This window comes from Vibrio sp. 10N.261.45.E2 (genome assembly GCF_002875705.1).
Taxonomy (GTDB): Bacteria; Pseudomonadota; Gammaproteobacteria; order Enterobacterales; family Vibrionaceae; genus Vibrio.
On the sequence record NZ_MCZZ01000099.1, the window covers coordinates 1 to 43115 of the forward strand.

The 43115-nt window shown below is 44.4% G+C and carries 45 protein-coding genes, 1 tRNA gene and 1 riboswitch; of the genes, 25 read left to right on the plus strand and 21 right to left on the minus strand.

Annotated elements, in window-relative coordinates:
* Nucleotides 1-608: 608 nt before the first annotated feature.
* From BCT34_RS05865 to BCT34_RS05880, 3 genes are all read right to left on the minus strand, one after another.
* Nucleotides 609-1862, minus strand: coding sequence for an HD-GYP domain-containing protein (locus BCT34_RS05865; RefSeq protein WP_076651507.1), 1254 nt, complete (start codon nt 1860-1862; stop codon nt 609-611).
* A gap of 83 nt (nt 1863-1945) precedes the next feature.
* Entirely contained in the window at nt 1946-2353 is a 408-nt protein-coding gene (locus BCT34_RS05870; protein WP_076653516.1) for a VOC family protein, read from the minus strand.
* A gap of 557 nt (nt 2354-2910) precedes the next feature.
* Nucleotides 2911-2995, minus strand: a tRNA-Leu gene (locus BCT34_RS05880).
* 194 nt (nt 2996-3189) lie between these two features.
* On the opposite strand from BCT34_RS05880, the gene BCT34_RS05885 reads away from it, so the two are divergent.
* Nucleotides 3190-3666 carry an RDD family protein gene (locus BCT34_RS05885; protein WP_076656678.1) on the plus strand — a complete coding sequence of 159 codons (477 nt, stop codon included), beginning with the start codon at nt 3190-3192 and terminating at the stop codon, nt 3664-3666.
* Between the two features lie 63 nt (nt 3667-3729).
* On the opposite strand, the gene lptG is transcribed toward BCT34_RS05885, so the two are convergent.
* Together lptG and lptF are read right to left on the minus strand one after the other, a co-directional pair.
* Nucleotides 3730-4800 carry an LPS export ABC transporter permease LptG gene (gene lptG / locus BCT34_RS05890; protein WP_076656675.1) on the minus strand — a complete coding sequence of 357 codons (1071 nt, stop codon included), beginning with the start codon at nt 4798-4800 and terminating at the stop codon, nt 3730-3732.
* A 3-nt stretch (nt 4801-4803) separates the two neighbouring features.
* Nucleotides 4804-5904, minus strand: a complete 1101-nt coding sequence (gene lptF / locus BCT34_RS05895; protein WP_076656673.1) for an LPS export ABC transporter permease LptF — start codon at nt 5902-5904, stop codon at nt 4804-4806.
* A 192-nt stretch (nt 5905-6096) separates the two neighbouring features.
* Between lptF and pepA the strand changes: the two genes are divergently transcribed.
* From pepA to BCT34_RS05920, 5 genes are all read left to right on the plus strand, one after another.
* A complete protein-coding gene (gene pepA, locus BCT34_RS05900) occupies nt 6097-7617 on the plus strand; it encodes a leucyl aminopeptidase (protein WP_017058936.1) in 1521 nt (506 codons plus the stop codon).
* A gap of 99 nt (nt 7618-7716) precedes the next feature.
* A complete protein-coding gene (locus BCT34_RS05905) occupies nt 7717-8166 on the plus strand; it encodes a DNA polymerase III subunit chi (protein WP_076656670.1) in 450 nt (149 codons plus the stop codon).
* Nucleotides 8167-8268: 102 nt separating this feature from the next.
* Nucleotides 8269-11142, plus strand: coding sequence for a valine--tRNA ligase (locus BCT34_RS05910; RefSeq protein WP_076656668.1), 2874 nt, complete (start codon nt 8269-8271; stop codon nt 11140-11142).
* Nucleotides 11143-11362: 220 nt separating this feature from the next.
* Nucleotides 11363-11767 carry a DUF2061 domain-containing protein gene (locus tag BCT34_RS05915; protein WP_076656665.1) on the plus strand — a complete coding sequence of 135 codons (405 nt, stop codon included), beginning with the start codon at nt 11363-11365 and terminating at the stop codon, nt 11765-11767.
* A gap of 47 nt (nt 11768-11814) precedes the next feature.
* Nucleotides 11815-12309 (plus strand): GNAT family N-acetyltransferase, encoded by a 495-nt coding sequence (locus BCT34_RS05920; RefSeq protein ID WP_076656662.1) that lies wholly within the window; start codon nt 11815-11817, stop codon nt 12307-12309.
* A 24-nt stretch (nt 12310-12333) separates the two neighbouring features.
* On the opposite strand, the gene BCT34_RS05925 is transcribed toward BCT34_RS05920, so the two are convergent.
* Both BCT34_RS05925 and rraB read right to left on the minus strand, forming a co-directional pair.
* On the minus strand, nt 12334-13128 hold the full coding sequence (locus tag BCT34_RS05925; RefSeq protein ID WP_076656660.1) for a beta-galactosidase: 795 nt from the start codon (nt 13126-13128) through the stop codon (nt 12334-12336).
* Between the two features lie 125 nt (nt 13129-13253).
* Nucleotides 13254-13670: a ribonuclease E inhibitor RraB gene (gene rraB, locus BCT34_RS05930; RefSeq protein WP_017058930.1), complete on the minus strand. Its 417-nt coding sequence runs from the start codon at nt 13668-13670 to the stop codon at nt 13254-13256.
* 576 nt (nt 13671-14246) lie between these two features.
* Between rraB and arcA the strand changes: the two genes are divergently transcribed.
* From arcA to BCT34_RS05955, 5 genes are all read left to right on the plus strand, one after another.
* Complete coding sequence (arcA, locus tag BCT34_RS05935; RefSeq protein WP_076656657.1) at nt 14247-15467, plus strand: arginine deiminase; 1221 nt, start codon at nt 14247-14249, stop codon at nt 15465-15467.
* 156 nt (nt 15468-15623) lie between these two features.
* Nucleotides 15624-16628, plus strand: a complete 1005-nt coding sequence (locus BCT34_RS05940) for an ornithine carbamoyltransferase (RefSeq protein WP_019821479.1) — start codon at nt 15624-15626, stop codon at nt 16626-16628.
* A 266-nt stretch (nt 16629-16894) separates the two neighbouring features.
* Nucleotides 16895-17824, plus strand: coding sequence for an aspartate carbamoyltransferase (gene pyrB / locus BCT34_RS05945; protein ID WP_076656655.1), 930 nt, complete (start codon nt 16895-16897; stop codon nt 17822-17824).
* Between the two features lie 12 nt (nt 17825-17836).
* Nucleotides 17837-18298, plus strand: coding sequence for an aspartate carbamoyltransferase regulatory subunit (gene pyrI / locus BCT34_RS05950; protein ID WP_010435025.1), 462 nt, complete (start codon nt 17837-17839; stop codon nt 18296-18298).
* 136 nt (nt 18299-18434) lie between these two features.
* Nucleotides 18435-18824, plus strand: coding sequence for a RidA family protein (locus BCT34_RS05955; protein WP_004735319.1), 390 nt, complete (start codon nt 18435-18437; stop codon nt 18822-18824).
* 124 nt (nt 18825-18948) lie between these two features.
* Here the strand turns inward: BCT34_RS05955 and BCT34_RS05960 are convergent, their stop codons facing one another.
* The 8 genes from BCT34_RS05960 to mlaF form a co-directional block, all read right to left on the minus strand.
* A complete protein-coding gene (locus tag BCT34_RS05960) occupies nt 18949-19674 on the minus strand; it encodes a 1-acylglycerol-3-phosphate O-acyltransferase (RefSeq protein ID WP_010435026.1) in 726 nt (241 codons plus the stop codon).
* 152 nt (nt 19675-19826) lie between these two features.
* A complete protein-coding gene (gene murA, locus BCT34_RS05965; RefSeq protein WP_017058925.1) occupies nt 19827-21092 on the minus strand; it encodes a UDP-N-acetylglucosamine 1-carboxyvinyltransferase in 1266 nt (421 codons plus the stop codon).
* An 8-nt stretch (nt 21093-21100) separates the two neighbouring features.
* The gene (gene ibaG / locus BCT34_RS05970; RefSeq protein ID WP_017058924.1) at nt 21101-21355 is read right to left on the minus strand and encodes a BolA family iron metabolism protein IbaG; all 255 of its coding nucleotides are present in this window, start codon (nt 21353-21355) and stop codon (nt 21101-21103) included.
* Nucleotides 21356-21368: 13 nt separating this feature from the next.
* Nucleotides 21369-21677 carry a lipid asymmetry maintenance protein MlaB gene (locus tag BCT34_RS05975; RefSeq protein ID WP_004735315.1) on the minus strand — a complete coding sequence of 103 codons (309 nt, stop codon included), beginning with the start codon at nt 21675-21677 and terminating at the stop codon, nt 21369-21371.
* A complete protein-coding gene (locus tag BCT34_RS05980) occupies nt 21677-22306 on the minus strand; it encodes a phospholipid-binding protein MlaC (protein WP_131828432.1) in 630 nt (209 codons plus the stop codon). Before BCT34_RS05980 ends, BCT34_RS05975 begins: the two co-directional genes overlap by 1 nt.
* Before the next feature lie 52 nt (nt 22307-22358).
* Nucleotides 22359-22850, minus strand: coding sequence for an outer membrane lipid asymmetry maintenance protein MlaD (gene mlaD, locus BCT34_RS05985; protein ID WP_076656652.1), 492 nt, complete (start codon nt 22848-22850; stop codon nt 22359-22361).
* Nucleotides 22851-22852: 2 nt separating this feature from the next.
* Nucleotides 22853-23632 carry a lipid asymmetry maintenance ABC transporter permease subunit MlaE gene (gene mlaE / locus BCT34_RS05990; RefSeq protein WP_076656649.1) on the minus strand — a complete coding sequence of 260 codons (780 nt, stop codon included), beginning with the start codon at nt 23630-23632 and terminating at the stop codon, nt 22853-22855.
* A 1-nt stretch (nt 23633) separates the two neighbouring features.
* Nucleotides 23634-24428 carry a phospholipid ABC transporter ATP-binding protein MlaF gene (mlaF, locus tag BCT34_RS05995; protein ID WP_076656647.1) on the minus strand — a complete coding sequence of 265 codons (795 nt, stop codon included), beginning with the start codon at nt 24426-24428 and terminating at the stop codon, nt 23634-23636.
* Nucleotides 24429-24692: 264 nt separating this feature from the next.
* Here mlaF and BCT34_RS06000 point away from each other — a divergent pair, with 264 nt between their 5' ends.
* The 12 genes from BCT34_RS06000 (at nt 24693) to mgtE (ending at nt 33967) form a co-directional block, all read left to right on the plus strand.
* Entirely contained in the window at nt 24693-25661 is a 969-nt protein-coding gene (locus BCT34_RS06000) for a calcium/sodium antiporter (RefSeq protein ID WP_076656644.1), read from the plus strand.
* 34 nt (nt 25662-25695) lie between these two features.
* Complete coding sequence (gene kdsD / locus BCT34_RS06005) at nt 25696-26667, plus strand: arabinose-5-phosphate isomerase KdsD (protein ID WP_076656642.1); 972 nt, start codon at nt 25696-25698, stop codon at nt 26665-26667.
* On the plus strand, nt 26667-27224 hold the full coding sequence (gene kdsC / locus BCT34_RS06010) for a 3-deoxy-manno-octulosonate-8-phosphatase KdsC (RefSeq protein WP_076656639.1): 558 nt from the start codon (nt 26667-26669) through the stop codon (nt 27222-27224). The genes kdsD and kdsC overlap by 1 nt, the downstream gene beginning before the upstream one ends.
* Nucleotides 27221-27784 carry an LPS export ABC transporter periplasmic protein LptC gene (lptC, locus tag BCT34_RS06015; RefSeq protein ID WP_102305772.1) on the plus strand — a complete coding sequence of 188 codons (564 nt, stop codon included), beginning with the start codon at nt 27221-27223 and terminating at the stop codon, nt 27782-27784. Before kdsC ends, lptC begins: the two co-directional genes overlap by 4 nt.
* On the plus strand, nt 27765-28259 hold the full coding sequence (gene lptA / locus BCT34_RS06020; protein ID WP_004735305.1) for a lipopolysaccharide transport periplasmic protein LptA: 495 nt from the start codon (nt 27765-27767) through the stop codon (nt 28257-28259). The genes lptC and lptA overlap by 20 nt, the downstream gene beginning before the upstream one ends.
* 2 nt (nt 28260-28261) lie before the next feature.
* Nucleotides 28262-28987: an LPS export ABC transporter ATP-binding protein gene (lptB, locus tag BCT34_RS06025; RefSeq protein WP_061019134.1), complete on the plus strand. Its 726-nt coding sequence runs from the start codon at nt 28262-28264 to the stop codon at nt 28985-28987.
* A gap of 52 nt (nt 28988-29039) precedes the next feature.
* A complete protein-coding gene (locus BCT34_RS06030) occupies nt 29040-30500 on the plus strand; it encodes an RNA polymerase factor sigma-54 (protein ID WP_076656633.1) in 1461 nt (486 codons plus the stop codon).
* 62 nt (nt 30501-30562) lie between these two features.
* A complete protein-coding gene (gene hpf, locus BCT34_RS06035; protein ID WP_009847742.1) occupies nt 30563-30850 on the plus strand; it encodes a ribosome hibernation promoting factor in 288 nt (95 codons plus the stop codon).
* Between the two features lies 1 nt (nt 30851).
* Complete coding sequence (gene ptsN / locus BCT34_RS06040) at nt 30852-31310, plus strand: PTS IIA-like nitrogen regulatory protein PtsN (RefSeq protein ID WP_048605899.1); 459 nt, start codon at nt 30852-30854, stop codon at nt 31308-31310.
* A 4-nt stretch (nt 31311-31314) separates the two neighbouring features.
* Entirely contained in the window at nt 31315-32184 is an 870-nt protein-coding gene (gene rapZ / locus BCT34_RS06045) for an RNase adapter RapZ (protein ID WP_076656630.1), read from the plus strand.
* Between the two features lie 3 nt (nt 32185-32187).
* The gene (locus BCT34_RS06050; protein ID WP_017066670.1) at nt 32188-32463 is read left to right on the plus strand and encodes an HPr family phosphocarrier protein; all 276 of its coding nucleotides are present in this window, start codon (nt 32188-32190) and stop codon (nt 32461-32463) included.
* A 148-nt stretch (nt 32464-32611) separates the two neighbouring features.
* Nucleotides 32612-33967, plus strand: a complete 1356-nt coding sequence (gene mgtE, locus BCT34_RS06055) for a magnesium transporter (protein WP_017632278.1) — start codon at nt 32612-32614, stop codon at nt 33965-33967.
* A gap of 97 nt (nt 33968-34064) precedes the next feature.
* Here the strand turns inward: mgtE and pmbA are convergent, their stop codons facing one another.
* The gene (pmbA, locus tag BCT34_RS06060; protein WP_076656627.1) at nt 34065-35408 is read right to left on the minus strand and encodes a metalloprotease PmbA; all 1344 of its coding nucleotides are present in this window, start codon (nt 35406-35408) and stop codon (nt 34065-34067) included.
* 118 nt (nt 35409-35526) lie between these two features.
* Here pmbA and yjgA point away from each other — a divergent pair, with 118 nt between their 5' ends.
* Nucleotides 35527-36051, plus strand: coding sequence for a ribosome biogenesis factor YjgA (gene yjgA / locus BCT34_RS06065; protein WP_076656624.1), 525 nt, complete (start codon nt 35527-35529; stop codon nt 36049-36051).
* Between the two features lie 109 nt (nt 36052-36160).
* On the opposite strand, the gene thiQ is transcribed toward yjgA, so the two are convergent.
* From thiQ to mpl, 5 genes are all read right to left on the minus strand, one after another.
* On the minus strand, nt 36161-36865 hold the full coding sequence (gene thiQ, locus BCT34_RS06070) for a thiamine ABC transporter ATP-binding protein (RefSeq protein ID WP_076656621.1): 705 nt from the start codon (nt 36863-36865) through the stop codon (nt 36161-36163).
* 10 nt (nt 36866-36875) lie between these two features.
* Nucleotides 36876-38471, minus strand: a complete 1596-nt coding sequence (thiP, locus tag BCT34_RS06075) for a thiamine/thiamine pyrophosphate ABC transporter permease ThiP (protein ID WP_076656618.1) — start codon at nt 38469-38471, stop codon at nt 36876-36878.
* Nucleotides 38472-38554: 83 nt separating this feature from the next.
* Nucleotides 38555-39547, minus strand: a complete 993-nt coding sequence (gene thiB, locus BCT34_RS06080; RefSeq protein WP_076656615.1) for a thiamine ABC transporter substrate binding subunit — start codon at nt 39545-39547, stop codon at nt 38555-38557.
* A 53-nt stretch (nt 39548-39600) separates the two neighbouring features.
* Nucleotides 39601-39720: riboswitch (TPP riboswitch) on the minus strand.
* A 43-nt stretch (nt 39721-39763) separates the two neighbouring features.
* Nucleotides 39764-40387, minus strand: coding sequence for a flavin prenyltransferase UbiX (locus BCT34_RS06085; RefSeq protein WP_016787846.1), 624 nt, complete (start codon nt 40385-40387; stop codon nt 39764-39766).
* 38 nt (nt 40388-40425) lie between these two features.
* Nucleotides 40426-41784 carry a UDP-N-acetylmuramate:L-alanyl-gamma-D-glutamyl-meso-diaminopimelate ligase gene (gene mpl, locus BCT34_RS06090; RefSeq protein WP_076656612.1) on the minus strand — a complete coding sequence of 453 codons (1359 nt, stop codon included), beginning with the start codon at nt 41782-41784 and terminating at the stop codon, nt 40426-40428.
* 270 nt (nt 41785-42054) lie between these two features.
* On the opposite strand from mpl, the gene fbp reads away from it, so the two are divergent.
* On the plus strand, nt 42055-43065 hold the full coding sequence (gene fbp / locus BCT34_RS06095; protein ID WP_076656609.1) for a class 1 fructose-bisphosphatase: 1011 nt from the start codon (nt 42055-42057) through the stop codon (nt 43063-43065).
* The last annotated feature ends 50 nt before the right edge of the window (nt 43066-43115 follow it).

Here is a 43115-nt window from a genome sequence, read left to right on the forward strand (position 1 = left end):
TCTTCAATTTAAGATTTTGTCGGCTCAATGAATACTGACTTCAAAACTACAAAAAGTAATTCTAAAGCTATTATCTTTCCAACAGAAAGATAATGAATTGACTGTGCCAAATACCTTCTTTCTACAAGAGAAAGTAGTTATTTGTATTGGTCACTCAGTTCATTGAAACCAAAGTTGATTCCGAAGAATCTGTTTTATCTAACGATAAAACGTTTTGATATTCATCAACGAGTGCCCACACAGATTGATAGGTTTAAATTGTTAAAGAGCTTCTCTTCATTGTGACTTGCATCACTTCGGAAGAGGCGGCCATTCTAGCGGCTTAATTCTCAGTGTCAAACACTTATTTGGAATTAATTTCTACTTTCTAAAAGTAGGAGCGAATAATCACTCAAAGCTAGTTGCCTTTACTAACATTCTTCGCTGAAGCCTTGTGGCGTCTGCCATGACAGTGAGGCGGCATTATAGAGATGCCGCTATTATTGGCAAGCATTAAATGCGTTTTTTATTGAAAAAAGAGGTTAAGCGAAGACATTTCAACCAAGGGCTTATTTATACCACTTTCACCCCAAGTTTCGAACAAATTACCCACAACAGGCTGTGGATAACTACTCTCCATTATCAAAAAAGTAAGATAAACGAGCCCTAGGGTTTAGATACTCTCGAACTTGTTCAGGTAACTTGCTTGGATGAACGGCATTAACGATTTTGATCTCTTTAATAAAGAGGTCAATGATCGGAGCCTGGGTTCTTGGCACGCTAGGATCGTAGATTAGTACATTAGGATAAAGCATATGCTTAGCGTTAACGGATATCACAATCCCAATCGAATCATTTGAAAGCTGTACTACGGTTCCTGGTGGGTAAACTCCCATGAACTTAACCAATAGCTCCAAGTTATCTTGGCTATATAGATGCTTGCAGCTCTTATATAAGTGAGACAATGCCAAATACGGGATCATTTGTTGAGATTGCGTTTTACCATGGCAAAGGTTATCGAATGCATTGGCCACAGCAACTATCTTGGCAAACTCATCGATCTCATCTTCTTTTAAGCCCTCGGGGTAACCAGAACCGTCATTCATCTCATGATGTTGAGCGATAACCTTTTTAGCACTTTCAGGAAAGTCATCAATTGCCGATACAATATCCGCCCCATATTTAGTATGAAGCTTCAGGTAGTTCTCTTCAGGTATTGTTAGGGGGCTTTGCTTTCTAAGTATCGCGACTGGTATTTTGATTTTACCTACATCGTGAAACAACGCTGCGAAGGAGAGGTCTTTTAATTGTTGTGTATTATAACCTTTGGCCTTACCTATCATCAGCGCAACAACCGAAACATTTAAAGTATGAAAGTAAATGTCTTCAAAATCCGCTTTGGCATTCATAAGATGCAAGGTGACGTTATCATCGCTCACTAGGGTTTCGACAATATCATCAACAAGAGCCTTAACCTCCCCTACCGCATCTAAAGGTCTGTTACGGATCTTGGTCATCACAGAGCGCATACGAGCAAGCGAACGCTCGAACTCTTTCTCGCAATGACTCACCCTGCGACGATAAGAGCTTAGAGTTTCGATACGCTCATGCTTATCTTTCCACATTCTTTCAGTTTCAAGACTTACCTGTGAATCAATATCGACTTCTTGTACGCCAGCGTGATTAACCGGTAAAGGCGAGGTATCACTTTGACTTAGGTTTATATAGACATGCTTAATCCCAAGGTGTCGAATTACCTTTACCTGTGCGTCATCTTTGATTTTAAAGCTGTTGAATAAAAATGGGTGTTCATTCCATTTTACGGGGAGTCGTACATGCAGACCGGGCTGAATGCGATCTACGGTAATCTTTATGCTGCCCATTTTTATATATAATATTGATTAATAATCTCTATCTATAATTCTAATAAAACCAAGCAGCAATTTCACTATCCAATTTCACAGGTTCAATTTAAAGAATCGCAATGCACCATCCAGCGTATACCAAACTTATCTTCGACTTTACCAAACCGAGCGCCCCAAAACGTATCCGCTAACGGCGTCATTACGCGTCCATCTTGCTTTAGATTTTCAAAGATTTTGTCTTGAGTAGCGGTGTCTTCAGTAACAAGAGATAGCGCAAGGTTGTTGCCTTCGAGTTCTTTTGCCTTTACACCATCAGACATCATCAGCTTCATACCAAATGCTTCAAACTCAGCATGCATAACCCAATCAGGTTGAGCTCCCTCTATTACCTGTGGCGCATCACTAAAGAGTTGCTTCGATAAAACCACGCCACCAAAACACTTATGATAAAAATCCAACGCTTCACTACAACGACCATCGAAAAACAAGTAAGGGGTTACTGTCAGCATATCTCTCTCCTCTGTTATTTATTTAAACATAGACAATAGAAGAAGGAATGACAGGTAACAGTATGATTTAAGATGATTAATTTATTAAGAGATCAAATAGCGAAGGGAAATTATGAAATTTAGGAATGAAACATCAGGATCTATCTAACTGAAGAGCAGCAGTCATGACAACGATTTCCATACTCCAGATACAACAAAGCCCCAACTCTCGTTGAGGCTCTATCTTAAAATATGGTACAGGTAGGTGACTTGACTGGGCTTGCATCCAAGCCGACACGCTGGATTTCAAACTCACAAATGCCCAAAACGACGAAAGGTCGCTATAAGAGCAACCTTTCTATGTTTGGTGCAGGTCAGGCATTCCTGCAGCTACCACGAAGGCAACGTTTTCCATCCCTCAGATACAACAAAGCCCCGACTTTCGTTGAGGCTCTATCTTAAAACATGGTACCGGTTGGTGACTTGACTGGGCTTGCATCCAAGCCGACACGCTGGATTTAAAATTCACAAACGCCTAAAACGACGAAAGGTCGCTATAAAAGCGACCTTTCTATATATGGTACCGGTAGGCGGACTTGAACCGCCACGCCCGAAGGCAACGGATTTTGAATCCGTCGTGTATACCAATTTCACCATACCGGCATTATCTTGGGGCATTGCCCTTTCGATGTTTGGCATTATACGTATGCGAACTGATGTGGCAAGTATAAAAACTTGAATTCATGTGTGTTTGCCGATAATTTCGCCACTAAGTCATAAGCTGTGCGTCATGTCTCTTTTCAGGCTAAGCCTTAAACTATATTCTGACGCCTCAATTTTTAAAGAAGTAATAACACATGACATCAACAAATACTCTGCCACCAGCAGGAGTCATGCGCCGATTTGGTGCCTTGTTCTATGACGCACTGATCGTAATCGCTATTGAAATGATCGCAGCCGGCATCGTTGTCGCTCTACTGCACGCGCTCATGGCTCTCGGCATTTTTGACCACAGCGGTTATGCCGATGTTAGTGACTTCTTAACCAACCATCCGATTTGGAGCCCTGCATACACCTTTTACTTAGTGGCCGTTTGGGTCTATTTCTTTGTGTTCTTCTGGACTCGGGCTGGTCAAACTCTAGGGATGAGAGCTTGGAAGCTGCGCGTTCAAAATAAAGATGGTTCAGCTATTACAGTGACTCAAGCTTTGATTCGTTTGGGTACTTCAGGTTTTGGATTAGCAAACCTATGTGTTCCATTCGATCCTCAAAAACGTGGCTTTCACGATATCTGGGCAAAGACCGAAGTGGTTGTGCTACCACAAGCAAGATAACGTGATTTAAGTTAGCTCCAAATCCAGATCAAAAAAGGAAGGCATTATGCCTTCCTTTTTTCTTTATAGTTTCCGCCTCAAGAGCATGATGGCTATTCCGAGGAACACCACACTCGGGGCTATCGCACCAAAGGCCGGTGGTATCTGGTATACCAAGCTCACTGGGCCAAAGAACTCACTGGATATATAAAAGGTAAAGCCAGCTATAACACCAGACAAAATCCTCGCGCCCATGGTTACACTACGTAAAGGGCCAAAGATGAATGACAGTGCCATCAACATCATAACCGCAATAGAGATAGGTTGAGTTATCTTTCTCCACAATGCTAATTCATAGCGAGCTGCGTCTTGTTCTGACGCTTTGAGGTAGGTTACGTAATCATACAAACCACTTAATGACAGTTCTTCCGGTTTAACCGTTACTATCGCAAGCTTATCCGGTGCAAGTGATGTTTTCCAAGTATAGGTTGGCAAGTTCTCTTTAGTTATCTGCAGCTCGTTTTCAAAAGAAGTCACGACAACATCTTTCATCGTCCACACATTGTCTCCAACGTAATCAACTTCTTCAGAGTAAATCGAGGTTTTAAGAGCTTTGTTCTCATCAAAGCGCCACATATTCATGCCATACAGTTTGTCGTTATCGATTTTTACAATGAAGATAAAATCATTGGCATCACGAGCCCAGACACCACTTTGAGTGGAGATAATATTACCACCAGCAATCGATATAGTTCTTAAATCACGAGCCATCTTCTGTGCTTGAGGTGCGCCCCATTGTCCAAGCAGTGTTACCACAATCATGAGTGGAATCGCGGTTTTAAGTACCGATAGTCCGATATCTAACTTTGAGAAGCCTGCCGCCTGCATAACTACTAGCTCAGAGCTTGCAGCCAACATACCAAGACCGATCAATGCGCCAAGCAAGGCCGCCATCGGGAAGAACATTTCAATATCACGAGGAATGCTCAGTAAAACAAAGTACAGCGCTTGTAATAGGTCGTATGTACCACGACCAACCTTTCTCAGTTGCTCTACATACTTGATGATTCCAGAGAGACCAACAAACGTCACTAATACCAATGACGTCGTTGCGATGATGGTTCTGCCTATATATAAATCGAGAATCTTAAACACGGCTTAAGCCAACCTCTTATTCTTGAATTTTTCTTTCAAACGCCTAACTGGCACGCTATCCATAAAGTTTGCACCAATCGCGACAAATAACAATAACGCATTGATTGGCCACATGCCGATTACCGCAGGAATGCTCCCCTCTTCAATTGAAGATTTCGTTGCACTGATGGCTAAGAAATAGGTGAGATAAATCAGTATTGCTGGGCCGATTTTCGCAAAACGACCTTGTCGAGGGTTAACCGCTGATAGTGGCACGACAAGCATGGTCAACAATGGAATACAAAGTACCAGCGAGATACGCCACTGCAACTCTGCTTTCGCACTATTATTTGAGTTACCAATAAGATCAAGCGTAGGAATGGCTTCCCAGTCTCGACCTTTCTTCTCGACTTCACGCTGACCAATCAGGCCTTCGTATTCTTCAAAGTGTGTCACCATATAATCAAGACGAGTTGGAACACCTTCATGACGAGTACCGTCGTACATCACGATCACTTGTCGGCCATCACTAAGTTCTTTTACATCGCCCGACTTCGAGAACATCACACTTGGCAATACAGAATCACGTGGGCGCATTTGAGCAACGAACACGTTTTCTAATTTGTTACCGTCGATATCATCGATAAACACAACAGAAGAGCCATCCGGCGTGCCCTCAAACTTACCTTTTGGTAGCAAATCAACGCTGTTCTCTGCGGCTACTTCTTCATACATCTGTTCAACTTTGTCTTGTGACCAAGGAGACAACCAAAATGAGTTAAAAGCAGCAACCGTTGCGGTAATTAAAGCTAGGTAAAGTGCAGATTGGATCAGGAATTTATTACCAATACCAGTCGCGTTCATCACCACAATTTCACTTTCGGCGTAAAGGCGGCCAAAAGTCAGCAAAATACCAATATAGATACTGAGAGGAAGCATCAATAGGCCCATCGCTGGCATATTTAAGCCAACAATCGACAATATAAGACTCGCGGGGATATCACCATCAGAGGCGTCCGCTAAAACACTGATAAATTTTTGGCTGAGAAACACGAGAAAGAGAACAAAAAAGATCGCAAATTGGCTCTTGATTGTCTCGCGGATCAAATATCTAACAATAATCACGCTCAAATTACCTATACAAAACTTGTTTTTTTGATTGAATCACTATAATTTCCCGTTGAACCTTTTATTTTTTTAAATTTTTAGCTAAGTGTTAGCGTTCTTCTTTAAGGTTAGTTCCATTATAGGATCCAACAAGTAAGAACCCATTATCTAACATTTAGTTCGATTTGTCTTCAGGATGTAGGAGTACGCATGGAGTTCAGTGTAAAAAGTGGCAGCCCAGAGAAACAACGCAGCGCATGTATCGTTGTCGGTGTATTCGAACCGCGCCGCCTTTCTCCAGTAGCCGAGCAATTAGATAAGATTAGTGATGGCTACATTAGTTCACTGCTTCGTCGCGGTGATCTAGAGGGTAAACCTGGCCAGATGCTACTACTGCATCAAGTACCTGGTGTACTTTCGGAACGTGTTCTACTAGTAGGCTGTGGTAAAGAACGTGAGCTAGGCGAACGTCAATACAAAGAAATTATCCAAAAAACCATCAGCACACTAAACGAAACAGGTTCTATGGAAGCAGTATGTTTCCTTACAGAACTGCACGTTAAAGGTCGCGATACTTATTGGAAAGTTCGCCAAGCGGTAGAAGCAACTAAAGATGGTCTTTACACATTCGATCAATTCAAGAGCAACAAACCAGAGACTCGCCGCCCACTACGTAAATTGGTATTCAACGTACCAACACGTCGCGAATTGAGCCTGGGTGAGAAAGCAATCTCTCACGGCCTTGCTATTGCTTCAGGTGTAAAAGCGTCTAAAGATCTAGGCAACATGCCACCAAACATCGCAAACCCTGCTTACCTTGCTTCTCAAGCTCGTCGTTTAGCTGACGATTACGAGACAGTGAAGACCAAGATCATTGGCGAAGAAGAGATGGAAAAACTGGGTATGACATCATACCTAGCGGTTGGCCGTGGTTCTAAAAATGAATCAATGATGTCGATCATGGAATACAAAGGCGCTCCGGATCCAGATGCGAAACCGATTGTACTGGTAGGTAAAGGTCTGACTTTCGATTCAGGTGGTATCTCACTTAAGCCTGGTGAAGGTATGGATGAGATGAAGTACGACATGTGTGGTGCAGCGTCTGTATTCGGTACTATGAAAGCACTGGCTAAACTGAACCTACCGATTAACGTGGTTGGTATCCTAGCAGGTTGTGAAAACATGCCAGGCAGCAATGCTTACCGTCCAGGTGATATCCTAACGACTATGTCAGGTCAAACAGTTGAAGTTTTAAATACTGATGCTGAAGGTCGCTTGGTTCTATGTGATGCGCTAACTTACGTTGAGCGTTTTGAACCAGATTGCGTAGTTGACGTTGCGACACTAACTGGCGCGTGTGTTATCGCTTTAGGCCACCACATCAGTGGCGTTCTATCGAACCACAACCCACTTTCTCACGAACTTGTTAATGCTTCTGAGCAAGCAAGTGACCGAGCATGGCGTCTACCTATGGCAGACGAGTACCATGAGCAGCTAAACAGCCCGTTCGCTGATATGGCGAACATCGGCGGCCGTCCTGGCGGTACAATTACTGCTGGTTGCTTCCTGTCTAAATTCACTAAGAAGTACCACTGGGCACACATCGACAGTGCTGGTACAGCTTGGAAGTCAGGCGCAGCGAAAGGCTCGACAGGTCGTCCTGTCTCAATGCTAGTCCAATTCTTATTGAACCGCAGCGGCCAAGAGACTGAAGAGCAATCTTCAAAATAGTAAAAAGGGCCTACGGGCCCTTTTTTAATAAGCGCTATTTGTTAGTTCTTATTAACTAAGTAACATTGATATCCACAATTTTCAGTTCGAGTATTAAGTATGCAGACTGCTACATTTTACATTGTGCCTTCAGACAGCCCGCAAGCCAACGAAGATGGTTTTGCTCACTATGTGCTGTTTCTTGCTCAGCACTTTGCAAAACAAGGCGCTAAACTTTACCTCAACTGTAATGATAAAGAGCATGCCGAACGTATTGCTGAAGTTTTCTGGCAAGTTGAACCCAGTGAATTTATTGCACACAACTTGGTTGGCGAAGGCCCAAAGTATTCAACTAACATTGAAATTGGCTATCAAGGCGTCAAACATAATTGGAATCGTCAGCTAGTAATTAATCTGGCCGATAATCATACAACCTTTGCGAACGCCTTTGCTCAGGTGATAGACTTCGTCCCTTACGAAGAAAAAGCTAAGCAACTCGCTCGAGAAAGGTATAAAATTTACCGTCAGGCTGGATATCAGCTACAAACTATCGAGATTCAACATCCATAGTCAAACCTCATAGTTAAAGCTATCTTTGGATTTAGATTCAAGAAGCTTCACTTATGAAGTTTGACCACGATTAACCATTCACAGTATCCGTTTAAGAGCACTATGGAAAAGACATACAACCCAACATCAATCGAACAAGCTCTGTATCAGACTTGGGAAGAGAAAGGCTACTTTAAGCCACACGGTGACACATCAAAAGAAGCTTACAGCATCATGATCCCGCCACCGAACGTCACTGGCAGCCTACACATGGGTCACGCGTTCCAAGATACGATCATGGATACGCTTATCCGTGCTCAACGTATGAAAGGCAAAAACACGCTTTGGCAAGTGGGTACTGACCACGCTGGTATCGCAACTCAAATGGTTGTGGAGCGGAAGATTGCTGCTGAAGAAGGCAAAACAAAACACGACTACGGCCGTGAAGCTTTCATCGACAAGATCTGGGAATGGAAAGGCGAATCAGGTGGCACGATCACTCAACAACTTCGTCGTCTTGGTGCATCTGTGGATTGGGATCGCGAACGATTCACTATGGATGATGGCCTATCGGCTGCGACTCAAGAAGTGTTTGTTCGTCTATACGAAGAAGACCTAATCTACCGTGGTAAGCGTCTAGTAAACTGGGATCCTAAACTGCACACTGCAATTTCAGATCTTGAAGTTGAAAACAAAGACAAAAAAGGTTTCATGTGGCACTTCCGTTACCCGCTAGCGAACGGTGTTAAAACGGCTGATGGCAAAGACTACATCGTTGTTGCGACTACTCGTCCAGAAACCATGCTTGGTGATACTGGCGTAGCGGTAAACCCAGAAGATCCTCGTTACAAAGATCTTATCGGTAAAGAGATCCTACTTCCTGTTGTTAACCGTCTTATCCCTATCGTAGGCGATGAGCACGCAGACATGGAAAAAGGCACAGGTTGTGTAAAAATCACACCTGCTCATGACTTTAACGATTACGAAGTAGGTAAGCGCAATAACCTACCAATGATCAACATCCTAACGTTCAACGCTGATATCCGTGATGCTGCTGAAGTCTTCACAACCAACGGCGAAGAAAGCGATGTTTACTCAACTGACATCCCTGCTAAATACCAAGGCATGGAGCGTTTTGCTGCTCGTAAAGCTATCGTTGCTGAATTCGAAGAACTTGGTCTTCTTGAAGAGATCAAAGATCACGACCTAACCGTACCTTACGGCGACCGTGGTGGCGTAGTTATCGAACCAATGCTAACTGACCAATGGTACGTGCGTACAGCACCTCTTGCTGAGCCTGCAGTTAAAGCCGTTGAAGATGGTCAAATCCAGTTCGTGCCTAAGCAGTACGAAAACATGTACTTCGCGTGGATGCGTGACGTGCAAGACTGGTGTATCTCTCGTCAACTTTGGTGGGGCCACCGTATCCCAGCATGGTACGACAACGATGGTAAAGTGTACGTAGGTCGCACTGAAGAAGAAGTTCGTGAAAAGAACAACCTAGCGCCTGTTGTTGTACTTAAGCAAGACGACGACGTACTAGATACTTGGTTCTCTTCTGCACTTTGGACGTTCGGCACACAAGGCTGGCCTGAAGATACTGAAGCACTAAAAACATTCCACCCATCTGAAGTACTCGTATCTGGTTTTGATATTATCTTCTTCTGGGTTGCTCGTATGATCATGATGACCATGCACTTCGTGAAAGACGAAGATGGCAAGGCTCAAGTACCTTTCAAAACCGTTTACATGACAGGCCTTATCCGTGATGAAAACGGCGACAAAATGTCTAAGTCAAAAGGTAACGTACTTGACCCAATCGACATGATTGACGGCATCGGCCTTGAAGAGCTAGTAGAGAAGCGTTGTGGTAACATGATGCAACCTAAACTGGCTGCTAAGATCGAAAAAGCAACACGTAAGACTTTTGAAAACGGTATCGAACCCTACGGTACTGACGCACTGCGTTTCACTCTTGCTGCTATGGCTTCAACTGGCCGTGACATCAACTGGGACATGAAGCGTCTTGAAGGTTACCGTAACTTCTGTAACAAGCTATGGAACGCAAGCCGTTACGTACTGATGAATACAGAAGAGCACGATTGTGGCATGTCGCTGTCTGTTGAAGACCGTGCAAACATGGAATTCTCTCTAGCGGATAAGTGGATTGAATCTCAGTTTGAAGTTGCAGCGAAAGAGTTTAACGCTCACCTAGACAACTACCGTCTAGACATGGCAGCAAACACGCTTTACGAATTCATCTGGAACCAATTCTGTGACTGGTACCTAGAGCTAACTAAACCTGTTCTTTGGAAGGGTACTGAAGCTCAACAACAAGCGACTCGTTACACGCTTATTACGGTTCTAGAGAAAACTCTACGTCTTGCTCACCCTGTTCTTCCTTACATCACTGAATCTATCTGGCAGAGCGTTAAGCCGCTAGTAGACGGCGTTGAAGGTGAGACAATCATGACTCAAGCGCTTCCTCAGTTTAACGAAGATAACTTCAATGCTGAAATCGTTGAAGACATCGAGTGGGTTAAGACTTTCATCACTGCTATTCGTAACCTACGTGCGGAATACGACATTGCACCAAGCACAGGACTAGAAGTCATGATGAAAGTCGCTGATGAGAAAGACGCAGCTCGCATCGAAGCGAACAAGATCGTTCTTAACTCTCTAGCTAAACTAGACGACATTAAAGAGCTTGCGGACGGAGAAGAGACTCCTGCTTGTGCAACTAAACTGGTTGGCAAATCTGAGCTGATGATCCCAATGGCGGGTCTTATCGACAAAGATGCTGAGCTTGCTCGTCTAGATAAAGAAGTAGCTAAGACTCACGGTGAAATTAAGCGTATCGAAGGTAAGCTAGGTAACGAAGGTTTCGTTGCTAAAGCGCCTGAAGCGGTTATCGCAAAAGAGCGTGAGAAGCTTGAAGGCTACCAAGAGACTCTTGTTAAGCTTGAAGAGCAAAAAGCGACCATCGCTGCTCTTTAAAACCGAGTAAACGAGAAGGCTTCGAACTTCTTGCTCTAAATAAAAAGGTTGGTCTTCGTGACCAACCTTTTTTTATATCTCTAATTCCAATGTTTCTCGAACGAGCCTCACTTATTGATAGGTTTCATCTATCAAATTAATCTCTACTTCCCATTACACTTAATGATAATAATTCTCAATAATAAGCATATCGAAACAACACAACGATTGAGTAATTATCATGAAAAAGACACTAACCTTTGCTGCATTACATTTTACTATCGCATTTAGTGTCGCTTACGTACTCACAGGCGACATCTTAATTGGTAGCTTAATCGCCATGATTGAGCCCTCTGTAAATACCGTTGCCTTCTATTTTCATGAAAAGGCGTGGGCTCAAGTTCCAGCGCTTAAAGCTCGTCAGTGGATGACCAAATTAAAAACCGCGAGCTTTGCGACCATTCACTTCAGTGTTGCCTTTACTGTCGTCTACTTGTTGACTGGAGATGCTTTCATCGGCGGCGTGATGGCTTTGCTAGAGCCAACTTTAAATACAGTTGCTTACTACTTCCACGAGAAAGTCTGGTTACGTAAATCAGACAACCAAATGACACAACAACAATTCTGTTTGCACCAACATGCTTAGTCACCATATATTGGGTCACATATTAGTGACCCTTTCATAGGTAGATCATGGAACAAATTGCTGAGTTCACCCTAAGACCTATTACACCGCAAGACAACCCAAGCATCGCACAAGTCATTCGCCAAGTTTCGGCTGAGCACGGACTAACAGAAGATAAAGGTTATGGCGTGGCCGATCCTACCCTTGATGACATGTACTCTGTCTATAACAAAGAGAACGCAATGTACTGGGTGATCGAATATCAAGGTGAAGTGGTCGGTGGCGGGGGGGTTGCGCCATTAGCAGGCCGAGCAGATGTGTGTGAGCTACAGAAAATGTACTTCCTACCACAAACCCGAGGGCAAGGTTTGGCAAAGCGCATCGTTGCTCAAAGCTTGAAACTGGCTAAGCAGCTTGGTTACCAGCACATGTACTTGGAAACAACGGAATGCTTGGGCGCTGCAGTAAAACTCTATGAAAAACTGGAGTTTGAACACCTTGATTCAGCTTGGGGAGAAACAGGCCATGATGCTTGTGAAGTTGTCATGGCCAAAGCGTTGTAAGTATCTGACGCTAGTTGCTAACTTTTAACGTAAAAAGTTACTCACACAAGACGCTGGATTTAAGGCAACGAAAGAGCTCTCTTTTTGCCCATCGAGTTCAACTTCTAACTGGTATAAGTGCTTAGGGTTAGGCTTCTCAAGGTCAAATATCATGGGAGCCTCCACCTGAAACACGACGCCAGTATGTTCTGCGCGAACATCTATCGGCATCACGAGTGTCATGCCGTTGAACTTAATTGATGCGGATACCAAACCTGCTTTTAGCGTCTGATAAATCACATCCACTTTAAACTCACAGCCACCACCTTGGTGCCAGATCTGCTCTGTGACAACTTGCTCTAGCTTGACGTTGCGAACGAACTGCAGGTATGGCGCTTGCCAAATACCGATGCGCGAATCCGATTTCGCGACATCCAGTGAAGATACAGACTCCTCCATATCCTCTTCAAGCAACAAGCTCTCTTCTTCTTCAAGGAAAAGGATCTCAAAACGGTTGCGGCCAGACTGCATATAAGGGCGGATGTCTTTGCGATATTCAGCTTGGCTACCATCGCAGTCGAACACAGCCACACCATTAAGTCGCACTTCAACAAAGTAATCGACCCCTGCCATCACTAACTCAACAAATGGACACGCCAACATAGCATCGTCCACTTCGATGTCGTGCATTAGGTGCCACTCTTGCTCTGCAATTTCATCTTCACTCAAGCTATCAGGAAGCTTTGAGCTTAATGGAGCAGGAAAGGTAATGTCATCTTGTGGGATAGAGAGATCCGTCAGTGGCGAAATTTGCCAAAGACCATCGAGAAGCAGCCGCATATCATTCCTTGAGCTAGATCAATTTTGACCGCATTATAATGAATGAATGCATATAAAGACATTTATTTTTCTGAGGGTAAAAAAATGCCAGCTCGAGGCTGGCATTTTTTAAAATTGGGAAAGAATTACTCTTCGCCTTCATCATCTTCGTCTGGGTAGATAGCATCTTCACCTTCGTAGTAAGTGCCCCAACCGTCGTAGATAATGTCAAACTTCTCTGCAAGGTTCACAAGCTTCTCAACTTGCTCATCGATTGCTTCTGCATTCAGAGTACATTGCATCGTTGCATCACAACAAAGCAGCTTGTTGCCATCTTCGTCTTCTGTCTCTTCAGCTTCAAGCACTTCAAAGCCCATTTTAAATGCTTCAACAACCGCTTTCTCAAGCACATCGAAATCTTCAGCAAATAGGTGATGCTCGATATCGTATAGAGCTTCAGGATCGCTACCATCTTCAATTAATGCTGTAATGATGTCGCGAGTCTCTTCCTTTTGAAATTCAATTAATTCCGCTACTGATAGATATTCATCTTCGTGAGACATGTGTCTGCTCCAGAGTGTTGACTATGAAAAGATCAAATTTGATTGCCACGAAATATGGCACGGATCGTCCAGAAAAGCCACCCAGATCAAGCCTAGAAAGGTAAGTTTATCGCTAGATAGCTGTGTCAATATCAATTCAAAAGTGAAATCAAAATCACAGAAACAAATTTTCAACATTTTATTAACTGACGAGTATTTTAGCATTTCGTTTCTATGGCCACTTCAGGGCTTATCGAGTAAAACTTGCGTGATTAGTCACGTTAGCTGCATACGCGCAACCGCTTTTGGGGTGCATAAATCCTCAGCTTGTTATCAAAAAGCGCATAATAGTGAATAAAAAATCACGATTAATAAGCAAAATTCAATTCTAACAAGCCATGATTTGAGCATAGATCCTCAAAAACGTTGTTCCGCGCGATAGCCAGTTAATTGGAATTTAATCTGTATAAAGTTTTAAATTGCAGATTTTATGACCAAAAATTAGCCAAATACCTTGCATTAACTCAATCTGTAAAACTTGCATATTACAGCCAAGCTTGTCATAAATAGACGCTGGATTAATAGTAAGGATGCAAAATGAGTAAGCTGTACGTTGGCTCCGAAGTCGGTCAATTAAGACGAGTTCTCCTAAATAGACCTGAAAGAGCACTCACCCACCTCACCCCTTCAAACTGTCATGATCTTCTATTTGATGATGTGCTTGCTGTTGAAGCTGCTGGTGAAGAACATGATGCTTTTGCAGAGACACTGCGTAGTCAAGACGTAGAAGTGCTACTACTGCATGACTTGCTTGTCGAAACGCTTGCCGTACCTCAGGCTCGCGAGTGGCTGCTGAATACTCAAATCTCAGATTTCCGTTATGGGCCGACTTTTGCCCGTGACTTAAGAAGCTATCTTGCTCAAATGGATAATGAGCATCTAGCTACGATCTTACTCGGCGGCTTGGCTTATTCTGAGCTCCCTATCAAATCATCGTCGATGCTACCTAAGATGCATCGCCCACTTGATTTCGTTATCGAACCACTGCCGAACCACCTATTTACGCGTGATACCTCATGCTGGGTTTATGGCGGTGTCTCGCTAAACCCTATGATGAAACCGGCTCGTCAACGCGAAACAAACCACTTACGTGCGATCTACCGCTGGCACCCTGTGTTTGCCGGACAAGACTTCATCAAGTACTTCGGTGATGAAGATCTGCACTACGACAACGCCAATATTGAAGGCGGTGACGTACTGGTTATCGGTAAAGGCGCGGTACTGATTGGTATTTCTGAGCGAACTAAACCACAAGGTGTCGAAAACCTAGCAGCGAGTTTGTTCCGTTCGGGTCAAGCAACCGAAGTGATTGCTATCGATTTACCAAAACACCGCTCTTGTATGCACCTTGATACGGTGATGACACACATGGATATCGACACTTTCTCTGTCTATCCAGAGATCGTTCGCAAAGATCTAGACACTTGGCGCTTAACGCCAAAAGAAAACGGTGAAATGCGTGTCGAGAGTGCTGAAAACTACCTGTCAGCGATTGAAGGGGCGCTTGGCCTTGATCAATTGAAGATCATCACAACCGGCGGCGACAACTACGAAGCTGAACGTGAACAGTGGAATGATGCTAACAACGTACTGACGGTGAAACCAGGTACCGTGATTGGTTATGAGCGTAATGTTTACACCAACGAGAAGTACGACAAAGCAGGTATCGAAGTTCTGACGATTCCAGGCAACGAACTCGGCCGTGGACGTGGCGGCGCACGTTGTATGAGCTGTCCTATCGAAAGAGATGGTATTTAAGTCAAAGAGCTCCGTTAAACAGACTCAATAACTTATCTAGGCCAGTATTCATTTACTGGCCTTTTTTATTAAAAAAATAAAATAAATATTCACAAATATAGCATTTTTATGTTTAACTGGGTTCTTCATTGATTCTATATACGCAAGGAGCGAGAGATGGCTTTTAATCTTCGCAATCGTAACTTTCTAAAACTTCTCGACTTTACTCCTAAAGAGATTCAGTTTTTGCTCGACCTGTCTGCTGACCTAAAAAAAGCTAAGTATGCAGGTACTGAGCAGAAGAAACTCAACGGCAAAAACATCGCTTTGATCTTTGAAAAAGCATCAACTCGAACTCGATGTGCTTTTGAGGTAGCTGCCTTTGATCAAGGTGCTCAAGTCTCTTACCTTGGCCCTTCGGGTTCCCAGATTGGTCAAAAAGAATCAATGAAAGATACAGCGCGTGTTTTGGGACGCATGTACGATGGCATCGAATACCGTGGTTTTGGCCAAAGTATCGTTGAAGACTTAGGCGCTTATGCAGGCGTACCGGTTTGGAATGGCTTAACCGACGAGTTCCACCCGACTCAGATCTTGGCTGATTTCCTCACTATGCTTGAGCATGGTCGTGGTAAACATCTACACCAAATCAGCTTTGCTTATCTGGGTGATGCACGCAACAACATGGGTAACTCTCTGTTAGTCGGTGCTGCGAAAATGGGCATGGATATTCGCCTTGTCGCACCAAAAGCGTTTTGGCCAGAAGAGCAGCTCGTTGAAGAGTGCCAAGCTATCGCACAAAGCACAGGTGCTAAAATCACTCTTACTGAAGACGTTGCTGAAGGCGTAAAAGGCTGTGATTTCCTTTATACCGATGTTTGGGTTTCGATGGGCGAAGCACCAGAAGCTTGGGACGAGCGTGTTGCAGTTATGACACCTTACCAAGTGAATATGGATGTTATTAAGCTCACTGGTAACCCTCAAGTGAAATTCATGCACTGCTTACCAGCTTTTCACAACAATGAAACCGTGATCGGCCAGCAAGTGGCAGACAAGTATGGAATGAACGGTTTAGAAGTCACTGACGAAGTCTTTGAGTCGGATTACTCAATTGTGTTTGATGAAGCAGAGAATCGCATGCACACCATCAAGGCGGTAATGGTTGCGACACTGGGTCAATAGCGAAAACTGAAAGTAAACAAAAGCTTGATGTAATCGCTTGCGCTCACAATTTGAAAGCGTATAATTCTCGGCAATTTGTCTGAGAGTAGTGAAAATGACGCCAACCAATATAGTGAAGACACATAATAATATTGTGAAAACATCAAATATTGCTCGTAAGCTAAGATGCTTACCAGGCCGTCTATTCTGCTTTTCAGCACTTTTTTAAAGCCTCCCATTATGGGGGGCTTTTTTATGGCCAATACATTATTGTGGGGAAGAAGATCATGGCGAATTCGCTCTATCAAAAGCACATCATCTCAATTCCAGAGCTTTCTCGTGAAGAGCTAGAATTGATTGTTCAAACGGCAGGTCAGCTAAAGGCTGAACCAAACCCAGAACTCATCAAGAACAAAGTTGTTGCCAGCTGCTTCTTCGAACCTTCAACACGAACTCGTCTCTCTTTTGAAACTGCGATTCAGCGCATCGGTGGTGATGTGATTGGTTTCGATAGCGGTGGCAATACTTCTTTGGCAAAAAAAGGCGAAACGCTAGCGGACTCGGTACAGGTTATCTCTTCATACGTTGACGCTTACGTGATGCGTCACCCTCAAGAAGGCGCTGCGCGTCTGGCTTCTGAGTTCTCAAATGGTGTACCTGTTATTAATGCAGGTGACGGCGCAAACCAACACCCAACACAAACGTTATTAGACCTATTCTCTATCGCTGAGACACAAGGCCGCTTAGATAACCTTAACGTGGCATTTGTTGGTGACCTAAAATACGGCCGAACAGTTCACTCGTTGACTCAAGCGCTAGCGAAGTTCGACAACATCTGTTTCTATTTCGTGGCACCTGAAGCTCTGGCGATGCCAGACTACATCTGTGAAGAGCTTGATGAGGCAGGGATCAAATACCAACTACTAACAGACATGGAAGATGTGATTCCAGAACTTGATGTTTTGTACATGACCCGAGTTCAAAAAGAACGCTTTGATGAGTCAGAATACGCACACATTAAATCTGCATATATCCTGACAGCTGCGATGCTAGAAAATGCACGTGATAACCTGAAGGTTCTACACCCTCTTCCTCGTGTTGATGAAATTACTATCGATGTCGATAAAACACCTTACGCTTACTACTTCCAGCAAGCCGAGAATGGTGTTTACGCTCGTGAAGCATTGCTAGCCCTTGTTCTTAACGAAACGCTGTAGAGGAGAGAGATCATGTCTAAAGAGACTCAATTAAAAGTTGAAGCAATCAAAAACGGTACTGTTATCGACCATATCCCAGCAAACATCGGGATCAAGGTGTTAAAACTGTTCGACATGCACAACTCTCACCAGCGTGTGACCATTGGCCTAAACCTACCTTCATCGGCACTAGGTGGCAAAGACCTGCTTAAGATTGAGAATGTGTTTATCACAGAAGAACAGGCGAGCAAGCTGGCGCTTTACGCTCCTCACGCAACCGTGAACCAAATCGAAGATTACGAAGTGGTTAAGAAGTTAGCCTTAGAACTTCCTGAGCAAATCAACGATGTGTTCGAGTGTCCAAACACCAACTGTATTACTCACAATGAACCCGTTGAAAGCAGCTTTAAGATCTTTGAAAAGAAAGAAGATATTCGATTGAAGTGTAAGTATTGTGAAAAAGTATTCTCTCGCGAGATCGTAACTGAAAGATAACGTCATACGGCAACGCTTACAGAACGTAAAAACTATCAAATACCTCGCCTATGCGGGGTATTTTGCGCTTTACCTATCCAAAGTTTGAAGGCACACTGAAAATTGATTTTTATCTAATAACTGATGGAATAAACCAATGACTAAAGTACTTCACACAGAATCAGCTCCAGCTGCAATCGGCCCATACGTACAAGGCGTTGACCTTGGCAACATGGTACTGACTTCTGGTCAAATCCCAGTAAACCCAGCAACTGGTGAAGTATCTGCTGATATCGCAGAGCAAGCTCGCCAATCTCTAGACAACGTTCAAGCGGTTGTTGAAGCTTCAGGCCTGACTGTAAAAGACATCGTAAAACTAACGGTATTCGTTAAAGACCTAAACGACTTCGGCACAGTAAACGAGGTTTACGGCAAGTTTTTCGATGAGCACGGTGTTGCAAACTACCCTGCACGTTCATGTGTTGAAGTAGCTCGTTTACCAAAAGATGTAGGTATCGAGATCGAAGCTATTGCGGTTCGCAAATAAGTTTCAGTCTCTAGAATACACAGTATCAAGTAAACGAATTGGCAAAATGCTGGACGTTTATCAGATACAAAAAAGGTTGCCCAGTTGGCAACCTTTTTTATTGTTCATCGTTTCGCTTAAATCATTACTTTTTATTAAGCTCAACCACTTCTTTGTCTAACTCTTCCAACTTAGCGGCCATCTGCTCACGAGCTAGGTTAGCCAGTTGACGAACATTAGACTTGTCGTAACCTTCAGTGCTGATTGGTGGCAGCATTTCAACAATCACATGACCATTGTTCCAACGGTTTAGTTTCACGCCACCTGTTGAGCTGCACACAATAGGGATGATAGGTAAGCCAGCACCAATCGCAGCATGGAATGCACCTGTTTTGAATGGCAGCAGACCACGACCACGAGAACGAGTACCCTCAGGGAACATCCAAACTGAAACATCACTCTCTTTTAGACTAGTCACGACCTGATCAATCGTACCTACCGCTTTACTGCGGTTAGCACGGTCAATGAGGATGTTACCCGTCAACCAGTAAAGCTGACCAAATAGAGGCATCCATACTAGACTTTTCTTACCAACCGTCACCACTTTAGGCGTTACCGCTGATGAAATCGTGAATAGATCCCAGCTATTTTGGTGGTTCGCCACATAAACATGTTGACCGCGAGAGTAGGCATCCTCTGGAATACGAAGCTCTAGCTTCATGCCGAAGATCTTCGACATACGACCGAAATAACGGCCAAAGGTAAATACGTGTTTCGGGTTGCGTGGACTTAATAGACAGTAGCCACAACCAAATACAAACATAAGAATCGCAAATATCGCTACTGCGAAAATACGTAATATTGCTATCATTTTGTTCCTCACCGACCGCCAAGTTGATTCATCTATCCATGCAAAAATGAGCAATAGATTTACTTGCGGTAAATACAACTATAAAAAAGCCGAAACCAAGGTTCCGACTTTTATGTTTTCATCTTACTGATTCATGAACCCACTAACCTAGGTTAGTTCGACTCACTAAATCGTGTAATGTTTGCGCCTAAGGCTGACAGTTTATCTTCAATCTTATCGTAGCCACGATCGATGTGATAAATACGGTCAACGATAGTTTCGCCTTGAGCGATACAGCCAGCAATAACAAGGCTCGCAGATGCGCGAAGGTCCGTTGCCATTACTTGAGCGCCGCTCAGTTTTTCCGTTTCACCACAGATAGCCGTGTTGCCTTCGATTTCCGCTTTTGCACCCATTCGCTGTAACTCAGGAATGTGCATAAAGCGGTTTTCAAAGATAGTCTCAGTGATAACACCACTGCCCTTCGCCATCATGTTAAGCAGAGTAAACTGTGCTTGCATGTCGGTTGGGAAACCAGGGTGAGGTGCTGTTACGATTTTCACCGCTTTCAGTTCACGACCCGTCATATCAAGGCTGATCCAGTCTTCTCCCGTTTCAACCTTCGCACCCGCTTCTTCAAGCTTCGCTAAGGCAGCTTCAAGAAGATGAGCGTTGGTGTTGCGACAAACCACTTTACCGCCAGAAACAGCAGCAGCAACCAGGAAAGTACCTGTTTCAATACGGTCAGCAACCACAGAGTGTTGACCACCACCAAGACGTTCAACGCCTTCGATAGTAATCGTATCTGTACCTGCACCAGAGATCTTAGCACCTAGTTTGTTTAGGAAGTCAGCCGTATCAACAATCTCAGGCTCACGCGCTGAGTTATCGAGTACTGTTGTTCCTTCCGCTAGCGTTGCTGCACACATGATAGTAATGGTGGCACCCACACTTACTTTATCCATCACGATGTGCGCGCCTTTCAGACGGCCATCAACACTTGCTTTCACATAACCATCTTCCAACTTAATGGTCGCACCTAGTTGCTCTAGGCCATGGATATGCAAATCAACAGGTCGAGCGCCAATTGCACAACCGCCTGGAAGTGACACTTGACCTTCACCAAAACGAGCCACTAGAGGACCTAAAGCCCAGATAGAAGCACGCATTGTTTTCACTAAATCGTAAGGCGCACAAAATTCATTAATTTCGCTGCCATCAACATGAACACTACCATTACGTGATACTTTTGCGCCTAAACGCTTAAGCAGTTCCATCGTGGTATCGATGTCACGTAGGTGAGGAACGTTACTTACTTCTACTGGCTCTTCAGCAAGAATTGAAGCAAATAAGATAGGTAGCGCTGCATTTTTTGCGCCTGAGATCGTCACTTCACCGCTTAGCGGCTTATCCGATCCAATAACTCGAAACTTTTCCATCATAAACCTTAAAGTGACATCAGTTTCTTATCACGTTCCCACTCTTCTGGCGTGAAAGCCTTAATAGAAAGAGCATGGATGTCATTGCGTTGAATGTATTCCATTAGTGGGCCGTAGATTAGTTGCTGCTTCTTAACTCGATTCATGCCGTCAAAACATGGATCAACAGCAACAACTTCGTAATGACTGCCTTCACCCTTCACGAAAATCTCCTGAAGGTTCAGTGCTTCTGCTAATAATTCTTGTACTTTTGTGCTGTCCACAAATAGCTCCTGCCTAATTTTTTATGTGTTCTGCCATCATTGGCTGGATATTGCTCAATTGGAACAACGTTCGTAATTGTTCTGGCACGAAACTGAGCATTATATGACAGTTTTGATTTTTTGCATGCTCTAATAAGTGAATTAGCATCACCATTCCTGCTGAATCGACTCGATTTATATGGCTAAGGTCAATTTCAACGCTCGATTCCGTCGTTTGCCACTTTTCCAATATACGCCAGATTGCAGGAACACTGTCTCGATCAATATCACCGAGCAGCTGATACTCTTTAGAGCTTAGTGCTTGCCATTGAGAATGGCTCATTATTTGTTACTCTCAAAACGAATCGGTTGTGCTGCCAGTTTCTCTAGCTCGTCAGCAACCTGTAAGATGCCTTCTTGACGAATCTTAGTATTCCACTCTGACTGCTTGCTCGATAACAGGCTAATCCCTTCGGCAACCATATCAAACGCTTTCCACTCGCCCGACTTCTTGTCTTTGCGAAGCTTAAATTCAAGCTTAATGTTTGGTCGTGGCGTATCGATAATATCGACCTTGATACTGGTAATACGGCTATCCGCTTTGATTTTTGGTTCTGGACCAAATTCGATCGTCTGATCGGTGTATTGAGTCAGTACTTGAGCATAAGAAGAAACAAGGTACTTACGGAATGAATCAATAAATACACGCACGTCTTTTCTATCCGCGCCTTTCAAGTTTGGCCCTAATAACTTTAGAGCCGCATATTGATCATTCACATAAGGCATCAGCTCTTCTTCCACGATGACCTTCAATAACTCTGGGTCTTGGTGGATATTGTCTTGTTCACTCTTCAAACGCTCAAACGCAACTTCCGCAACTTGAGTCATCATCTGGTATGGCTGAGTACGGTCAATCGATTCTGCAGCAAAAGTTTGAGCAGAAATAAGTAAAGCCACTGATGCCATAAACATTGATTTCAAGTAACCAATAGCTTTTAAGTGACTAATAGTTTTCAACATCATCTTATTCCTTAGCTTCGCTGTCATTAGAGCCACCAACGCTATACAGAACTTGGCCAATCAAATCTTCTAGTACTAATGCTGACTTGGTGTCTTCAATTAAATCACCATCCACCAGCATCTCTTCATCATCAAAGATGAAACCTGGAACGAGACTGATGTACTGCTCACCGATTAATCCAGATGTTAAAATTTGAGCGCTAGAGGTATCTGGAAATTGTGAGTACTTCCCATCAATAGATAATTCAACGACAGGAAGATAGCTTTCGGTATCAAGCTCAATACTTTTAACTCGACCAACAACGACGCCGCCCACCTTTACTGGAGAACGAACTTTTAGGCTACCAATGTTGTCAAAGGTCGCTTTTAGATTGTAAGTATGGTTTGAACCTATGCCTTTTACGTCAGCGACTTGAAAGATCATGATTAAGATTGCGCAAATTCCGGCAATGACAAAGGTGCCGACCCATAATTCTAATTTTCGAGTTTGTTGCATGATTAATTCCCAAACATCAATGCGGTAAGAACAAAATCTAGCCCTAGTACCGCTAGAGAAGAGTGCACTACAGTGCGTGTGGTTGCCTGACTAATACCTTCTGAAGTCGGTACTGCATCATAACCATTAAAAAGTGCGATCCAAGTGACTGTGATAGCGAAAACCATGCATTTGATCATGCTGTTACCAATATCTCGGCCAAGCTCAACTGAAGACTGCATGGCAGACCAGAAGCTATCGTGGTCAATCCCTTTCCAATCAACACCAACTAACTGAGCCCCCCAAATCCCGACCGCCATGAAGATCATAGCGAGCAGTGGCATTGAGATAAGACCAGCCCAAAGACGTGGCGCAATAATGCGTTTAATAGGATCTACAGCCATCATTTCTAGGCTAGAGATCTGTTCCGTTGCTTTCATTAAGCCGATTTCAGCCGTTAACGCTGAACCTGCGCGGCCTGCAAATAGTAGAGCTGTCACCACTGGGCCCAACTCACGTAACAATGAAAGCGCGACCATTTGACCAAGGTTACCCTCAGCTCCGTAGTCGATTAACACCACATAACCTTGCAGGCTAAGCACCATGCCAATAAACAGACCCGAAACTAAGATGATAGCCAATGACTGAACGCCAACGCTATAAAGTTGTTTAACTAATAAAGGGAAATTTTTTAGTCTCGGAATGCCAAATAAAGCCTCAAATAACATTAGGCTTGCTCGACCAAATGACTCACAGATCGCAAGTGTGCGCTTACCGATACCCACAATAGTTTTAACAATCATATTAAAACAAATCCTTTTCTAAGCTCTTTGCTGGGAATCTAAATGGCACAGGGCCATCTGCTTCACCTTGCAAAAATTGTTGCACTCGAGGATCACTGTTGCTGTACAGATCGTCAGGCGAACCAGATGCAATAACTTTTCCATCAGCCATTAAGTAAACCCAATCAGCAATACTCATTACCTCTGGCACATCGTGAGAAACGATAATAGAGGTTAAATCCAAAGCTTGATTAAGATTACGAATCAGCTCGACCAATACGCCCATAGTAATTGGGTCTTGGCCAACAAACGGTTCATCGTACATGATAAGCTCTGGATCCAATGCGATCGCACGAGCCAACGCCGCTCGTCTCGCCATACCACCGGACAACTCACTTGGCATTAATTGCGCCGCACCTCGTAAGCCTACCGCTTCAAGCTTAAGTAATACGATGGTACGAATGAATTTTTCATTAAGTTCAGTGTGCTCTCTCAGCGGAAACGCCACATTATCAAACACATTGAGATCCGTAAAAAGCGCACCAGATTGGAATAACATGCTCATTTTCTTACGTGCTTGATATAGCTTTCGACGTGATAATGCAGGGATATTGTCACCATCAAACCAAATTTCGCCTTCATCTGGCGGTAATTGTCCACCAATCAAACGCAGCAAGGTTGTTTTACCAATCCCAGATGGCCCCATGATTGCGGTTATTTTGCCTTGAGGTACCTCTAAACTTATATCATCAAAGATAACCCGCTCACCGCGTGAGAAGCTGAGGTTCTTAACTTTCACAAGCTCAGTGTTCAACATATTTTTGTTGTTTCCTTGCTTTAAAAAACGCCAATTATGGCTGCAATAGTAATGAGTCTACTTTAGAATTAAAAGCACTGTTCAATTAATTCATATTAAACAGGAATCTATGCAGGGATTTGAAAGCATTAGAAAATTATCTATTGAGCTCTCTTTCTTGCCAGCTAACTAGTAATTAATTTGCCGAGTGACTTCCCTTTTATCTAGCAACAGGTCAAAATTAGCGGTTAATTCTCCGTTTTTATTAATTTTTTAGGAATCATTATGCTTCTTGAAGCGATTGCTTTGCTCGTTATCGGTCTAGGTTTTTTGGTGTGGAGTGCAGATAAGCTGGTTTACGGTGCCGCAGCTCTTGCTCGCAACTTTGGTATTTCACCACTAGTTATCGGTATGACGATCTTAGCAATGGGGTCTTCGGCTCCCGAAATGATGGTTTCTGCGACTGCTGCCCTTGATGGCAAAACAGATACAGCGGTTGGTAACGTTTTAGGTTCAAACATCGCCAACATCGCACTAATTTTAGGTATTACTGCGCTAATCAAACCGTTATCAATTAGCTCTGGCGTGATTCGCCGTGAACTACCATTAATGATTGGTGTCACTTTGTTAGCAGGTGCGTTGCTTTGGGATAACCATTTAGGTTTCTATGAGGGCGTGTTGTTATTTGTTCTTTTCGCCGCGTTCTTATTTGCCATGCTGCAAATTAGCCGTAGTGAAAAAAAGAACGGCGATGCCTTCCTTGATGAGCAAGAATCAGAAATCCCAGAAGGCGTAAGCAACCCGAAAGCCGCAATGTGGGTGGTAATTGGTCTGATCATCCTACCTTTAGCTGCTGATATGCTGGTAGATAACGCAGTGACCATCGCGAAATACTTTGGCATGAGCGACCTTGTGATTGGTTTAACTATCATTGCTGTTGGTACTAGCCTTCCTGAACTTGCAGCATCACTAGCAGGTGTAATGAAGGGTGAAGACGATATGGCCGTGGGTAATATCATCGGCTCAAACGTATTCAACATCCTTGCAGTTATGGGTATCCCGGGCATCTTAAACCCTTCGATCTTAAGCGAGTTCGCTATGGGTCGTGACTTCTGGGTAATGTTAGGCGTATCGCTACTGCTTGTTGTGATGGCGCTTGGTAAGTCTCGTAGCGTGAATCGTATTGAAGGCGGCATATTGATTGTGACGTTCGTGGCCTACCAAAGTTATCTACTAATGAACATGTCGGCTTAATTGTTGATTTAACTTCCCGTACTTGGAGTATTTGATGTCTCAGCCATTTGATTACCGCAGCGTTGCAAAACAAGTTTTGGAAACCGAAGTTGCAGGTCTCACTCAATTAGACCAATATTTTAATGATGATTTTTGTAAAGCTTGCGACCTTATCCTGAACAACAAAGGCAAGGTCGTTGTGATGGGTATGGGTAAATCAGGCCACATTGGCAACAAAATCGCGGCAACTCTGGCAAGTACCGGGACATCGGCTTTCTTTGTCCATCCGGGTGAAGCGGCACATGGCGACTTAGGCATGATTGAACCTGGTGATATTGTGATTGCAATATCCAACTCAGGTGAATCAGGCGAAATCCTTAGCCTGTTCCCAGTGTTAAAACGTTTGAACATCAAGATCATCAGCATGACAGGTAAGCCAGCATCGAACATGGCAACCTTGTCTGATATCCATTTACAAATTTCAGTACCAGAAGAAGCGTGTCCGCTGGGCTTAGCACCAACAACCAGCACCACGGCAACGTTGGTCATGGGTGATGCATTAGCCGTTGCACTTTTGCAGGCTCGAGGCTTTACCGCTCAAGATTTTGCATTGTCTCATCCAGGCGGCGCTTTAGGTCGTCAACTGCTGTTAAAATTGGACGACATCATGCACACAGGTGATGCCCTCCCTGTTGTAGCACCGAATGCGCTAGTTAGAGACGCTCTGTTAGAGATCTCTCAGAAAGGCTTAGGCATGACAGCAATCGTTGGGGAAGATGGCCAAATGGCTGGTATTTTTACCGATGGTGATTTGCGCCGTATTCTAGACAAGCGCGTTGATATACATAACACGCAGATTGGTGATGTGATGACACTAAACCCGACGGTAGCAGAACCAAACATGCTGGCGGTTGAAGGTTTAAACTTGATGCAAGCGAAGAGCATCAATGGCCTGATGTTGTGCCAAGATGGTAAATTAGTCGGAGCGTTAAACATGCATGACTTACTGAAAGCAGGAGTAATGTAATGACACAGACAGTAGAAACTCTATATGGCACTGTTAACTCAGATGTATTTGCAATCGCCAAAGAGATCAAACTGCTAATTTGCGATGTCGACGGTGTCTTCTCTGATGGCCGTATCTACATGGGCAACAACGGTGAAGAGCTGAAAACCTTCCACACTCGCGACGGTTACGGCATCAAGTCACTGATGAACGCGGGTATTGAAATCGCAATCATCACAGGTCGTAAGTCTCAAATTGTTGAGAATCGTATGACTGCTCTGGGCATTAAGCTGATTTATCAAGGCCAAGACGATAAAGTTAAGGCATACCAAGATATTTGCGATAGGCTTTCTGTAAACCCTGAAAACACAGGCTATATCGGGGACGATCTGATCGACTGGCCTGTGATGGAAAAAGTTGGCTTGAAGGTCTGCGTGGCAGATGGTCACCCGCTACTTGCAAAGCGTGCAAACTACGTGACAACCATTAACGGTGGTCATGGAGCGGTTCGTGAGGTCTGCGACCTTATTTTACAAGCAAGAAATGAACTCGACGTGCATAAAGGTTTAAGCATATGAGTTTTACTCGTATTATCTATTTAATACTAATATTTATTGCCTCTTGGTCGACCTATTACCTGTACGACAAAGAGCAAACATCGACGATACAAGTGGCTCCAAATTTGGAGCTGCCCGCGTTTAGTGGCAAAAGCCTGAACAATATTAGCTATGACGGAAGTGGTATTCGTAGCTATCAGGTTGAATCGACGTATTTAGAACACTACTCAGTGGTTGGCGATACACACTTTCAAAACCCTGTTCTTTCAGTATTCCGTGAAGGACACACGATTGAATGGCAAGTCACCGCTGATCGCGCGATTATGGATGAGAATCAAGTTGTCACTTTTTATGACAACGTCGTGGCAAAGAACCTGTTGCCAGAAGCCAGCTTCGATACAATGACCACAGATAAAATGGTTGTTGAAATGCCTAGCCGAGATTTTTATTCAGATACTCCGGTCCATATGATCGGTACATTTTTTGAAACTGAGGGACAAGCAATGAAAGGTAACTTCGGTACCAACAATGCGACCCTCTTTAATTCTGTTCAAGGTAGATATGAAACTCTTACACCTTAGTTTATTCGCTTTGACCCTTGCGGCACCCAATGTCTACGCTCTGTCTTCGGATAGTGAGCAACCTGTCTACATTGACTCAGACAGCCAGCAATTGGATATGAAAAGTAACCAAGTGACTTTCCTTGGTGATGTGAACCTTAAGCAAGGTAGCATCAATATCAATGCCGACAAGGTTATTGTTACTCGTAACGCCGTAAATGGTGAGATTGAAGAAATTCAAGGCTTCGGTAAGCCCGCAACCTTTTCGCAGCTTACTGATGACGGTAAGACACTCTACGGTGAAGCTGACGACCTGCATTACCAGCTTGTTGCCGACAAACTGATCATGACCAAGAATGCGATGCTATCTCAAGATGGCAGTATCATTCGTGGCTCTAAGATCACTTACCAAATCGGTTCTCAGAAATTAGTCGCTGACAGTGGTGAAAACAAACGAGTGTCAACGGTTTTACAACCAACGGAAGTGAATAAGTAACGATGGCTGTTCTTAAAGCAAAAAACCTAGCGAAAACCTATAGCAAGCGTAAGGTTGTTACCGATGTAAGCTTGCAGGTAGAGTCAGGCCAGATCGTTGGTCTACTTGGCCCTAACGGTGCCGGTAAAACCACTTCTTTCTACATGATTGTTGGCTTGGTTGCACGCGACGAAGGCACCATCAGTATTGATGACCTAGACATCAGTATCTTACCAATGCATAGCCGCTCTCGCCTTGGTATCGGTTACCTGCCTCAAGAAGCGTCGATTTTCCGTAAGTTGTCTGTAGAGAACAACATCATGGCGGTTTTACAAACCCGTGATGAGATGACCAATGAACAACGTCAAGATAAACTGGAAGACCTACTAGAAGAATTCCACATCCAACATATCCGCACCAGTAATGGTATGGCTTTGTCGGGTGGTGAACGTCGTCGTGTTGAGATTGCCCGTGCACTAGCAGCAAACCCGCAGTTTATCCTGCTGGATGAACCGTTCGCGGGTGTAGACCCGATCTCGGTTATCGATATCAAGAAAATCATTGTTCATCTGCGCGATCGCGGCTTGGGCGTGTTGATTACCGACCACAACGTTCGTGAAACGTTAGACGTGTGTGAAAAAGCTTATATCGTAAGCCAAGGGCACCTGATCGCTGAAGGTACGCCTGAAGATGTTCTCAATAACGAACAAGTTAAACAAGTTTATCTAGGCGAACAATTCCGTCTATGATTATATAGAGTATCGAGAGTTCTAAGAATAATAACTAGGTAAGTCACACTGAATGAAACCCTCATTACAACTTAAGCTAGGCCAACAGTTAGCAATGACTCCTCAATTGCAGCAAGCGATTCGTTTGTTGCAATTGTCTACTTTAGATTTGCAACAAGAGATTCAAGAAGCACTTGAATCTAACCCACTACTCGATGTCGAAGAAGGCAATGAAGATACGCCCACATCGGAAGAAAAACCTAGCCGTGACGAAAAAGAAACAGTTGAAGCCACAGAGCAAGACTTACCTGATAGCTCAGACTTAATCGAAAAATCAGAGATTGGCAACGAACTCGAAATCGACACAACTTGGGAAGACGTCTACAGCGCAAACACTGGCAACACGGGCATTGCGATTGATGACGACATGCCTGTTTATCAAGGCGAAACCACTCAAAGCCTACACGATTACCTACTTTGGCAACTTGACCTCACACCATTCACTGACACTGACCGAAGCATTGCTTTCGCACTAATTGACGCCATCGACGACTATGGCTACCTCACCGTATCTTGTGAAGACATCCTTGAAAATTTCGATAACGAAGAGATCGAGCTTGATGAGATTGAAGCCGTTCGCAAACGAATTCAGCAATTTGACCCATTAGGCGTTGGTTCAGTGAACCTGCAAGATTGCTTGTTACTGCAACTGGCTACTTTCCCACAAGATACACCTTGGCTTGAAGAAGCTAAGTTAGTGCTTACTAGCCATATCGATCAACTCGGTAATCGTGATTACAAACTAGTAATCAAAGAGACCAAGTTGAAAGAAGCAGAATTACGTGAGGTTCTGCAGCTTATTCAACAACTGGATCCACGACCTGGCAGCAAGATTACGCCAGATGAAACCGAATATGTGGTTCCGGATGTGTCTGTATTTAAAGACCTTGGCAAATGGTTAGTGACCATTAACCCTGATAGCGTGCCAAAGCTGAAAGTGAATCAGCAGTACGCCGACTTAGGTAGTAAAGGCAACAGTGCCGACAATCAATACATTCGCTCAAATTTGCAAGAAGCGAAGTGGCTAATTAAAAGCCTAGAGAGCCGAAATGAGACGCTACTCAAAGTTGCGCGATGCATTGTTGAACATCAGCGTGATTTCTTCGAACATGGCGAAGAAGCGATGAAGCCAATGGTACTTAATGACGTTGCATTAGCCGTTGATATGCACGAATCCACGATCTCTCGTGTGACGACTCAAAAATTCATGCACACGCCGCGTGGCATCTTCGAACTCAAATACTTTTTCTCAAGCCATGTCAGCACTGACAATGGCGGTGAATGTTCATCTACAGCAATTCGCGCACTCATTAAGAAGCTTGTCGCAGCGGAAAATACCGCAAAGCCTCTAAGTGATAGTAAGATTGCTGCTTTACTGGCTGACCAAGGAATTCAGGTAGCTAGACGTACGATAGCGAAATACCGTGAGTCTCTGGGCATTGCCCCATCGAGTCAGCGTAAACGCCTGCTATAAGCTCATTTAGTCGCTATTTACTTAGCAACTATAATCAGGCAACCAACTGAAAAGGAAAGTCTATGCAAATCAATATTCAAGGCCATCACGTTGATCTTACCGATTCAATGCAAGACTATGTTCACACCAAATTCGACAAACTTGAACGTTTCTTTGATCATATCAATAGCGTACAGGTTGTTTTAAAAGTTGAGAAAATCAATCAAATCGCAGAAGCTACCCTGCATATAAATCAGGGGGAAATCCATGCGACAGCAACAGATGAAAGCATGTATGCCGCGATTGATTCATTGGTTGATAAACTCGTCCGCCAACTCAACAAGCACAAAGAAAAGCTAAGTAGTCACTAACATGCAATTAAGCGAAGTACTTTCATTGGACTGCACCAAAAGTGCAGTCCAATGCACAAGCAAAAAAAGAGCCCTTGAGCTCATCAGTCAGATCGCAGCAGAAAGCTGTGGTCAAGATTCAACAGAACTGTTTGAGTGCATGTTGAGCCGTGAAAAAATGGGCAGTACAGGTATTGGCAATGGCATCGCTATTCCTCATGCTCGTATGAATGTCAGTGATAAAGCGATTGCTGTATTACTACAATGCCAAGACCCAATCGAATTTGATGCGATTGATAATCGTCCTGTCGACCTATTATTTGCCCTGCTTGTTCCAAGTGAACAGTGTAAGGAGCATTTAAAAACCCTTTCTTGTATGGCAGAGCGACTAAACGACAAGCAGACCCTTAAACAGTTGCGTAATGCTCAAAGCGATCAAGAGCTTTACGACATCATGATTCAAGTGCCAACTTGCGAGTAATAACATGCGATTAATCGTGGTTAGTGGCCAATCGGGGGCCGGAAAAAGTGTTGCGCTACGAGTCCTTGAGGACTTGGGGTATTACTGTGTTGATAACCTTCCAGTAAGCCTGCTCAACGACTTCGTCGAATCGGTACGTGAGATCAATCAGAACGTCGCTGTTAGCATTGATATTCGAAACCTACCGAAAGAGCCCCAACTCGTCACAGACATGCTAGAACAGCTAGACTCTGCCACTAATATTGATGTGAACGTCTTGTTCCTAGACGCAAGCAAGCAGACGTTACTCAAACGCTACAGTGAAACACGTAGAATTCACCCTTTATCGATCGGCCAAGAAAAGCTCTCTCTTGAGCAGGCGATTGATTTAGAGAAAACACTCCTGACACCTCTCGCAGAACAAGCGAGCATTGTGATCGACAGTAGTGACTGTAACCTCTACGAATTGAGTGAAAAGGTTCGATTCAAAGTTGAAGGCAAAGAGAAGCAAGAGCTGATTATTGTCTTTCAATCTTTTGGTTTTAAGTATGGTCTGCCAAGTGATGCAGACTACGTATTTGATGTTCGCTTTTTGCCAAACCCTCACTGGGAACCGGGCTTACGACCATTAACTGGCCTCGATGCCCCGATTCATTCTTTCCTAGAAAAACACACAGAAGTCCTTGAAATCAAGCAACAAATCCAAGGCTTTGTTGAACAGTGGTTACCAATGTTAGAGAAGAACAATCGCAGTTATCTCACGGTCGCGATTGGCTGCACTGGCGGCAAACACCGCTCGGTCTATCTAACCCAAAAGATTGGTGAATACTTCGAACAACTAGGCCATCAAGTTCAAATCAGACACGCCTCCCTAGAGAAGCACCAACAGGGCTAACCCATGGAATTAACTCGAACTGTACTGATCCAAAATCGCTTGGGTCTTCACGCTAGAGCAGCCGTAAAGTTGGTTGAGCTTGCACAAAGCTTTGATGCAACCATAACTATCCATAGCGAAGAAGACAAAACAGCGACAGCAGACAGCGTAATGGGGCTACTTATGCTGGAATCAGCGCAAGGGCAGCATATTACAATCCAAGCTGCAGGCACCGATTCACAACAAGCACTGGATGCCGTCTGTCATCTCATTGAAGACAAGTTTGATGAGGGTGAGTAGCCAAAGCGCTTCACTCACAACACCTAAAACTCAAACAACGAACCAACCAATATTAAATCTTAGTTCTATCTAAGTTTATGATTTAAATAAGCCCCAGAATTAAGTTACTATTCCAACCATTGTTAGAATAATGAGATAGGAGGAAAATATGGCAGAGCAATTAGAATTCGACCAAGCTCACCAAACCCTCCAAGAAGTCAGCGAAGCCCTAGAAAACGGCCGATTTGTTCACGTACGCCGACAACTTCAGGACATGGAACCTGAGGATATTGCACACCTTTTAGAAGCCTCCCCTCGCAAAAGTCGTGACGTACTCTGGCAACTCACCGATCCTGAAGACTACGGTGAAATTCTTGATGAACTAAACGAAGACGTCAAAGATGCTCTTGTGTCGAAAATGGCACCTGAGACCTTAGCAGAAGCAACCGAAGGCATGGAAACCGATGACGTCGCGTACGTACTTCGAAGCCTACCCGATGATGTTTCTCGCGAAGTCCTTTCTCAAATGGACTCCGTCGATCGTGCTTTAGTTGAAACAGCTCTGTCGTACCCTGAAGATTCAGCGGGTGCGATCATGAATACCGACGTAATCACGATTCGTGGTGATGTCGATGTCGACGTTGTATTACGCTACATGCGAATGCGTGGCGAACTGCCCGATGCAACCGATGCGCTGTATGTTATCGATGAAGAAGAACGTCTTATCGGTAACCTATCGCTTACTACGCTGGTAACGACTCAACCTGATGTTCCGGTTTCAGAGGTGATGGATGATGCCGACGAAGCGATCGCGGTTGAAACCAGTGCTTCAGATATCGCGAGCTTGTTTGAACGTCGTAACTGGGTTTCTGCACCTGTCGTCGATAGCAACCAGCACCTTGTTGGCCGTATCACCATCGATGACGTGGTTGACGTTATCCGTGAAGATGCTGAACACTCAATGATGAGTATGGCGGGCATGGATGATGACGAAGATACCTTCGCACCGGTCGTAAAATCCGCTCGTCGTCGTAGTGTCTGGCTTGGTGCTAATGTCCTTGCAGCACTTGCTGCGGCATCGGTATCAAATATGTTCGAAGCAACGCTCGACCAAATGGCAGCGATTGCAGTTCTGATGACTATCGTACCTTCTATGGGCGGGGTTGCTGGTAACCAAACCGTTGCACTTGTGATTCGTGGTTTAGCACTCGGTCATATCGGAGACAGTAACAAACGCGAACTACTACTCAAAGAAGCAGCTATCGGCTTCCTCAACGGCGTTCTATGGGCCGTTATCATTGGTGGTATTGTGGTAGCTTGGAAAGGTAACTGGATACTCGGAGGTATCATCTCAGCGGCGATGATGACCAACTTGATTGTTGCTGGTATTGCCGGTGTAACCATCCCAGTGATGCTGAAGAAGATGAATATCGACCCTGCATTGGCAGGTGGTATGGCTCTCACAACCGTCACTGATGTTATTGGCCTATCGGTGTTCTTAGGCTTAGCGACCATACTGATCTAGTTATCATAAGCAGCTAGCCAATTTTTGGCGAAATACAGAAAACAAAAAGGGAGCCATCGGCTCCCTTTTTTAATTCATGAGATTAGTGTTAATTGAATTACTCGCCCGCGACCTTCATTGACTCTAGCAAGATAGAACCCGTTTGAATTTGCGAACGCGTTTCTACGTCGTTACCAACCGCAACGATTTGATTAAACATATCTTTTAGGTTACCCGCAATCGTCACTTCCGATACTGGGTATTGGATCTCGCCGTTCTCAACCCAGAAACCTGCAGCGCCACGAGAGTAATCACCCGTCACGGTATTAACCCCTTGCCCCATCACTTCAGTGACTAGGAAGCCTGTACCCAACTCTTTTAGCATCTGCTCAAAGTTTTGGCCCGTCGATTTAACAAACCAGTTATGAATACCACCCGCATGACCTGTTGGTGTCATATCCATTTTGCGTGCTGCGTAACTCGTCAGTAGATAAGTCGCTAGAACACCATCAGTGATGATTTCACGATCTTGGGTGAATACACCTTCGCTATCGAATGGGCTTGAAGCCAAACCACGTAGGATATGTGGTCGCTCAGAAATGTTAAACCAGTCAGGTAAGATTTTCTGACCTAGATGATCTAATAAGAAAGACGACTTGCGGTATAGATTACCGCCACTGATTGCCATCACTAGGTGACCGATAAGGCCTGTCGCAACATCGTTAGCGAACATGATTGGGTATTGGCCTGTTGGTAGCTTTTTCGCATCCAAACGGCTAATCGTTTTTTCTGCAGCTTCTTGACCTACACGCTCAGGCGTCCACAGTTCATCACGATGACGTGCAACGGTGTAGCTGTAGTCACGTTCCATTTCACCATTAGCGCCTTGTCCAATCACACAGCAGCTCGTGCTATGGCGGCTTGAAGCGTAGCTTGCTAGTAAGCCATGGCTATTACCGTAAACCTTAACGCCATAGTGGCTGTCGTAGCTTGCGCCATCACTCTGCTTAATCTTGTCACTATAAGCGAGCGCTTGCTTCTCAGCAGCAATCGCAATCTCAGCAGCATAATCAGGGTTGGGTTCATCAGGGTGAAAAAGATCCAAGTCTGGAATTTCTTTTACCATGTATTCTTTTGCTGCAGGACCTGCAAACGGGTCTTCAGACGTGTATTGAGCGATATCAAGCGCTGCTGCTACCGTTTGAGCAATCGCCTTTTCACTCAGATCAGATGTAGATGCGCTGCCTTTTTTCTGGCCGCGATAAACAGTAATACCTAATGCACCATCACTATTAAATTCAACGTTTTCTACTTCACACATGCGTGTTGAAACACTTAATCCCGTTGACTTAGTAATAGCGACCTCAGCTGCGTCTGCACTCACTGATGCCATATCCAACGCTTTAGCTACTGCGGCTTCTAGCTCAACTCTTTGCTGGGCGACTTGCTGTTTTACATCCATATCTATTCTAATTTTTTAGGTCAATATTACGTAGGATAACAAGAATTTCGCTTTCTCCCCAAGATTCTTGCTAAAATAGGCAATATATTCGTTTGAGATAGTGACATAGGCAGAAAAGATGGCTCGCAAAAACCAAAAAGCCCCATGGGAACCAGAAGAAGAAATCATCTGGGTAAGTAAGACAGAAATGAAAACGGACATGGATGCCCTGCAAAAGCTGGGAGAAGAGCTTGTTGGTCTAAAGCCTTCTGTATTAGACAAGTTTCCGCTGTCTGAAGATTTGGCACAAGCGATCAAAGATGCACAACGCTTTAAAAATGAAGCGAAGCGCCGCCAACTTCAATACATTGGTAAAGTAATGCGCAGTGTCGATCCAGAGCCTATTCAAGCGGCTTTGGATAAAGTACGTAACAAACACTCACAAGCAACAGCTGAGCTACATAAACTTGAGCAACTGCGTGACCGTGTTGTTGCTGAAGGTGATGCGGCTATTTCAGAGGTAATGGAAATGCACCCTGAGGCAGACCGTCAGCGTCTTCGTCAACTAGCTCGCCAAGCTAACAAAGAGAAATCAGCGAATAAGCCTGCGAAGTCTTCTCGTGAGATCTTCCAAATCTTAAAAGAGCTAAAGCTAGAAGACTAATTGTCACCTCGCTTTAATCATAGAGTGAATAAAAGACCTAGCGCATGCTAGGTCTTTTTGTTTTTGGCGTACTCAGTATCAAACCATATTCAATATCAAAACTAAGCGATCACTCACCCGCTTTTACAAACGAGCTCAGTTCAGGTTGTGGGTGGTCAGCGGTAAGCTCGGCTATAGAGTCTTCAACCAACACCTTACCTAATGCCACAAACACAAACTTGTTCGCTATGCTGCGTGCATCTCCCAAATGGTGTGTCACCATTAAGACCGTAATATTACGCTCTGCTGCTAATCGCTTTACCAAGCTCAACATCTCTTCACGGAGCAAAGGGTCAAGCGCAGAAAAAGGTTCATCAAGCAGCCAAATGTCGTGAGGCTGAACAAAACAACGCGCCAACGCCACACGCTGACGTTGGCCGCCGGATAAGTGCTCAGGCAATCTATCCAAATACTCAGCGACACCCACTTGTGCAGCGGCTTGCTCAACATCAAGCTTTTGGGTTGCAGTAAGCTTTAACCCTGGGTGCAACCCTAAACCAATATTTTCACGTACCGTGAGGTGAGCAAATAGGTTATGTTCTTGGAACAACATCGCCAATGGGCGCTGATGTGCTTCTTTGCCAATCAGTGATTGTCCTGCCACTGAGATCTCACCCGATGTCGGCTCAATAAACCCAGCAACCAATGCGAGTAGCGTTGATTTACCCGCTCCACTTGGCCCCATCAGAGCAACAATGTCGCCCTGCTCTGCTTGGAAATCAAAACTAAACAACTCTTGGTGATAGTGGTAATCCACATCTTTCATCACTAACATCATCGGTTCCTTAACTCTTTAGCTTTGAGCTTCGAGTAAACAAAAATTCAATCAGACTAAAGCTGCCTACACTCAATAACAATAAACTCACTGACACCACTGCCGCTGCTTCCATTTGATAGCTGCCTAACAACTGGAATAGATACAAAGGCAGAGTTCTAAAATCTTGGCTACCAAATAAGGCAATCGCGCTTAAATCGCCCATTGCCAACATAAAGCTGATTGAGAAAGCTTGTGCCATCGGCTTACGCAGTGCACGCCACTCCACCAGCCTAAAGCGAGTGAATCCAGTCATTCCTAAACTGGCACACACATACTGATACTGCTGAGACAGGTGCAGCATAGGTTGAGCCAAGGTTTTAATCACGTAAGGCAACGCCATCAAACTGTTTACGGCAATCACGATAAAAAAAGCCAAGCTGAACACATCGGTAAATGAACGCAGCAATAAGAACAGGCCAGTACTGATCACCAAGCCCGGCGTCACCAAGATAATAGTGCCAATCAGCTCAATCTTATCTGCTCTAAAGTTTTTATTCTGCAAACGCCATGCGCGACTGGTTAGCAGGATCGCGATACCAATACCAACGGCGATAATACTTGCAAGGGAAGCAACACGAACCGAGGTCATTAACGCTGCCCAAAATGGCTCACTACTCAGTACTGTTAATGCCTGTGAGTTAATACCACTTAAAATGACCATGGCTAATGGCGGCAATACCAGCATTGAGACTATGATGATCCAAAAGCTATCCCAAGCTTTTGACCACCAGCTGTCCTTAACCAAATACTTATCTTCCGACAACTGACTAGCTGTCACAGATATAGGCTTAGACAAACGCTGAATACTCACCGCTAGTATGCCACACAACAGCATTTGCCATATCGCGAGTAACGCGCCAGCCTGCAGGTCAAAGTCGAATTTGATTGCTTGATAAATAGCGAGTTCAATGGTGGTTGATTTCGGTCCACCACCCAACGCCATCACAGTAGCAAAGCTGGTGAAGCACAGCATGAACACTAAGCCACACACATGTGGCAATTGCTGTCTTAATCTCGGCCATTCAACCCATCTAAATTTATTCCAATGGCTCATGCCCAAATGAGCACACAGTTTATGCTGCTCAGCAGGTACGGTATCTAACGCTTGTAGAAGTAAACGGCTAGCATAAGGCAGGTTGAAGAAAACGTGCGCCAACAAAATACCATTCAAGCCATAAATCGAGAATGGTAGCTCAATGTCGAAGTTCGCCAAGAATTTAGCTAACCAACCACTGTTGCCGTAAATCGCTAGCAAGCCAAATACACCGACCAACACAGGCAGAACCAAGGTCGACGCGAACAACCTTAATAACAAGGCTCGTCCAAAAAACTGTCTGCGACACAAAGCGTGTGCAATAGGTATAGCAAAGCCAACACTCAGCACTGTTGAGAGTGTCGCTTGATAAAAACTGAATTTCGTTACATGCCAATAGTAAGGATCCGACCATACTTGGCTGATATCAAGAGAAGGGGCATTGCTAAGCAATGCCCCAACTGCTGAAACCACGAAGGCGGTAATGAGTATTGCAACCCAAATCCCAACCTTAGGTGTTTTCTTTATCATAAATTGATTTTTACCGTAAATGGCTCATTCCAAACATCACGAATGAACTTTTAAATACAGAAAGCTGTTTTTTTGAAAGTACGTTAAAAAGTAAGTGCACTCTGCCATTCACGGCTCCAAGGCTTACGCTTCTCGGCGATCTCTTCAGAACTAAAGCTCAGCGCTTTCTGAGGAACCGTAAGTTGCTCGAATCCTTTTGGTAGCTCAACATCCGTTACTGGGTACATCCAGTTGCCTGTCGGCATCGCCGATTGGAACTCATCACTTAGGATAAACGCCATAAACTCATCAGCAAGTTTTTCGTTGTTGCTGCCTTTAACCTTAGCGGCTACTTCCACTTGAGTGTAATGCCCTTCTTCGAAGTTCGCTGCTGCGTACTTAGAATCGCTCTCTGCAATAATGTGGTAAGCCGGAGAAGTGGTGTAAGACAACACTAAGTCAGACTCACCTTCTAGGAACATAGAGTAAGCTTCAGACCAACCTTTGGTTACCGTCACTGTTTTCTGGGCAAGCTTCTTCCAAGCTGTCGTTGCTTCATCACCGTAAACCGATTTCATCCATAACATCATGCCTTGGCCTGGTGTTGATGTACGTGGATCTTGGTAGATAACCTTAAGATCATCACGTTGTTCAACCAATTCTTTTAAGCTCTTCGGTGGGTTTGCTAACTTCTCTTTGTTGTAAACAAAAGCAAAGTAGCCAAAATCATAGGGTACAAAAGTGCTGTCGTTCCAGCCATTAGGCAGCGTTACTGATGAAGTATCAACCTTGTGCTCAGCCAATAAACCCGTCGCCTTTGCTTCAGCCATTAGGTTGTTATCTAGGCCTAATACGATGTCAGCCTTACTGTTGCCGCCTTCAAGACGTAAACGGTTTAGGATAGACACGCCATCTTCTAGCGCGACAAAATTCACATCACAGCCACACTTTTCTTCGAATGCTTTTTCAACGGCAGGACGAGGGCCCCAATCCGCAGCAAAAGAGTCATAGGTGTATACGGTCAAAGTGTTATCTGCAGCAAAAGCAGAAAAAGAGATCGCTGTAGTTACAGCAAGGGTAGTTAATGTGAATTTCACTGGACGCTCTCCATGGTCTGAGCGGCACAGGTTTGAGGGAGGAGAACGGTAGAGGTTGTTCCTAACTCAATTCCTACGCCAGCATTATCTGGTTCAGGTTTACGGGTCCCAAGCATCTGCTTGATCTCAGCTCGCATTCATTATTTGAATGGTTCGCTCCCCGATGAGTGTTCAGGATTGTAATTTGATTTTTAACAATAAGCTATCAAGTTTAGATCAATTACGTTGATCGTAGCCCCAACGTGGCACTAAACCTTGTTCGATACCAAGATGATCAAGAATACGCGCCACCATAAAGTCGACCAGATCTTCGATAGACTTAGGTTGATGATAGAAACCCGGAGCCGCTGGCATGATAGTCACGCCCATAGTTGATAGTTTGTGCATATTCTCTAGATGGAGCGTCGAAAACGGCGTCTCACGAACCACCAATAACAGCTGACCTCGCTCTTTCATGACTACGTCTGCTGCTCGCTCAATCAGGTTATCCGACAAGCCATGAGCAATCGAAGCCAAGCTTCCTGCGGAACATGGACATACCACCATTTGCTTCGGCGCGGCTGAACCAGAGGCAACCGGCGAGAACCAGTCGTCTTTACCACATACCACCAGCTTTTCTGGGTCGCAACCTAAATGCTTAACCAAGGCTTGTTTCGCCGCATCTGGCCCAGCAGGTAACTTAAGTTCATGCTCTGTTGCCAATACCACTCGCGCTGCCGATGAGATAAGCAAGTAAACCTGATAATCGGCCGCTAAAAGGCATTCAAGTAAACGCAGGCCATAAGGCGCACCGGATGCGCCAGTGAAAGCAAGAGTTATCGCTTTGTCGTGTTTTGTCATGTTCTCAATTACTTCAAATTATAAGGTCGTGGATACCGCTAGCCTTTGAGTGCCAATCCATCCAACAGTTTCTGATGAATACCACCAAAGCCACCATTACTCATTACCAATATTTGGTCGCCCGCTTGTGCTTCTGAGACAATTTTAGCAACGAATGCATCCATGTCATCACTCACGTGTGCAGGTTGATGACAAGCATCTGCTACATCTTGTACCGACCAATCAATGTTATCCGGTTGGAATAAGTAGGTAGAATCCGCTTGCTTCAACGAATCAGCCAAAGTTTCTTTGTGTACACCACGCTTCATGGTGGCAGAGCGAGGCTCTAAAACGGCAATGATTTTCTTGGTATCGACCTTATTACGTAAACCACCGAGCGTAAGTTCAATCGCTGTCGGGTGATGAGCAAAATCGTCATAAACAGATACACCAGCCACCTCGCCTTTAAACTCCAAGCGACGTTTGGTGTTAATGAACGTCGCTAGCGATTCACAAGCAAGATCAGGTGTCACGCCCACGTGTCGCGCCGCAGCAATCGCCATCAAAGCATTGTTTGCGTTGTGGTCACCCACTAAATCCCAGTCCACGGTTCCAACACATTCGCCTTGGAAGTAGACCTCAAATTGAGAGCCATCTTTAACCAGTTTCTTGGCATCCCAATCGCCTTGCTCGCCACTTGATTCAGTTTCACTCCAGCAACCGCGAGCTAACACATCTTGAATCGAGGTGTCTTGCTTAGGTGAGAAAATACGACCATTGCTCGGCACAGTACGCACTAAGTGATGGAACTGGCGCTTAATCGCTTCAAGATCGTCAAAGATGTCAGCATGATCGAACTCTAGGTTATTCATCACCAAGGTTCTTGGGTGGTAATGAACGAACTTAGATCGTTTATCAAAAAAAGCACTGTCGTATTCATCGGCTTCGACTACGAAGAACATGCTTTCACCCAGACGAGCAGATATACCAAAGTTACCTAATACCCCCCCCACTAAGAAGCCCGGCGCATAGCCACAGTCTTCTAAGATCCAAGCCAGCATGCTTGATGTCGTAGTCTTACCGTGCGTTCCCGATACCGCCAATACCCAACGATCGTGTAGCAGGAACTCTTGCAACCACTGAGGGCCAGATGTGTATCTAAGGTTATTATCCAACACATACTCAACACACGGGTTACCACGGCTCATTGCGTTACCGATAACCACGAGATCCGGCCTTGGTTCTAATTGGCTAGGGTCGAACCCTTCGATAATTTCAATTCCTTGGGATTCCAACAAGGTGCTCATTGGTGGGTAAACATTCGCGTCACTACCGGTAACTTTGTGACCTAATTGACGAGCCAATACCGCAGCACCACCCATAAAGGTGCCACAAATTCCTAAGATATGAATATGCATAAATTGCTTCCAAACGCTTGGCTAAATAAACGATGCCTAATTAAAACGGCTTGCAATCATTATCATTAAATGGCGATTAAAAGCGAGCGGCAATGCAAAACAAATTGAGTCGACATAGTAAGTGAGATCTGTGTCGCTTAGTTCATTACCATTAAAAAGATCTAAGCTTTAGAATTTAGGTAAGCGTCTAGATGAATAAAGCCCACTTAAGAGGCAAATTCTATGGTGCTCAAATCCCCCCTAATATTCAGAGAAGTTTAAGGAAATAACATGTCTGAGATGCGCACCCTTGGTGAGTTCATTGTTGAGAAACAGAGTGACTTCCCCCATGCAAGCGGTGATCTATCATCCCTTTTGTCATCAATTCGTCTTGCTGCAAAAATTGTTAACCGTGAAATCAACAAAGCAGGTCTTGTCGACATTACTGGCGCTGTTGGTACAGACAACGTTCAAGGTGAAGAGCAGCAAAAGCTAGACCTTTACGCGAACGACAAATTTAAAGCGGCTCTAGAAGCTCGTGATCAAGTTTGTGGTGTTGCAAGTGAAGAAGAAGACGAAGCTGTCGCCTTCAATAAAGAGCTCAACAAAAACGCAAAATACGTTGTTCTGATGGATCCACTCGATGGCTCTTCAAACATCGATGTAAATGTATCTGTTGGTACAATTTTCTCTATCTACCGTCGTGTATCACCGATCGGTACTCCACCAACACAAGAAGATTTCCTACAGCCAGGACACAAGCAAGTCGCCGCGGGTTACGTAATTTACGGTTCTTCAACCATGCTTGTTTACACAACAGGGGCTGGGGTAAATGGCTTCACCTACGACCCATCGCTAGGCACCTTCTGTCTATCTCATGAGAACATGATGATTCCAGAAGAAGGCAAGATTTACTCAATCAACGAAGGCAACTACATCCGCTTCCCTACGGGTGTTAAAAAGTACATCAAGTACTGCCAAGAGAATGAGCCAAGCGACAACCGTCCTTACACATCACGTTACATCGGTTCTCTGGTATCAGACTTCCACCGTAACCTGCTGAAAGGCGGCATCTACTTGTACCCAAGCACGCAAAGTCACCCTCAAGGTAAACTGCGCCTGCTTTACGAGTGCAACCCAATTGCTTTCCTTATGGAGCAAGCGGGCGGTATCGCTTCAGACGGCGCTCAGCGTATCATGGATATCAAACCAACTGAGCTGCACCAACGTGTACCTTTCTTTGTTGGTTCAACAAACATGGTTCGTAAAGTAGAAGAGTTTCTTGAGCTTAACCGAAACTAATCCCCTCGTTAGTTTCTCAAAGTAACGTCATTAAAAAAGGTTCATCGCGG

What these genes read in the sequence shown, in the direction of transcription:
- mpl (WP_076656612.1), bottom strand. Translation starts at nt 41,784, where the DNA reads ATGCATATTCATATCTTAGGAATTTGTGGCACCTTTATGGGTGGTGCT.
- BCT34_RS05915 (WP_076656665.1), top strand. Translation starts at nt 11,363, where the DNA reads ATGAAAAAGACACTAACCTTTGCTGCATTACATTTTACTATCGCATTT.
- pepA (WP_017058936.1), top strand. Translation starts at nt 6,097, where the DNA reads ATGGAGTTCAGTGTAAAAAGTGGCAGCCCAGAGAAACAACGCAGCGCA.
- pmbA (WP_076656627.1), bottom strand. Translation starts at nt 35,408, where the DNA reads ATGGATGTAAAACAGCAAGTCGCCCAGCAAAGAGTTGAGCTAGAAGCC.
- BCT34_RS05960 (WP_010435026.1), bottom strand. Translation starts at nt 19,674, where the DNA reads ATGATAGCAATATTACGTATTTTCGCAGTAGCGATATTTGCGATTCTT.
- thiP (WP_076656618.1), bottom strand. Translation starts at nt 38,471, where the DNA reads ATGATAAAGAAAACACCTAAGGTTGGGATTTGGGTTGCAATACTCATT.
- pyrI (WP_010435025.1), top strand. Translation starts at nt 17,837, where the DNA reads ATGTCTAAAGAGACTCAATTAAAAGTTGAAGCAATCAAAAACGGTACT.
- BCT34_RS05920 (WP_076656662.1), top strand. Translation starts at nt 11,815, where the DNA reads ATGGAACAAATTGCTGAGTTCACCCTAAGACCTATTACACCGCAAGAC.
- ptsN (WP_048605899.1), top strand. Translation starts at nt 30,852, where the DNA reads ATGCAATTAAGCGAAGTACTTTCATTGGACTGCACCAAAAGTGCAGTC.
- BCT34_RS05980 (WP_131828432.1), bottom strand. Translation starts at nt 22,306, where the DNA reads ATGTTTATGGCATCAGTGGCTTTACTTATTTCTGCTCAAACTTTTGCT.
- lptC (WP_102305772.1), top strand. Translation starts at nt 27,221, where the DNA reads ATGAGTTTTACTCGTATTATCTATTTAATACTAATATTTATTGCCTCT.
- rapZ (WP_076656630.1), top strand. Translation starts at nt 31,315, where the DNA reads ATGCGATTAATCGTGGTTAGTGGCCAATCGGGGGCCGGAAAAAGTGTT.
- BCT34_RS05940 (WP_019821479.1), top strand. Translation starts at nt 15,624, where the DNA reads ATGGCTTTTAATCTTCGCAATCGTAACTTTCTAAAACTTCTCGACTTT.
- BCT34_RS06050 (WP_017066670.1), top strand. Translation starts at nt 32,188, where the DNA reads ATGGAATTAACTCGAACTGTACTGATCCAAAATCGCTTGGGTCTTCAC.
- rraB (WP_017058930.1), bottom strand. Translation starts at nt 13,670, where the DNA reads ATGTCTCACGAAGATGAATATCTATCAGTAGCGGAATTAATTGAATTT.
- BCT34_RS06030 (WP_076656633.1), top strand. Translation starts at nt 29,040, where the DNA reads ATGAAACCCTCATTACAACTTAAGCTAGGCCAACAGTTAGCAATGACT.
- fbp (WP_076656609.1), top strand. Translation starts at nt 42,055, where the DNA reads ATGTCTGAGATGCGCACCCTTGGTGAGTTCATTGTTGAGAAACAGAGT.
- kdsC (WP_076656639.1), top strand. Translation starts at nt 26,667, where the DNA reads ATGACACAGACAGTAGAAACTCTATATGGCACTGTTAACTCAGATGTA.
- mlaF (WP_076656647.1), bottom strand. Translation starts at nt 24,428, where the DNA reads ATGTTGAACACTGAGCTTGTGAAAGTTAAGAACCTCAGCTTCTCACGC.
- murA (WP_017058925.1), bottom strand. Translation starts at nt 21,092, where the DNA reads ATGGAAAAGTTTCGAGTTATTGGATCGGATAAGCCGCTAAGCGGTGAA.
- BCT34_RS05910 (WP_076656668.1), top strand. Translation starts at nt 8,269, where the DNA reads ATGGAAAAGACATACAACCCAACATCAATCGAACAAGCTCTGTATCAG.
- pyrB (WP_076656655.1), top strand. Translation starts at nt 16,895, where the DNA reads ATGGCGAATTCGCTCTATCAAAAGCACATCATCTCAATTCCAGAGCTT.
- BCT34_RS05975 (WP_004735315.1), bottom strand. Translation starts at nt 21,677, where the DNA reads ATGAGCCATTCTCAATGGCAAGCACTAAGCTCTAAAGAGTATCAGCTG.
- BCT34_RS05955 (WP_004735319.1), top strand. Translation starts at nt 18,435, where the DNA reads ATGACTAAAGTACTTCACACAGAATCAGCTCCAGCTGCAATCGGCCCA.
- mlaE (WP_076656649.1), bottom strand. Translation starts at nt 23,632, where the DNA reads ATGATTGTTAAAACTATTGTGGGTATCGGTAAGCGCACACTTGCGATC.
- kdsD (WP_076656642.1), top strand. Translation starts at nt 25,696, where the DNA reads ATGTCTCAGCCATTTGATTACCGCAGCGTTGCAAAACAAGTTTTGGAA.
- BCT34_RS05865 (WP_076651507.1), bottom strand. Translation starts at nt 1,862, where the DNA reads ATGGGCAGCATAAAGATTACCGTAGATCGCATTCAGCCCGGTCTGCAT.
- BCT34_RS06000 (WP_076656644.1), top strand. Translation starts at nt 24,693, where the DNA reads ATGCTTCTTGAAGCGATTGCTTTGCTCGTTATCGGTCTAGGTTTTTTG.
- BCT34_RS05925 (WP_076656660.1), bottom strand. Translation starts at nt 13,128, where the DNA reads ATGCGGCTGCTTCTCGATGGTCTTTGGCAAATTTCGCCACTGACGGAT.
- BCT34_RS06085 (WP_016787846.1), bottom strand. Translation starts at nt 40,387, where the DNA reads ATGACAAAACACGACAAAGCGATAACTCTTGCTTTCACTGGCGCATCC.
- lptA (WP_004735305.1), top strand. Translation starts at nt 27,765, where the DNA reads ATGAAACTCTTACACCTTAGTTTATTCGCTTTGACCCTTGCGGCACCC.
- thiQ (WP_076656621.1), bottom strand. Translation starts at nt 36,865, where the DNA reads ATGTTAGTGATGAAAGATGTGGATTACCACTATCACCAAGAGTTGTTT.
- hpf (WP_009847742.1), top strand. Translation starts at nt 30,563, where the DNA reads ATGCAAATCAATATTCAAGGCCATCACGTTGATCTTACCGATTCAATG.
- BCT34_RS05905 (WP_076656670.1), top strand. Translation starts at nt 7,717, where the DNA reads ATGCAGACTGCTACATTTTACATTGTGCCTTCAGACAGCCCGCAAGCC.
- mgtE (WP_017632278.1), top strand. Translation starts at nt 32,612, where the DNA reads ATGGCAGAGCAATTAGAATTCGACCAAGCTCACCAAACCCTCCAAGAA.
- lptB (WP_061019134.1), top strand. Translation starts at nt 28,262, where the DNA reads ATGGCTGTTCTTAAAGCAAAAAACCTAGCGAAAACCTATAGCAAGCGT.
- BCT34_RS05885 (WP_076656678.1), top strand. Translation starts at nt 3,190, where the DNA reads ATGACATCAACAAATACTCTGCCACCAGCAGGAGTCATGCGCCGATTT.
- arcA (WP_076656657.1), top strand. Translation starts at nt 14,247, where the DNA reads ATGAGTAAGCTGTACGTTGGCTCCGAAGTCGGTCAATTAAGACGAGTT.
- mlaD (WP_076656652.1), bottom strand. Translation starts at nt 22,850, where the DNA reads ATGCAACAAACTCGAAAATTAGAATTATGGGTCGGCACCTTTGTCATT.
- yjgA (WP_076656624.1), top strand. Translation starts at nt 35,527, where the DNA reads ATGGCTCGCAAAAACCAAAAAGCCCCATGGGAACCAGAAGAAGAAATC.
- BCT34_RS05870 (WP_076653516.1), bottom strand. Translation starts at nt 2,353, where the DNA reads ATGCTGACAGTAACCCCTTACTTGTTTTTCGATGGTCGTTGTAGTGAA.